The sequence below is a fragment of the Flavobacterium fluviale genome, assembly GCF_003312915.1.
In the GTDB taxonomy this organism is placed as follows: Bacteria; Bacteroidota; Bacteroidia; order Flavobacteriales; family Flavobacteriaceae; genus Flavobacterium; species Flavobacterium fluviale.
Genome location: NZ_CP030261.1, coordinates 1384114 through 1441784 on the forward strand (window position 1 = coordinate 1384114; position 57671 = coordinate 1441784).

The following is a 57671-nucleotide window of genomic DNA, read 5'->3' on the forward strand; positions in this document are numbered from 1 at the left end:
ATATCACCGAATTTAAAGGAAATGGTTTCTTGAATGGTAAAGAAGTTACCAAGGCAATTCCTGAAATTTATCAGGTGAATTCGACTTTTAAAATGCCAATTTATGCTGGAAATAAAATCAATAACGCTATAAAAATTGCGAATCAGGAAAGCGAAATTGCGAAAATAAAAACAGAAAAAACCGAAAATGATATTGAGCTGGAAGTTGTGGCCAATTATCTTTCGATTTATAAAATGATGGAACTTCAAAAGATTTTTGAAGAAAACATCAAAGAAGAAAAAAGCCGATTGAAAGAAGTGCAGTCGCTTCAAAAACATGGAACGGTTACGAAAAACGAAGTTATTCGTGCCGAATTGCAGCTTTCGGATCGTGAACTAAATGCGCTTACAAACTCCAAAAACATTAAAATTGCGCTTCACGATCTGAAAACTTTAATTCAGATTCCAGAAAACGAAGAAATTGCGATCGATACAACGGCTGCTCTTGATGAATTGAACGGTTTAGATCCGTATGATTTTTATATGAATAAGGCTTTGCAAAACGAAGAAATGCGCATTGCAAGTCAGGAATTAAACATCAAAAAAACGGAACTGCAGTTGGTAAAAGGAAATTATCTGCCAACGGTAAACTTCTTTGGGAATTATGGTTTTTATTATCCTAACTACAAATTTTTTCCACCAAATCCGTATTTGTACACTTTAGGGCAGGTGGGAATCGAAGCGCGTTTTGATATTTCGGCTTTATATAAAAATAAAACCAAAGTTGAACAGGCAAACAAAAAAATCGAATGGCAGCAAATGCAGTCTGAAATTATAAAAGATGAAATTCAGGATCAACTGTATAAAGAGCATACGCAGTATCAGGAAATCCTTGAAAAATTTGTGGTGGTCGACAAAGCTTTGGATCTGGCCAATGAAAATTACCGAATTGTAAAGCTGAAATACTTAAATCAATTGGTTTTAATAACCGAAATGGTGGATGCTGATAATGCGTTGCTTCAGTCGAAATACAACAAAATTTCTACCCGATTGGATGCAGTTCTGAAACATTATGAATTGCTTCATACGGCGGGTATTCTTCCGCAGAGTTAAATGTGAAAGTTAGAAGAAAGAAGCAAGAGGCAAGATTTAAAAGTAAATAATAGAAAATAGACAAGAAAAGATATAGAGTGTATGGTTAAGATAAAAAATGAAACTAGAAGAAACAGAACGTTTCATATATTAATAACAATTATTGCGTGTACGCTTGTAGTGAGCGGGGTTGTTTTGGGAATTTGGTTTTATGTATTCAACAGAAACCACGAAGAAACCAACGATGCTCAGGTGGAACAATATGTAACGCCAATTATGTCTAGAATTACAGGTTATGTGCAGGAAGTTCGTTTTAACGAAAACCAGTTTGTGCATAAAGGTGATACTTTGGTGGTGATTGACAATAGAGAATATCAGTCAAAATTGAATGTGGCTTTGGCCGATGTTCAAAACGCCAAACAAAACAGCGTTGTAGCGCAAAAAAATGCTATAAACACAGCCAGTGCAACGGCAATTAACGAATCGCAATTAGATGCTGCAAAATCGAATCTTTGGAAAACCAAACTAGAATACGAAAGATACAAAGCTTTGGTAAGCGAAGAAGCGGCAACTTCTCAACAATTAGAAAAGGTTAAAGCAGATTATGAATCGGCTCAGGCGCATTTTCAGGAAATGAAAAACAGAATTCATTCGGCAGATTTAACCACTTCTGTGGCACAAGCAAATGTTCCGACAACGAAGACGAATATCGCATCCAAACAAGCAGTTGCAGATAATGCGGCATTATTTCTTTCGTACACGATCATTACAGCGCCTTACGACGGCTGGGTTGGAAAACGAACTTTACAGCCTGGACAATTGGTAAAAGAGGGACAATCACTGCTTTCAATCGTGAGCAAAGAAAAATGGATTACAGCCAATTTTAAAGAAACGCAATTGCAATATTTAACTGTTGGACAGGAAGTTGAAATTAAAGCCGATGCATTGAGCGATAAAACTTTCGTTGGTACAATTGCTTCTTTATCACCTGCGAGCGGGGCAAGATTTTCATTGCTTCCGCCAGATAATGCAACAGGAAACTTTGTTAAAATCGAACAAAGAATTCCAGTTCGAATTCAGTTAAAAGACACCGACAAACAAACCGATTTTTTAAGAGCGGGAATGAATATCACCGTGATCGCGGCACACTAAAATGGAGGATAAAAGTATTTTTAAATCATGGGTTCCAAAATGGGCAATCATTATTATTTTGTTTGTCTGTCTTTTGCATTCCATGATTTTATTGGGAGTTTATACTTCAAACGTAACCTACGCAGCTAGTTTTCTGGATATCGAGCCAGAAGATTTGCAGTTTGCAATGTGCGTTACGTATGGAACTTTGCTCGCCACGATTTTAATTGAAAGCCGATTTTCGAGTTTTTTCCCTGCAAAAAATTACCTAATGGCGGTGTATTCCTTAATCGGGATTACGATTATTTCATCGGCGTACATTACCAATTTTTATCTTTTTTTAATGTTGAGAATTGTAGAAGGAATTTTAATGGCGCTTCCGGTAATTACAATCAGACAATTATTAATTGAACAGTTTAATTCTAAAAATGCCATTATAATTGGTTTTTCATTTTACTACGGTTCGCTGTTATTGTCAACGCCATTTATTATGAATATTGCCGTTTGGTTTCTAGATCATTACGATTGGAAATACATGCTGTACGTTTCGGGCGGCTTGCAGGTTTTGAATGTCTTTTTAATCTTAGTTACTTTTCGCGGGCACCGAATCACAAAGAAAATTCCGTTATATCAAATCGACTGGATGAGTTATTTTTTGGTTTTAACAGCCATTCTTTGCGGCGCTTATTTTTTTGTTTATGCTGAGAAAAAATATTGGTTTGACTCTTCTCAAATGGTTATAATGCTGATGATTTCTTTGATTACAGGAGGTTTATTCATCTTTAAAGAACGCTTGGTAAAAAGGCCGACTTTTGATTTTGAAGTTTTTAAATACGCCAATCTCCGAATCGGGTTTTTATTGTTTTTTCTTTTTTACATCAGCAGGGCAACGCTGAGTCTTTGTCATTCGGCGATGTTTTCTATTTGGAATTGGGATCCGTCGCGTGTTGCGGGCGTGCAATACATTAACGGACTAGGAAATGTAATCGGACTTATTTTAGCGGCTTATTTTCTGATGAAATCCGTTTCGACCAAAGTTATTTTCATCATTGGATTTTCGCTGATTGCGTTGTTTCATTTTTGGTTTACATTCCTTTTTGTGCCCGATGTGGCGCTGTCAGATATTATAATCCCGTATGTTTTACAAGGCATTGGAGTTGGATTTTTATTTGTTCCGCTCATCTTATTTACTACATCATCGGTTCCGGCAAAAATGGCGGTTTCTTCGGGAATTGTCGGTGTTTCTGGTCGTTTTTGGGGAAGTACAATTGGTTTTTGTGTGATGCAGAATGCGGTTGTATTTTTAAACAAAAAACACTTTTTAAAACTTAGTCAATTCGTAACAGGCGAAAATCCCGAAGCACAGAAGACTATTGCTTCAACTGCACAGAGTTTTATGGCAAAAGGATATTCTTCAGATAATGCGAATACTTTAGCGCTAAAAAAAGTTTTTGGAACAGTTGCTAAACAAGCAACTTTATTGGCAGATATGGAAATTTATACTATTGTAGGATATGGTCTCGTGGTTTTGATTGTTCTAATAGCATGTAATCAGCATTTGAGACAGACTATGACTTTGGTGAAGAGTAAGATTTGGATAGGCTGATGAATTAATCTCGCAAAGTCGCAGAGTCGCAAAGGTTTTTAAAGCCACAGATTAATAAGATTTAAAGGATTTTTTTCTCATTTTATGTCATTTCGACGGAGGAGAAATCTCCACAAGTAACTCCGCAACGAAAGTCCAATCTTTGTAGAGTTACTTGTTGAGATTTCTCTCCCGAAGTCTCGTTCCTCGAAATGACAAACAGTACTTTGTAATCATTACTTAAAATAAAAACTTTGCGACTCTGCGCCTTTGCGAGATTCAAAAAAAACTCTCAGCGAATCTCTGCGAAAAACCTCCGAGAATCTCTGTGAAATAACCCTTTATTACCCTATCTTGCAACCGTTAAAAAAACAAAATACTATAATGAAACAGCAATGTGTAATTTTTGATATGGATGGCGTGATTTCGCATACCAATCCGCATCATGTGAAGGCTTTTGAGGCGTTTTTCGATAAATATGAAGTTCCTTATACGAATGAAGAATTCGAAGAACATATGTACGGAAAACATAACGGTTATATCATGACGCATTTTTTCAAGCGCCCAATTGCGGGAGAAGAACTGCTGAAACTCGAAGACGAAAAAGAAGGAATGTTTCGTGAGATTTATAAAGACAAAGTCGATACGATTCCGCATTATTTGGATTTTTTAAGCGAATTAAAATCTCGCGGATTTAAAACGGCTGTTGCAACTTCGGCGCCGCGTGCTAATCTTGATTTGATTGCAAACGCCTTAAAAATTTCAGACAAAATGGATTCGATGATGTCCAGCGAAGATGTAACACTTCATAAACCAAACCCAGAAGTTTATCTAAAATCGGCAGAGCGTGTTGGGGTTTCTCCGTCGGATTGTGTGGTTTTCGAAGATTCTTTTTCGGGCGTTACAGCAGGATTAAATGCAGGAATGAAAGTTGTTGGTGTTTTGAGCACGCATACAAAAGAACAGCTTCCGCCATGTAATTTTTACATTAATGATTATAGTGAAGTGAATGTGGATAAGGTTATTGAAATATTAAATTCCAATAAATAAATTCCAAATTCCAAAACGATACGAGAGACCTTTGTCAAAGTTTAAAACTTTGACAAAGGTTTTTTGCTAATAATAACCACAATCTTGTCATTTCGAGTCTCCTTCGTCGAAATGACAAAACCAGACGAATTACTTCCTTGCTTTAATAGAAAAATGTTTAATACTTCTCCTCCAAAAAAGCAATCCAGCCTTTTTCAAATTCTTCTGGAGTTATTTTTAAAGTTTTTTCGATATTGCCGAAAGATGCAATTACTTTGGGCAGACTGTCTTTTCCCCATTTTTGGGTCATAAATTCGATAATTGTGTAGCCGATATTATAAATCTGATTGCTTTTATTGAGCTCTTCTAAAGTCAGGTTTTTGCTTTTGGCGTATTTTACGCTTAGCGAATTTACTTCTCCAGCCTCAAAAATACTGATCGATTCCCAAAGCCAGCGGGGATATTCGGTTTTGAATTTTTTATCAAATTCCTTTTCAAAAGTGAGTCGGTCTTGTGTGATAATCGTTTCTTTTGCCTTGTCGATTAATATATTGAGTTGAACGCAGTGCGTAAATTCGTGAAGCGCAGTTTTGAGCGGATCGTCTGGAAAAATAGAATTAAACCAATTGGTCCACACAAAATGAAATTCATTTGGACCACGGCTCGTGCCTTTGGTGTTTTCTTTTAAACCCGTAGCTTCATTAAACTTGAATTGCGAACCGTAAACAAAAACCTTTATCAAATCGTGTTTTACATCTTTTAGATTTCCTCTTATTTGCGCATAATTGTTCTCGAGATGAATGCTCGCTTTTTCAGCTTCACTTTTATAAATTCCGCTGTATGAAATAATAAAATGTTCCGATTTAAGAGTTCGGGTTTCCTGTTTAACGGTAAAACTTCGTACCGTTCTGGCAAAGTAAAACACCGCAATAATGGCTAATAGAATGACTAATAATCTGTATTTTTTCATGTGTTCTAAATGATTTTAGAGATTTAAAAACAAAATAAAATATGCAGATTTAGGTTTTTGGTATTTTAAAAATAAGAATATTTAGAGATTAAAACATAAAATAATTGGAGAAATTTCTGAATTGCTTTTTGTTTTTGCCACTGATTATTACGATTAAAAGGATTTTTGCTGTATTGTAACCACAAAATTGTCATTTCGATCCCGAGACTTCGGGAGAGAAATCTTCGCAAGTAACTCCGCGCTAAAAGTCTTCCTTTGTAGAGTTACTTGCTAAGATTTCTCCTCCGTCGAAATGACAAACTAGACTCTAAAAAAAATAAAATATATGAATTGCCTCCTGCTTTAGCTGGAGGTTTTTTTATGTTTGAAAGGGAAAGGCTTTAGCCGAATTATTATTTCAAAGGAAAATCAAGCAATTCTTTAAGGTCAATATCTAAAGCATTTGATATTCTTATTAAAGTTTTTATGCCAGTATTTATTTCAGCTCTTTCAATTCTCCCAATTTGATTTCTTGTAATGTCGCAATCATCAGCTAAAGCTTGTTGTGATAAGCCTTTCTTTTCACGTAGCTGTCTTATGTGAATGCCAAGATTTGAGATAAAAGTTTCTTCTGAAATATTCATATTTCAAAAGTCATAACAATTATTTTTTGTTTTGACACAAATTTGTGTCAATAATTATTATATTTGACCAAAATATAAGATAATGATTACAGGAATCCTTTCGAATGAAATTGAAAATAGATTAAAAGTTTTTTTTATTGATGTTATCGATCCAAAAGATATGGCGAAAACGATACGAGAGGTAAATTATGTTCTTTCCTTATGTTCCATGCGCGGATGCGAAACAGTAGAAACTGAAATCAACAATCTCGAAGATAATTTTTATTGGCTCAATAGATTGGCAGAAGTTCTGGATCCTTATTTGGATATTGATTAAGTATAAAATGGTGTTTTAACCGCCGATCATTTCGCCGAAAGGAGAAACGAAAACAGCAAATCGACAAAATGAGATTGTTTCTTAATTTTTTTCATGTTGTACACCCGTCGTTTTGCTGGAATCTCCTTTCGTCAAGGTGAATTATAATGCAGGTTGCCATATAGTTTGTCATTTCGATCCCGAGACTTCGGGAGAGAAATCTTCGCAAGTAGCTCCGTTGCGAATATTCAATCTTTGTCGAGCTTCTCGTGGGGATTTCTCGTTCCTCGAAATGACAAGATTGTGTGAAATGGTATTTACCAAAAACAAAAAAGCTTCTGAAAAATCTTCAGAAGCTTTTGTTAAGTGCGGATAATAGGACTCGAACCTACACGCCTTGCGGCACCAGATCCTAAGTCTGGCATGTCTACCAATTTCACCATATCCGCTCAATTGTGGGTGCAAAGATAAACATAACTTCTAAATTTCAAAGCATTTTTTTAAAAAAATTATTAATTCTCTTTTTTGTATTTTTGAGTTTCTATAAAAATAATTTAAATGGAAAATATTAAGTCGTACGTTCAACAACATAAAGATCGGTTTATCAATGAATTGATCGAATTATTAAAGATTCCGTCGGTTAGTGCCGACACTGCATATTCTCAAGATGTTATTGATACAGCAGAAGCTGTAAAAGAAAGTTTAACAAAAGCAGGCTGCGATTTAGTCGAAGTTTGCGATACTCCGGGTTATCCAATTATTTATGGAGAAAAAATAATCGACCCAAATCTTCCAACGGTTTTGGTTTACGGCCACTATGATGTGCAGCCGCCAGATCCATTAGAATTATGGACTTCACCGCCATTTGAACCCGTTATTAAAAAAACAGATATTCACCCAGAAGGCGCAATCTTCGCGCGTGGAGCTTGTGACGACAAAGGTCAGATGTACATGCACGTAAAAGCGCTTGAGTTAATGGTACAAAGCAATACGTTGCCTTGTAACGTGAAATTCATGATCGAAGGAGAAGAAGAAGTAGGTTCGGCAAGTTTGGCTTGGTTCGTAGAACGCAATCAGGAAAAACTGAAAAACGACGTAATCTTGATTTCAGATACAGGAATGATTTCTAACCAACAGCCGTCGATTACGACTGGTTTAAGAGGTTTGAGTTATGTTGAGGTAGAAGTTACAGGTCCAAACCGCGATTTGCATTCTGGTTTATACGGCGGGGCAGTAGCGAACCCAATTAATATTTTGGCCAAAATGATTGCTTCTCTTCACGACGAAAACAATCATATTACGATTCCAGGATTCTACGATAAAGTTCAGGAATTATCTGCTGAAGAAAGAGCTGAAATGGCAAAAGCCCCTTTTAGTTTAGAAAAATATAAAAATGCTTTGAACATTGCTGATGTTTACGGCGAAAAAGGATATGTAACCAACGAAAGAAACTCAATTCGTCCGACATTGGACGTAAACGGAATCTGGGGCGGTTATCAAGGTGAAGGTGCTAAAACGGTTATTGCGAGTAAAGCTTTTGCTAAAATCTCGATGCGTTTGGTTCCAAACCAAGAGTGGGAAGAAATTACAGAATTGTTTACAAAACATTTTACAAGCATTGCACCAGCTGGAGTTACGGTAAAAGTAACGCCGCATCACGGTGGTCAAGGTTATGTTACGCCAATTGACAGCATTGGATATCAGGCGGCAAATAAAGCGTATACAGAGACGTTTGGAGTTCCTGCAATTCCAGTTCGTTCTGGAGGAAGTATTCCGATTGTTGCTTTGTTTGAAAAAGAATTAAAAAGCAAAACGATCCTAATGGGATTTGGTTTGGATTCTGATGCGATTCACTCACCAAACGAACATTTCGGAATCTTTAATTACTTGAAAGGAATTGAAACTATTCCGTTGTTTTACAAGTATTTTGTGGAGCTTTCTTCTAAGTAGATTTTAACCGCAAAGAGCGCTAAGGATTACGCAAAGTCCGCAAAGCTTCATTATATAGCTTTGCGGACTTTGTGTTTATAAACGTAACCTCAAAAAAAAAAGCTTTGCGCTCTTTGCGTTAAAAAAAACTGCAAATAGTTTCAAATCCTGTAAGATAAAAATCCGTTCAGAAATGAGCGGATTTTTTTTGTTCTAATTTTTGGAGTTTAAACTTTCAACATTAAAATTTTTAATTTACCATTTATTTTTTATTAAATAAATTAACTTATTTTGGTTATTTTTATCATTCAGTTGTTTTTATTATGAAAATAATTCTATGTTTTAAAAATTTCTAATTTTATTTTAATGTTGTTTTAATATTGAAGAATGGGCTTAATTGAAAAAAAGGTTAGATTTTCGCCCATTGGGTACACGAGATATCTGAAAGGTTTGAAAAAAACATATATGATGTTTCGGCAGGGAAAATTATTAGAAAGTTTAGCCGTCAAATCTTGGGAAATTGCACCAGGTAATACAACGATTTCCAAAAAAGCTTATTTTTTAGAGAACCAGCTTGAGCGTGTAACAGGCAGTGCCTATACCGACGACCCCCATGCGGTCATGCACGGCGGAATCTCCATTGTACATAATCCAACCCTCGCTTATCTTCTCAAAAATATCTGGATGATTAATGGTTCTATTTACAAAGGACTGCATCAATTTCAATTGCATCATAAATCCAAACTTAGCAGTAAGATGAATTATTTTCCGCCTGTCATTTTTGATACGGAGATAAAAAATGCATCAATTTACAGCTCTTATGATGGGAATGAATTTTTTGGGCTTTGGTTAACAGATGACTGCACAAACTACAAATTAGCTGCTGTTGAAGGAACTCCAATAACAACAGATATTTTTACAAGTCCGCATATGTTAGAGTACGAAAGCTTGTTGAATATGAATCCGTACCGAACCAATGCAGTATATTTGAAAGATGCTGTTTTTTTTGATGACGATTGGGGAAATAATAAGAAAAAGCAAGAAATATTTAATTCGAATAAAGAGCTGCTGTTGTCTAAGTTTGCTTCAAATTCACATCCGGGAGTTTTTATTTTACGTCGTAATTCGGGAAAAACCCGAATAATGTTAAATGAAATTGAAATTGCCGAACTAATGCGTGAAAAATACGGTTTCAAAATTGTAGATGTTACTCAGCAAAGTGTTCAAGAAATTATTGCGGCCTGTGCAGGAGCTGGAATTATTGCTGGAATAGAAGGAAGTCATCTCATGCATGGGCTAATGGTGCTCGAGCCTGGAGCTTCTGTTTTAACCTTACAGCCGCCAAATCGATTTTGCGGTGTTCTAAAAATAACAACCGACATGCAAGATCTAAACTACGCCTTTGTAGTCGGAATTCAAAAAGAGGAAAATTTCTATATCAATTTTGAAGAAGTTGAGAAAACGCTTTCTTTATTAAGGTTCTAAGTTGCTAAGATTCTAAGGTTCTAAGACATTTGTAGAAGTTTTAAACTTTGAAAGATTCCTTTTTACAATCTACACACAATCAAACCGTTGTCGCAATGTCCCTTTGAACCTCTGTTCCTTAAAATTTTTTTTGCATATTAAAAAATTAATTCTACATTTGTAGAGCAGTGTCTATAATTGTAGAATTTAATGATATGAAGAACTACTTTTTGCTATTACTTTTTTCTTTAATTCTTTTCGGCTGTAAAAGTCCAGCGATCAATCAAAAAATTGATAAGAAAAAAGAAGGCGTTTGGATTGATGATTATATTCAGGATAATATCAGATACAAATCGTATGAATATTACAAACACGATCAGCCGGTAAAAAAGTGGAAATCTTATATAGGCGGGAAAATTTATAAAACAGAAAAATACAAAAACGGAATCTGTATTCTAAAAACGTATTACGAAAACGGAAAGTTAGAATCGAAAGGAAAAACGCAGCTGGAAGTAAATGGGACCGAAACGCATTGGTTTTATTTTGGAGAATGGAAATTCTACTCGGATAAAGGAAAGTTGAAAAACATTAAAAACTACGAAAAAGGTGAACTAATCTTAGAAAATAACAAACCATAAACTTTAATTGTATGAAAATAATACTTGCTTTCTTTTTACTAGTACTAAACTGTGTTTTCGGTCAGGCTCAAACTTACAAAGATTGGATTCAAAAAGGAGATTCTTGTTATAGGGCAGAAAATTATAAATTATCTGTTACTTATTTTGAAAAAGCCTTTAAAATAGAACACAAAAACTCAGGTGATCTATACAATGGAGGATGTGCCGCATCTTTGGCTTTGGAAAACAAAAAAGCATTTCAATGGTTAAATCTCGCAATTGACAATGGATATGAAGGCATTGCACACATGCAGATAGACAATGATCTGAAGCGTTTGCATACAGATGCAGAATGGAAAAAAACAATTGAGAAATTACAGAAAAAATTAGATATTATTGAAGCCAATTACGACAAGCCTCTGCAAAAAGAGCTTTTGGCAATTTATACTGATGACCAAGGTATTCGTGGGGAATTTATGAAAGTTTATAAAGATCCCAACTATGATAAAAAGAAAATTGACAGCATTGGTAAATTAATGGGGAAGCAAGACAGTATTAATCTCGTTAAGGTCATGAAGATTTTGGACGAAAAAGGCTGGGTTGGAAAAAATGTGGTGGGGGCACAAGCCAATCAAACCTTGTTTTTGGTGATTCAGCATTCTGATTTAAAATATCAGCAGAAATATTTACCAATGATGCGAGAAGCTGTTAAAAAAGGTAACGCAAATCCAGGAAACTTAGCCTATCTAGAAGACAGAGTGGCTTTAAGAGAAGGAAAAAGACAAATTTATGGAAGTCAGTCTTCTAGAAATAAAACGACTAATAAATGGTATATTTCGCCTATGATCGATCCGGATGATGTAGATAAGAGACGTGCTTCGGTTGGGCTTGGTACTATAGCTGAATATGCAGCCAAAATGAATATTGAATGGAATCTGGAGGCTTATAAAAAGGAATTGCCAGAAATAGAAAAACTTGAAAATATTAAATAATGACACAATTAACAAACGCAGAAGAACAATTAATGGAACATTTATGGAAGCTTGAAAAAGCTTTTATGAAAGATCTGCTTGAAGCTTATCCCGAACCAAAGCCTGCAACTACAACAGTCGCGACTTTATTAAAACGAATGATCGATAAGAAATTTGTGGCGTATAACGAATTCGGGAATTCACGCGAATATTACCCGCTGGTTAAAAAAACAACTTATTTCTCTAAACACGTAAACGGATTGATCAGTAATTTTTTTAATAATTCCGCTTCGCAGTTTGCGTCGTTTTTTACCACCGAAACCAATTTATCGGCATCGGAATTGGAAGATCTTAAAAAAATAATCGATTCAGAAATTCAAAAAAAGAAAAAATGATAACGTATCTTTTAAAATCAGGCGTATTGCTTGCTGTGTTTTATGCTGTGTATAAAATGCTTTTAGAAAACGAAAAAATGTTTCGTTTTAATAGAATTTATCTTCTGGGAAGTATTGTTTTTAGTTTGATAATTCCGCTTCAATTGTTTTCGATCGGATCTTTTTTTTCGGCAAAAACGCAAGTGATCGAACTGGATGAAATCATGATTGTAGCGGATAAGGCTGTTTTATATAAACTAAATTATGCGGAAATTCTAACATACTTTTTGACTGTAATTTATATCGTTATGACAGCAATTTTGACCGTTCGTTTGATACGAAATATATATTCATTTACGATCCGAAAGAAAAGAAGTAAAGTCGAATTTATTGATGGACAAAAAATTGTATTGACTAAAGAGCCCCTTTTACCGCATTCTTTCTGGAATAGTATTTTTATCAATCAGGAAGATTTTAAAAATGGCAAAATTCAACCAGAATTAATAGCACACGAAAAAGCGCATTTGCAGCAAAGACATACTTTGGATATTTTGTTTGTTGAGGTTTTGCAAACTGTGTTTTGGTTCAATCCATTATTTGCACTATTTCAAAAAGAAATTAAACTCAATCACGAATTTTTGGCTGATGAAGCTGTAAACAAACAATTTGGCGAGATCAAAAACTATCAGAATCTCCTTCTGGATTTTGCTTCGCATAAAAGTACGGTTTCTCTTGCCAGCAATATTAATTATCTAATCACTAAAAAACGTTTACTCATGATGACTAAAAGAGAATCTCCGATTAAAATTACATTAAAAGTATTAAGTGTTGGTATACTTTACGCTTTATTATTGTTTGTTTTTAGTACCGAAACTGTCGCGCAGGAAGTGTCTAAAAATAATGATTTTAAGAAAGTTACAGAAGTTAGTGTTAAGCCTGATTTTCCTGGCGGAATGGTTGAGTTTTATAAGTTCGTTGGGCAAAACTACAAAATGCCCGCAGAAGTGACTAAACAGAAACTAAATGGAAAAGTTTATCTTAAATTTATGATTGAAAAAGACGGTTCTTTGACTAATATTGAAATTTTAAGAGATAAAATAGGTTATGGAGCAGGCGAGGAAGCAGCTCGTGTTTTGAAACTTTCTCCAAAATGGATTCCAGCTTCTGATCAAGGAAAGCCAGTTCGAGTAATGTACAGTTTGCCAATTACAATTCAGGCTGATAAATAGGTTTTTGCAACTTAATCTTTGTCAAAGTTTAAAACTTTGACAAAGAAAAACTCTCTCTTAACCTTTTCCTCTCAAAGACAAAAAAATCCGCTTCTGGCATCTAGAAGCGGATAAAATTAAAAAACTAATTAAAAAAAAATTCTAAAAATAAAAATGCAGAATCCAGACTAAAATAAATCTGGATTATATCCAAAATAAGGTACGTTCTGTTCGTTAAAAATAACTCCGTACTCTTCTAATTCTTTTAATATAGGCTCGTAAACTTCTTTTTTTATCGGAAGCTGTACGCCTGGAGTTGTAATTTTTTCATTCAGGATTAACAATGCGGCAATCGCAACAGGAAGTCCAACTGTTTTGGCCATAGCGGTATAAGTCTGATCTTCGCCAATACAAACCATCTTAGAATCAATTTGCTTCTTTTCACCGTTTATTTCATATCCGAATTTATGGTACATTACAATCATGTCCTTATCATCAGGCTGTAATGCCCAGCTGTCGGTTAGAATTTTTTCTAAAATTTGGGCTGGAGTAGCATTAGGCAGATTCACTTTTTTGTTTGGGTTAAATAAATCCAGTTCCAAAAGTTTGTCCCACATAATATCATCTTGATCAATTTTTAAAATCAACCGGGTTTTAATTTCAACAGAATCTGTGGGGTGATAGGGAAGAAAGGAATTTACAAACTGACGATAACTCATGTTTTCAGAATCCTCAATAATATAACTGTCATCTGTCATTCCGAGTTGTACAAACATATTCCAGGCTCTGGAATATCCTACTCTTCGAATAGTTCCTCTATATAAAGTCAGAATATCATCCAGACCGTAAATAGATCTGTATTTAAGAGAATCCCGATTAGAATACGCTTCAAATTTTCCGTAGCCTTCAACTTCCAAAAATTCAGTTCTTCTAAATAAAGCGCTGTAGGGAATATATTTATAAGTGCCTTCTTGAATAAATTTGGCTGCGCCGCCTTGTCCGGCTAAAACTACATTTCGAGGCGCCCAGGTAAATTTATAATTCCATAAATTATTATCAGATTCAGGAGCTACAAGCCCTCCGCAGAAAGATTCAAATAAAAGCATTTTACCGCCTTTCAATCTAATTTCATCAATAACTTTCATAGCGCTCATATGATCGATCCCAGGATCAAGACCAATTTCGTTCATGAAAATTAAATTGTTTTTTTGAGCTTCTTCATTTAAAGCCTGCATGGCATCGCTTATATATGAAGCCGTAACTAAATGTTTTTTAAACTCGAGACAGTCTTTTGCAATTTCGATATGAAGATGTGCGGGCAGCATCGAAATGACAATCGATGCATTTGCAATAGCTTTTTTTCTTTCTTCGGCATCAAAAATATTTAAAGCTATAGGAGTGGCGTTCGGATGGTCCTGTGTTTTTAATGCAGCCAAATGCAACGAAAGATCTGCCACAGTTACATGCAGATTTTCGCCGTACGATTTAAACAACAAATACCTAATCAGCGATGATGCAGATCTTCCTGCTCCAATTATTAAAACGTTTCTCATGTTTTAAATATTTAACACAAATATATTGTAACGTTACAATTATAACAATTTTAATTCAATAAAGTTAATTTTTATTTTTGATTTTGAATGAAAAAATAATAAAACGGTATGCTAAATAATCTGGAAACTAAAGCGGTTTTTTTGGTTTCTTTGAAGTATTTTTGTGTCAAATTTCAAAAGATATAATCATGAAAAGAAGAATTGTTCTTACTGGAGCTTTTATAGGTATGTTAGCTATTATTTTGGGTGCTTTCGGCGCTCATTTATTAAAAAAATATCTTTCAGTTGATCAATTAAATACTTTTGAAGTTGGTGTTCGCTACCAAATGTACCACGCCCTTTTTCTTCTTTTTTTATCGACACAAAAAAGTATTGCCGAAAAAACTTTAAAAGCGATCTATAATTTAGTGGTTGCTGGTGTTGTTTTATTTAGCGGTTCGATTTATTTAATAGCAACAAAAGACTACACACTTTTTGATTTTAAAATTATAGTATTCGCAACTCCATTGGGTGGTTTTCTATTAATTATTGCTTGGACGCTATTATTCTTTACGATTTTGAAGCGAAAATCATAAAATCCCGAAAAAAAAATTCTGTCTAAGAATTAATCTTTAATTTTGTCTCATAAATAACATATAACTTTAGTTATGTGAATTTTTTCTGTTTTCTGTTACAAAACGAAAATAATATAACAAATTCACTCATAAGGTTGTAAATAAACAAATTAGAAGCTGTTATTTTTTTCTTTCTGTAATTTTTAAAGTGAAATTTCTCTTTTTTGATATAAATCAAAGTGAAATTTAATTATTTTGAAACGAATAAGAATTAATCTGTAATTTTGCTTCTGAAATAAATATCACACACAACTTAAAATTTATGGACACTAACACAGTTTTCGCGCAATCGATTTCGTTAAAAGAATTAGGAATTGAAAATGCAAAAGTTCGTTATCAACTATCTGCAGATGAATTACATGCGATTACTTTGCAGTCAGGACAAGGTGTTGAGAATTCTACCGGAGCGTTGGCAATTAATACAGGTGAATTTACAGGCCGTTCTCCACAAGATCGTTTCATTGTAAAAGATGATATTACAAAGGATCAAGTTTGGTGGGGAAATGTAAATATCCCGTTTGAACCTCAAGCTTTTGAAAAGCTTTATAATAAAGTAACAGCATTTTTATCAGACAAAGAAGTTTTTGTTCGTGATTCTTATGTATGCTCTGATCCAAATTATAGATTAAATGTTCGCGTTGTAACCGAAACAGCTTGGTCGAATTTGTTCTGTTACAATATGTTTTTACGACCAGAAGAATCGGAACTGGCTAATTTTACTCCAGAATGGACAGTAGTTTGTGCACCAAATTTTATGGCAGATCCTGCTGTAGACGGAACACGCCAGTCTAATTTTGCTATTTTAGATTTTACTAAAAAAATTGCCTTAATTGGAGGAACAGGTTATACTGGAGAAATGAAAAAAGGAATTTTCTCTGCATTAAACTTTATACTTCCAGTTTTCAAAAATACACTTCCTATGCACTGTAGTGCGAATGTTGGAGAAGACGGAGATACCGCAATTTTCTTCGGATTGTCTGGAACAGGGAAAACAACTTTATCTGCAGATCCAGAACGTAAATTGATCGGAGACGACGAGCACGGCTGGACAAATGAAAATACTGTTTTCAATTTTGAGGGCGGTTGTTATGCTAAAGTAATCAACTTAACAGAAGAAAACGAACCAGATATTTTTAGAGCAATCAAAAAAGGAGCGCTTTTAGAAAATGTGGTTTTCAAAGCAGGAACAAACGAAGTAGATTTTGATGATGTATCGATTACGCAAAATACTCGTGTAAGTTATCCAATAACTCATATAGACAATGTACAGCCAGGTTTGGTTGGACATAATCCAAAAAATATATTTTTCCTTACAGCAGATTCTTTCGGAATTCTACCTCCAATTTCAAGATTAAATCCAGGTCAGGCAGCATACCACTTTATTTCTGGTTATACTGCAAAAGTTGCTGGAACAGAAGCGGGCGTAACAGAGCCTCAGCCAAATTTCTCAGCTTGTTTTGGAGCACCATTTATGCCTTTACACCCAACCCGTTATGCTGAAATGTTAAGCAAAAAAATGAAAGATGCCGGCGTAAAAGTTTGGTTAATCAATACAGGATGGACTGGCGGACCTTATGGAATTGGAAGCCGTATGAAATTAAAGTATACTCGTGCCATGATTACCGCTGCTTTAAAAGGCGAACTGGATAATGTAGAGTATGCAGATCATAAAGTATTTGGAATTGCAAAACCACAATCTTGTCCGAATGTTCCAGAAGAGATTTTAAATCCTAGAAATACTTGGGAAGACAAAGAATTATACGACCAAAAAGCATTAGAATTAGCACAAAAATTCAAAGCTAATTTTGCCAAGTTTGAAGAGTTTGCAAACGCTGAAATCTTAGCGGGCGCACCGATTACAGAATAAAAGGAATTAGTTAATTCAAATTAAAAAAAGCTGTTCGTTATGAACAGCTTTTTTGTTTGGTTTCCAATCACATAAAAAAAAATAAATAAAACACTGAAACTGCGACTGGAAACCTTGAATTTCTTATTTTTTAGCTTCGTCAATACGTTTCTGGATTAAATCCCAAGCGTAGTAGTGAAATGTCATTCCGTTGCTCATCGCTACAAAAAGTCCGTTTTTATATTGACCTCCTAAGTTTACACTTGTAACATCGGCGCCATCACATTCAATTGTTGATGTTGGTACTTCCGCCAATAATGTATGGCTGTTTGGATTTCCTTTTGCTCCTTCTCTAGGATAAACCATAAAAGAATTTGCCTGTTGGTTGGATACTAAAATATATCCTGTAGAATCTGTTTTTTTGTAGATTGCAATTCCTTCGTGATCTGCCTTGAAATCTTTCTGGCCGAAGAAAGCCAATTCTTTATTATCGTTTGAAGCGGGATCTGCTTTGTATTTTCTAATTCCAACCTGCTCATCACAATAGTAAACAAAACCTAATTCATTATCTACAGCAATGGCTTCGATTTCTTTTTTACCGCTGTATGTTCCGAATTTGCGAACTACTTTTGCAGCAGCAAATTTCCCATTTCCAGAAAGTTCATACTGCCATAAATAACTTCCAGACGGACCAGTTTTTCTTCCCACAACAGCAAAAATCTTTTGATCACTTGGACGCGTGTATAAAGCAACTCCCATTGGGTCACGCTGTGATTCGCCCGCAAAAACTTCGATGCCACCGTTATCAATCGGTTCTAAATCGGGCAGACTAAAGATTCTGATTTTGGTGCTTTCACGTTCTGTTGTAACAGCAATATCTACTTTTTTTCCGTCAATGATTAATCCGTAAGCGATATCAACATTGTTTGGACGTTTTAACGGAATTGATTTTTTAAGGATTTTTCCATTCAAATCAAAAGCATATAAACCGCCGTCTGTATCTTTATCCGTACCAACAATAATACTTTTTGACGCATCGTTTGGGTTAATCCAGATCGAAGGATCGTCTGTATCATGAGGCAATGCTGCGGTAACAGTGGTTGGTTTTACTGCATTCGGTTGAATAGGAGCTAATTTATCGTCTTTACAAGCCGTAAATGCAAGGCTTAAAAGTAAAAAAGCAAGTATCGATTTATTTTTCATTATCGGTAATTTATTTTAAAGAAATTAGACAGAAACGCTAAGTTCTGTCTAATTTAGTAGTTTTTTGTATTGATTTTACAAGTCTAATTTCAATCCGAAATTGTAACGAGCTTGGTAATATTCAGCTTGTTTCGTATGAGCCGCAACTCCTTGATAATAACGTAACGGCTGATTCGTTAAGTTATTAGCTTCTGCAAAAAAGCGAAGTTTTGGAGTAATTTTATAAGAAGCATTCGCATCTAAGAAAAACTGCTTGTCATAGTAACTGTCTTTATAAGACTCAGAACCTAATTCATCTAAATAATCAGATGTAAAGTTTGTTGAGATTCTAGCAGAGAAACGTTTGTTTTCCCAAGACAAAGATCCGTTAAACATATGAGGAGTTGTTCCTGGAAGACTGATATCGTTTCTTTCGTTTCCATCTTCATCGGCAATTCCTTTTGCTTTAGATTGTGTGTAAGTATAGTTTACGTATACTGCAAAACCTTTTAAGAATTTACCAGGAAGGAAATCTAGCTGACGCTGGAAAGCAACTTCAAATCCGTAAACATCAACAGTATTTCCGTTTCTTGACTGTAAAAATGACCAGTTTTCTCCAGCTGGAATCGGATTAATTTGATTTGGAAAATCTGCAGCAAACTTAGCATCAGTATATTGATTGTCGCTGTAGTTGTAGATAAAATCATTTAATCTTTTGTAGAAAACACCTCCAGAAATCAAACCAACAGATTTGAAATAGTTCTCTGCCATGAAATCATAATTATATGAATAAGTAGCGTCAAGATCAGGATTTCCAGCTGTAATTTCTTTGTCTGCAGCAATGTTGTTTACATAAGGCGCTAATGCATAGTAGTTTGGTCGTGCTAAAGCAGTTGTTGCTGCAGCTCTTAAAATCAAATCTTTTGTCGCATTGTATTGGAATGAAATACTTGGTAAAAGATTAGTGTATGAGTTTGTATTGTTGATTTTGCTCTCTAATTCTTCTTCGTCCAATACACGATTTCCTGTATAATCAATATGAGTATTTTCAACACGGAAACCTAAAACCATAGAAAGTTTATCATTAAAATCCTGATCCCATCTTACATAAGCAGCAGTAATTCTTTCTTTTGCGTTGTAATTCACCGCTAAATATTCTGCTGGATCAGTTTCTTTCTCGAATAAAGTCGAATTGTTTAAATCTAAACTTCCTAAATAAGAAACCGAAGCAAAAGTTCCCGGCACATATTTACTTCCCGGATTAAATCCTTGCCCATCATAATAACTTGTTGGAACTTCAGATAATAATTCCATTCCATCAGTAAGAGTTGAGTAAGAATAGAACATATTATTTCTTTCTTTTTCTTTTAATCGAAGTCTAAGACCAGTTCTAAGTCTTCCTTTTTCACCTGCAATTACAGAGAAAGGAAAACGGATATTTACTTTAGCACCAAATTCGCTTTCGCTTGTTTCATCTGTGTTTTCAGTTACAGAATCAAATTCGAATTCATCTGTAGCTTCACCAGCAGTTGTCAATAAAGGAAATCTTGGATTAGATAAATCTTGGAACATTTCCAAACCTTTCTGACGGTATTCTATGTAACGCTCGCCTGGGCGGTATTCTCTAGCTTTTGCATAGTTTGCAGACCAGTCTAAATCTAAAGTAGAGTTAATTAAGTGTTCTCCACGAAGAGAATAATTTTGCACTCTTTGATCTTCTAATCTTCTGTTTTTATTTCTGCTGTTGTCCAAACCACCTTTTGTCTGACGTTTTACACGACCTTCAAATCCTGTTATAGTTTCGCCATCGTAAATAGCTTCAATATCATCGTAAGTAGTTCTGAAACGATTTTCTCTATCGTCTCTCCAGTTGTAAATTGCATTAGCAAAAATGGTATTGTTTTCGTCAAATTTATAATCTAAAGCAATAGATCCGCTTCGGCGAATACGCTGTACATCGTACTTTCTAATTTCTGCAGCTTGTAAATAATCATTTCCAAATTCATCTCTTACCCATTCGTTTTCGATATTATCAGAACCGTAATCAACGTTGTTGTAAGAACCGCTGAAAACTGCTCCTAACTTATTATCAAAAAAACGGTTACCATATACGAAACCAGCTGTGTAAGAAGCGTGCTCACGAATTGGTAAATATCCTCCAGCAAGCGTTGCAGAAATTCTTTCGCCGTTTGGAGTTGCTCTTGTAATTAAGTTTACAGAACCTCCAATCGCGTCAGCATCCATATCAGATGTTAGAGTTTTGTTTACTTCGATAGTAGAAATCATATCAGACGGAATTAAGTCCATTTGTACGTTTCTGTTATCTCCTTCTGCAGATGGAATACGGTCGCCATTTAAAGTTACCGAGTTTAAAGACGGAGCCAAACCTCTAATAATAATGTTACGAGCTTCACCTTGGTCATTCTGCATGGTAATACCAGGAACACGTTTTAAAGCGTCTCCAACGTTAGCATCAGGAAAACGTCCCATTTGATCAGAAGAAATTACGTTTCCGATGTTTTTGTTGTTTTTTTGCTGATTCAATGCTTTCGCCTGACCTTTTAAGATGTCTCCAACGACAACTTCATTCAGTTCAGTTCCAGAGGTTTTAAGAGCAAAATCAATTACGTTGTTCTTGCCTTGTTCAACTTTTATTTCTTGAGTTAAAGAAGTATATCCGATATATTTTACTTCAACTTTATAAGTTCCTTCATTAATGTTTAATAATTCAAAACGCCCGTTATAATCAGAAACGGTATATTTTTTTTCACCTACAATTTGAACCATAGCTCCAGGCAGAGGTAATTTGTCGTCGGCATCTAATATCTTTCCAGATATAATTGCTTTCTGAGCAAAACCTGTAAAGGCTAGTAAAAAGAATGTTGTTAGTAATAAAAATTTTTTCATTGTGTGTGTTTAGTTTGATTTGCTGCGAAACTATAATCTGCGTATTACTAAAAGCCTTTAAAAAAATTAACATAGTGTTATGATTAGCCAAAAATTCGGGCAGCTTATTAATATTTAACTAACATTACAATTTCAAATAATTGATTCACAATTAAAAACAAATAATTATTTTGATTGTATTTGAAAAATTGGCGTTAAATTTGCCTTATCAATCACAATCAAAAATCATCAATCATGTTAAAACAATTTTTTATCCTATGTTCAGGAGTCGACCGAGACCTCTTGAAAGACTGCTCAGAAGGCGAACAAACTAAATATGTTGGTATTGGCGCTACAGTGTTTTTTACAGCAGTCATGGCTTTCTTGGCCAGTGCTTATGCGCTTTTTACTGTTTTCGATTCTATTTATCCCGCTTTAATTTTCGGATTTGTATGGAGTTTATTGATCTTCAATTTAGACCGATTTATCGTTTCTACCATTAAAAAAAGAGATCGGTTTTTAGACGAATTTCTACAAGCAACTCCACGAATTATATTGGCTGTTATCATTGCAATCGTAATTTCTAAACCTTTGGAAATTAAAATCTTCGAAAAAGAAATCAATACCGTTTTATTGAAAGAGAAAAACGAAATGGAGTTGGCCAATAAAAAGCAGATTGGAACGTATTTCAAAACAGATTTAGATAAAAACAAAGCTGAAATTGCAGCTTTAAAAGCAGATATTGTAAAGAAAGAGAAAGAAGTTAACGCTTTATATTCGACTTATATTACAGAAGCTGAAGGAACAACCGGAACTAAAAAACTTGGAAAAGGTCCTGTTTATAAAGAAAAACGAGAAAAACACGATGCCTCTTTAAAGGAATTTGAAACTTTAAAAGCAGCAAACGAGGCTAAAATTGCCGAAAAAGAAAAAGCAGGCGTAAAACTTCAAGCCGATTTAGATAAAAAAGTATCTCAGACTCAGCCTATCATTGAAGGTTTCGACGGATTAATGGCGCGTATAAATGCCTTGAACAAATTGCCTTGGCTTCCATCATTTTTCATTATGTTATTGTTTTTAGCAATCGAAACTTCTCCAATTATTGCCAAATTATTAGCACCAAAAGGCGAATTTGATTTCAAACAGGAAGAAGCCGAAACAGCAATGAAAGCCACTTTGTCACAAAATAAGTATCAGCGCGATTTATTGGTAAAAACCAGCGCCGAAATGCATGATAAAGTTTATGCAGATATTGCCGAAGATAAAAGTCTGTACGATCTACAGCGCAAAAATGCAAAAGAGTTACTCGAACTGCAATCGCATAAATTTGTAGAAAAGCAGAAAGCGACCTTGTAAAAGGTAATCTGTGAAACGTAATCTGTAAAATGTAAAAGTCTTAAGTTCTAAATGAACTTAAGACTTTTTTTATTTTCAGTAAGAAGTCATTTTACTTCTCACAAATTACATTTTACATATAACTTAAAATCTCTTTTTTATAGGTATCATATTCTCCCTGCATGATCAAACCGTTGTCAAGGAGCTTCTTGTAGTTCTGTAATTTATCAAAAAGTTCTTCTTTAGATAAATCACTTAATTTACGTTCACCGGCTGGCTGTGTTGGAAGCGGCTCATAAGTTGTTTCTGTAAAAGCTGGAGCAGAAGGCAAAATTTCAGCAAAACTAGTTACTTCTTCAGTTTCTACTTCTTCAACTTCCTCTTCTGTTTCCTCTTCGTATTCTGGTTCAATAGTTTCTTGAACTGGTGCAGCAGCAGAAACTGGATTTTTCAGTAAATCCAATTGCTCTTTAGCGTAAGTATAAATTTTTCTAGCCTGAATTTTTGGAATATAATCAATAGAAACCGCTAAATCTGTTTTGGTACCAAATGAAAATTCAGAACCTAAAATGTTTTCTTTTACAAAAGTGCTCGCAATATCATCCCAAGTGTAATCTGTAAAATCCATAGAAAGACCTAAATTCTTAGGCTTACAAATAATGATACGCTTGTTTGTTAATACAATGCTGTCTGGAAAAACAGTAATAGCAGGTTTTTTTTGCACTGCAATATATCCAACTTCTTCGCCTTTCATTAATAAATCTGTAAGTTTCGAAGTGATTTTTTCAATCGCTTTTGGATCTTGTTCTTCGTTCAGAAATTTTTTAAATTGTTCTTTCATTTTTTTAAGTTGCTAAGTTGCTTGTCCCGAAGCTTCGGGACTAAGTGGCTGAGTTTTTTACTGACGTTACAAATGTAATGCCTAATTTTTTAATTCGATAATTTCACTCTGAATTTTCTTTGTCAAACTTTTGAAAACCAATTCATACGAATGATCGATCAATTCTTTGACAAACTTGTCTGGAAGATTTCCGTTTAAAGCAATCGTATTCCAATGTACTTTACTCATATGAAATCCGGGTTGTATTTCGTCATATTCAGCTCTGAGTTCCTGCGCTCGCTCTGGATCGCATTTTAAATTAACAGACTGCTCATTTTTTTCCCATTGCGATAAAGAAGATAGGGCAAACATTTTACCGCCAACTTTAAAAACCAAAGTATCTTCATCAAAAGGAAAATGTTCGCTGACACCTTTTTTTGACAGACAATATTCGTAAAATGTTTCTAAATTCATAATTGTTTATTTACCAATTTCACCTAAGTGCGTGTATTTAAAACCCTTTTCAAATTTCAATCCGTAACCGAAAATTCGATCCATTGCCGAATGTGAAAATAAAATAATTCCGGTTAATTGAACACTTTCAATACTTAAATAACAGCCTAAAGCATAAATTAAAAGTGCAATTCCTTTATGATGAAAAACATTGTATAGAAATGCACCGCTTTTATTTCCAAAAGCATATCCAATCATAGACAAATCCGGTGCTAAAATTAAAGCTAAAAACCACCACCATTCAAAATTTAACTGATTGAATAAAAAGATTCCAAGAATAAATAAAGCGACTTCTTCTAATTTAATAATTGTGTTCATCATAGTATTTTTTCCATCATTTTTTCAGGATGATTGAGTTTTGTAAATCCGAATTTCTCGTATAAAAAATGAGCGTCTGTTGTGGCTAATCTCCAAATTTTGACATTTTGAAGTTGAGGTTCATTCATCATCGTTTCAATTAAAATCGAAGAATATCCTTTTCCACGATGCTCTTCAGTTATAAAAACATCCATTAAATAAGCAAAAACCACATAATCGGTAATGACGCGTGCAAAACCAATTTGCTTGTCATCTAAATAAATTCCGAAACAAACCGATGCATCAATCGTAGTCTGTACTTCCTCAATAGTCCGTCCTGCAGCCCAATAAATATCTTTTAGAAAGTTTTGTATAAACGGAATGTCAAGTTTGGTTTTATCAGTTGAGACAGTAATCATTTTAATTTTAGATTTTAGAGTTCAGTCCCGAAATCTCGGGATAGATTTTTGCACCGTTAGAAATCTATCCCGAGATTTCGGGACTAAAATCTACAATTTTATATAATAAAGGCTTGCTCGGACTAGCATCATTTTCAAACGAAGCAATTTGAAGATTTAGTATATAATTTCCATCTTCAATTTCGTCTGGAACATAAATCATTTCGGTAATTGTTGCATTTAATCTTGCATCAGAATTTAGATTATGAGTATCTTTTACATTCCAAAATGCTTTGTGCGCCAATAATTTGCCTTCGTCATGTTCTTTATCCACACTCGGCAAATCAATCAGTAAATGCTGAATTTCGCTTTCGCGGATGAAAGTCGCAGCTTCTTCAGACAAATAGGGCGGATTGGTATTGGAATATTTTCTAGATTTTTTTTCTTTTTGATTGGGAAGTGTTCTGATGATCAAAGCTTCGGTTTTTTCATTTAGAGAAGCCGAAACTTGTTCTTTCGTAATCACAAAATCTTCTCCAATTTTCTGAGGCTCAACCGTAATCAATTTCGCAAAAAAGAAAAACTGTTTCAAAGATTGATTAATGCTGTAAAAATCATTTGTAATATGGCCCAGACATTCCGTATGCGTTCCATGCCCATGCGGATTGAAGAAAATATTATTAAAGTTCGTTGATGATTTTCCTTCAGAAACTTTCCCAATCCAATCGCCAAAAACTACGGGTTCTATTGAAGGCTTTTCAATATACCAGGCAATTGGGTTTTCGTCTGTATTGGTTAATGGAATAGAGATATCAATAGGTTTTGATAAGTCAATTTCGAAGTTGTTGATTTTTGCTCGCAAAGTTTATTTTTTTATGCCACGAAGGCTCAAAGGCACAAATTAATTTAAACTTTGTGGCTTAGTGTCTTTGCGGCTATTTTTTACTCTTCCAAATTTAGATAAAACAGATCACTTGCAATTCCATCCGTTAAAAATTTTCCTTTTGGAGTTGGTTTTAGAATGTTATTTTCAATTGAAAGCAAATCGTCGTTTAAGAATTTTTGAGATTGTTTCTTCAGATAATTCAAATATTCTAAACCAAATTCATTTTCAATTCTTTCTAAAGAAACGCCCCAAATCGTTCTTAAACCAGTCATAATATATTCATTATAACGATCTGAAATCGTCAGGATTTCTGTTTCGATTGGAAGTTCGTTATTTTGAATTGCTTTCAAATACAATGAATTATTCGCAATATTCCAGCCTCTTTTTTCGCCGTCATAACTATGTGCCGAAGGTCCAATTCCGATATATTTTTTGCCCAGCCAATAAGCCGAATTGTTTTTAGAGAAATAAGTCTCTTTTCCAAAATTCGATAATTCGTAATGGATAAAACCATTCTCTTGAAGCGTTTCAACCAAAATCATAAAATGATTCGAAGCTGCTTCGTCTTGCGGTTCAGCGATTTTCCCAGTCTGAATTAATTTGCTCAAAGCCGTTTTTGGTTCGACTGTCAAAGCATAACTCGAAATATGCGGAATGCCAAAACTCAAAGCGGTATCAATATTCTGTTTCCACATTTCGTCGCTCATTCCTGGGATTCCGTAAATTAGATCCAGTGAAATATTATCAAAATACTTTGTCGCTTCTTGTAAACATTTTATGGCTTCCTCCGAATTATGAGCGCGATTCATCATTTTCAAATCTTCTTCATAAAAAGATTGAATTCCAATGCTTAACCTGTTTATCGGACTTTTAGATAATTCCAAAATTCGTTCTGCCGATAAATCATCTGGATTAGCTTCCAAAGTAATCTCAGGATTATCGATGACTTTATAATTCTTATAAACTTCTGAAATTAAAAAGTTTATTTCGTCATTTGTCAAAACAGAAGGAGTTCCGCCGCCAAAATAAATGGTTTCGATTTCGTTGTCACTTCGAGCATCGAGAAGTTCATTTTTACGCATACCAATTTCTTTGGCCAAAGCCAAAACCATCTCATCTTTCTTCTTCATAGAAGTCGAAAAGTGAAAATCGCAGTAATGACAAGCTTGTTTGCAAAAAGGAATATGAATGTAGATACCGCTCATTTTTTTTAAATAGATAATGTGTCAATTTGATAATTAGATAATGAAAATTAGGTTCGAAGAAATTATCTAATAGACTAATTATCTCATTTTCTAATTTTATCTTCATTCTGTTTGACAAAAGCATCCCAACCCGAATAGCTTTTTCCTGCAACGACTTTGCCTGAATTAAAGTGATGACAAACCGCTGCTGCTAAACCATCTGTGGAATCCAGATTTTTGGGCAATTCTTTCAACCCTAAAAGCTGTTGCAGCATTTTGGCAACCTGTTCTTTGCTGGCATTTCCATTTCCGGTAATCGCCATTTTTATCTTTTTAGGTTCGTATTCTGTAATAGGAATTCCTCTTGAAAGACCAGCTGCCATTGCAACTCCTTGTGCGCGCCCCAGTTTCAACATCGATTGGACGTTTTTGCCAAAGAAAGGTGCTTCAATCGCAATTTCGTCAGGGTGATGCGTTTCAATTAATTCGATTGTTCTTTCAAAAATTATTTTTAGTTTTTGGTAATGATTGTCATATTTAGACAATTGCAATTCGTTTAACTGCAAAAATTCCATTTTTTTATTGACTACTTTAATCAATCCAAAACCCATAATTGTGGTTCCGGGGTCAATACCTAATATGATGCGTTCTTTTGTCAAGAGAGTTTTTGTTTCAAGTTTGATGTTTCAAGTTTCAAGTTTAGAAAATTGCCGCATTTTCTAATTGCCACATTTACTAATTATCAAATTGATTACTTTTGCGGCATGATTTCAATTCCTCACAAAGCTAAGCAATTCCTAGTTCTTCTAATCAAACTTTTGATTGTTGGCGGTGCATTTTATTTTATTTACAATCAGCTGGCCAACAACGACAAATTGGACTGGAATAAGTTTATTGTTTTATTTCGTAAAAATCAGTCCGTTTTAGGTATTTCGTTTATATTACTTTTGAGTGTTTTGAATCGCTATTTTGAGATTTTAAAATGGCAGAATCTCGCCAAAGTAATTCATCAAATCTCGGTTTACGAAGCGACAAAGCAGGTTTTAGCCGCTTTAACTGCCGGAATTTTTACACCAAACGGAGTGGGAGAGTACGCTGGGAAAGCTTTGTATTATCCAAAATCGGAAGCTAAAAAAGTTGTTTTTTTAAACTTGATCTGCAATGGAATTCAGATGATTTTGACCATTATTTTCGGAATCTTCGGTTTGCTGTATTTCAACGCAAAGTTTAATGTTGTTACACCCCAAACAGTCCTCATCTTGTTTGGCGGATTTCTTCTAATTCTAATTATTTTATTTTCAATCAAAAAAATAAAAGTTAAGGGATATTCAATTGAAAAATTAATTCATAAAATCAACGAAATTCCGAAGTCAATTCATCAAAGAAACATCTTTTTAGGCATTTTAAGATATTTGGTTTTTTCGCATCAATATTACTTTTTGTTTTTAGGTTTTGATGTCGATCTGCCATATTTAACCTTAATGGCAGCAATTACATCTGTATACTTTTTAGCTTCATCTTTGCCGACATTTCAGTTTCTAGATTTTGCAGTAAAGGGTAGCGTCGCTATTTATTTCTTCGGAATTCTTGGTGTTAACGAATGGATTGTAATTTTTATCAGCACTTTAATGTGGTTTTTAAATGTTGTACTGCCAGTAGTTTTAGGAAGTTACTTTGTACTGAATTTTAAAACCAAAACTGCAGAATGATCTTGGTTTTGTTCGCTATATTAACCATTTATATGCTAAACATTGGACTGCTTATTTACGGTTTTTTAAAAGTCAAAATATATCATAAAGCAAATTTAAATCCGAAGACAAGTTTTACCATAATCGTTCCGTTTCGAAATGAAGAAGAAAACCTGCCAAAGCTTTTAAATAGCTTTTCAAAACTAAATTATCCAGCAGATTTATTTGAAGTGATTTTAGTCGATGATAATTCGAAAGAGAAATTTCAAGTCTCACATTTTACATTTCGCATTTCACAAATAAATAATATTCGGGTTTCAAATTCTCCCAAAAAAGATGCGATTACAACCGCAATGCAACGCGTTAAAACCAATTGGGTAATTACAACAGATGCCGATTGCATTGTTCCTCAAAACTGGCTTTTAACTTTTGATAATTATATTCAGGAAAATAAAGTTTCGATGCTGGCGGGAGCAGTTACTTATGACTGTGAAAATTCATTTCTGCATCACTTTCAACAGCTAGATTTGACAAGTTTACAAGGTGCAACAATTGGAAGTTTTGGTTTGAACAAAGGTTTTATGTGTAACGGAGCTAATTTTGCGTACACCAAATCATTGTTTGAAAATTTAAATGGTTTTGCTGGAAATGACAAAATTGCAAGCGGAGACGATGTTTTTTTACTTCAAAAAGCTATTGAAAAATTCCCAAATGAAGTTCATTACCTAAAAGCTCAAGAAGCAATCGTTACTACAAAACCAACAGAAAACTGGAAAGCATTATTTTATCAAAGAGTGCGCTGGGCGGCCAAAACGAGTTCGTATAAAAGTAATTATGGAAAATTTTTAGGACTAATTGTTTTCTTTGGAAATTTGAGTTTGGTAATTGCTTTTTTCTTCGTGCTGTTCCAAATTTTAGATTATCCTTTTTTTGTTTTATTTGCTTTTTTAAAGTTCATGATCGATTTTGTTTTACTCTCAAAAACGAATCAATTTTTAAAGAATACAAGAATTAAAAGCCTTTTATTGAGCAGTTTATTCTATCCTTTTTTTAGTACAACTGTAGCTTTATACAGTTTATTTGGTTCTTACGAATGGAAGGACAGACGCTTTATAAAATAATTTTAGATAAAAGAAACTAAAACTATTCTTTTGCTTTCAAAATTACAGGCAGAATAAATTGTGTTTTTACTGGAATACCGCGCTTTATAGCTGGATTAACTTTTGGAAAATCAACCAGACGGGCGTGTAAAATGCTGTCAATTTTTATAGTATCATAAGCAACAGAATCTTTAGGGAACTGAGGCTCAAACTTCATGGTTGCATTTGGAAAAATTGTTACTTTTACTTCAATAGTGTCCAATTCTGGATACATAATAGATAGAGTATCCACGTTTAGTTTTTCCTCAATAAGATCAGACATTACATCAAAAAAGCATTGCTGGCGAAGTTTTTTATCGGCTATTTTTTCACAATTTGAGACAGATGGATATTCGTCTACTTCTTTCCAATTGATTGATTTTAATTCTTTTTGAAGTAATTCTTTTTCAGACGGAACCTGCTTCTCAAAATATTGACAAGAATTAAAGATGATACAGATGAAAAAAAGTGAAAACGGCCTCAAGATTGTAATGTTGAATGAATAGACAAAAATACGATTATTTTTTTTAGAGATTCCTTCAATTATGCGGAATCTTCATATTTTAAAGGTACAATTTTAAAGTTTGGATAGCAAAAAATAAAATAGTAATTTGTAAGAACAAATTTATCAAAACTATATGGATTTACTTTTAGTTGCACTAGGCTTTATATGCATGATTGTGGGTGTTTTTGGAAGCTTTCTTCCTGTTTTGCCTGGATTATCAAGCTGCTGGGTTGGTTTATTATTACTTTATCTAACCAAAGCAGTAGAAAATAATTATTGGCTTTTAGGTATTACGTTTGTTTTAATGGTGGTTATCACAATATTAGATTATGTAATTCCCTCCCGAGGAACCAAAAAGTTCGGAGGCAGTTCTTACGGAGTCTGGGGGACAAATATTGGTCTAGTCATTGGAATTTTAGCGCCAATTCCGTTTGGAGTGATAATCGGACCTTTTTTGGGTGCATTAATCGGAGAGTTATTGTATGATTCCCAAAATCATAAACGTGCTCTAAAAGCTGCTACTGGATCATTGCTCGGATTCCTTGCTTCGAGTTTTATCAACTTTATGTTTTGCATTATATATCTGGGCATATTTTTAAGTACAATATGGAAATATCGAAACATTTTATTTTAATTATATAACAATTTCGAATTTCGGCGTTGGGTTTTGATTAAAAACGTCAAATTTTTCTTAACTTTCTTTGTTTTTCATTTGAGAACGAAACGGTTGTGTTTACAGGTGTTACGAGATTTTTTATGTTAATTTCGGGTTATTATTTGCGTAAAATTTTAACTTATTTTTTGGAAATGTTAATTTATTTTATATTTTTATCACGATAAACGATAAAAAGCCTCACTTTATCGATTATTTCGATCCAGTTTAAAATAATGTTTCTTAATAAGTTAAGCGTATGACCCCAAACCTACAAATTGAACTTAGACGTTTTATTTCATCTAATGTTGTCTCCAAGTTAAACAAGTTTTATTTTGAAAATGATGCCCTGCTTATTAAGGGAATTGATGTCTCGATCGGTACAATTTTAATGGGTCTCTACAACAAAGCCGAAGAATCTGATTTTTACTCTGAAATAGTTTCAATGTTAAAAGAAGATTCAACATTTTACCAAGAAATAGATTTTAATGCAGGCAGAATTTTATCAGTTGATGACTGCTACCGTTTGGAAGGAAATGATTTTCTGAAAGAATTATTTTCAAATAAAAAAGGAAGAATTTCAGAAATGGTTTCAAACGAAGTCGGCATCAAAAGCGAAACTGCCAGAGAAATACTTAACTTTTCAGCACTGCTTGTAGTTTCCTACTTAAGAAATAATCTTCAATTATTAGAAAGTTTAAAATTACTTCTCGAAGACCAAAAAAGAGACATTTTAAACAGTATTCCTCCCGGAATCAAAATCATACTCGGTTTTTCATGCTACGAAACAGTAGAAGACAAAAATCAATCTATCGGAAGATCCATATTTACTCTATTCGGACATAATTTCTTTAGTTTCTAAAATAAAAAAATCCCATTTTCTAAGAAAACAGGATTTGTTATTATTCAAAATTTGAAAAACTATTTAGCGTTTTTCAAATTGATGATCTCTTGGTCAGTCAAAAAGCGCCAGTTTCCTCTAGGAAGATTCTTTTTGGTCAAACCAGCAAATGCAACACGATCAATTCGTAATACATTATATTCAAAAGACTCAAAAATAGAACGCACCACTTTTACATTCGAAGTACGAAGTTTAAGTCCGATTTCACTTTTTGGTTCGTTATCAATATAGCTGATTTCCTCAACAAAAACGCGGTGTCCGTCAAGAACCAAACCTTTGCTGATTTTTTCCAAATCCTCAAATTTCAAGTTTTTGTCTAAAGAAACCTGATAAATTTTAGACGATTTCTGATTCGGTAAAGTAAATTTACGAATCATGTCTGTGTCGTTTGTAAACACCAATAAACCAGTCGTGTTCTTGTCCATTCTTCCAATCGGAGCGATTTTCGAATTCGTAGAACCACGAACAAGTTCTAGAACGTTACGATATTCCTGACCTTCGTCAAGAGCTGTTGTAAAGTTTTTTGGTTTGTTTAATAAAATATATTCTTTCTTTTCAGGAGTCAAAGTAACGCCGTCAAAGTTTACTACATCATTCAGTTTAACCAAATAACCCATTTCAGTTACTGGAACTCCGTTTACCTTAACATTTCCAGACTGAATATAGATATCGGCATCACGACGCGAACAAATACCAGAATTCGAGATGTATTTGTTTAAACGAATTTCATCTGAAGCCTTTTGTCTTTTCGGAGCCTGATTTTGTTTTTTTGCTTTTTCTTCCGCAGCAGCATTAGCGGCTTTAACCTCCGGTTTTACTTTTTTCGGCCCTTGCGCACGTTTCGCCATAGGAGGTTTTGGCTTACTAGAGTTTGATCTTGAGCTGTTTGGTCTAGATCCGCCTCTTTTATTATTGCCTTCCTTGTTGTTCATAAAATCATTAATTTGTGCAAAGATAGTTTTTTCCTGCTAATAAATCTTAAGTTCAATGTTCTTAGATTAATAGCATTTTGTTTTAAGAAGAAAGGAGCATCACAATTGGCTTTTTTTCAGGCATTATTTCCCGCTTTTCGTTCCAATTTTTTATTTTTTAAAGGAAAAAATAAAAAGATTTCCACTTCAATCGGGGCTGGATTCAAACAATTGGCTTCTTTTAAATATTTTGGAATAAGTTATTGCACAAAGATTCACAAAGTTTATAAAGAGCAACCCAAAAAATCTTTGCGAATCTCTTAGCGCATCTCAGTGGAATAAAAACTTAGTAATTAGAAATCAATTCGCGCCCATGCCATAAAACGCTCGGATTGATCAAAACAATGCAGAAAACGCCCGAAACGATTAAGAATTTCAAAACATTATGAAGCATTAAAAACTGCTCTTTAGAATTTGATTTCCATAAATAAATCAAGAAAAAAAGCAAAACCCCAAAGCAGGCATAAAAGTAAATATCCATATAACCCACATCGTAAATATTGATTAAAACATAAACAGGTAAAATGGTTAAAATCGTTAAAGCAGTAATAACTTGTTTAGAGATTTTTTCGCCATACAAAACAGGAATTGTTCTATAATCTGTTACTAAATCCCCTTTCAAGTTTTCTAGATCTTTGATCATTTCTCGAATCAGCAAAAGTAAAAACAAGAAAACTGCATGTGCCGAAATCACTACAAAATGACTCATATGATTTTCAATTTCCTCAAACGAAATTTTATTGTAGAAATACAGTAATATGGCAAAAAACGGAGTAACAGCCAGCAGTGCAGACATTAAATTCCCTATTATTGGATATTTTTTTATTTTATGAGAATAAAACCAAATCATGAAAATATAACCCGAGAAGAAAAAAAATGCTCTCCAGGAAACAATAAAAGCCATTAAAACAGCAAGAAAATTCAAAGAAAAATAAACCGATAATTTAGTTTTCTGACTCACTAATCTGTCCAGCATTGATTTATTCGGACGATTAATCAAATCTTTCTGACTATCGTAAAAATTATTGATAATATAGCCCGAAGCAATCGTAATCGCTGATGCAAAAACAATTAGAAATAGATGGAAATCAAGAAGTATATCCAGTGCTCTAATTTCTGGAGCCAAAATAAAAATAGCCGATAAATACTGCGCTAAGACTATAATTGGAATATTGTAACCTCTAACTACAGAAAACAGACTAACAATTTTCATTACTAAAAGTTTGTGCTGTCTGCTTAACATATAAAATAGTTTGTAAAGGTTTAGAAAAGGGAAGTTAAAGGATATTTTTGATTATAAAAATTTACAGTTTGTTTTTTAACAATTCTTTAGAGCCATAGCCTAATTTTCTTATGCATGCCAGCGCTTCTTTTTGAGAAATCTCAATATTTTTGATGTCTTTTTTGTCAACGAAAACAACAGAACCACTCCACGGATTCGGGGCATCGGGAATAAAAACAGTAAAAGTGCTTTCGTCTATTTGTTCTATCAAGAATGCAAATTGCCAGCCGGCATCTGTAGGAACAAGAATGACTTTTAAATCTTGATTAGACTCAATTCCTATAATGTTTTCATTCATGTTTTTCATAAATGAATATCCAGGAACAAAACTTAAAACTCCATTTTCTAATTTCTGAATCAATTTTTTAGCGTTAGCGGTTCTTGCTAATAAACCCGCGGCGAAACAAATAAGAATAATTATTAGTATTCCAATGAGTTCTTGCAGAGCAATTCCTAAAACATGTACTCTCGGAAGATGGTTTACAAGTGGAAGAGTGACTTTTTGAATAATGCCATATCCTTTTTCAAGAATAACAAGCAATACAACTAAAGGTACTAAAAACAGAATTCCTCCTAAAAAAGTTGCTTTGAGTATTTTAAAAATGCTTTTCATAATAAATAACTTTTAGGATGAAAACTTATGAAAATCTACTCAAATAACTTCGCTTTTAGAAAATTAAAACTGATAAACGACTTCTAATTTATAGTCTTTTAAAGATGCCTTTGCACGTTCCAAATCTTCTGTGAAGCCAAGAATGTAACCGCCGCCACCAGAACCACAAAGTTTTAAGTAATAATCATTTGTGTCAATTCCGTGCTGCCAGATTCCATGAAACTGTTCTGGAATCATTGGTTTAAAGTGATTTAAAACAACTTTAGAAAGTTTTTTAGTATTGGTAAACAAAGACGTCATATCTCCATGCAGAAAGTTTTCTACGCAGGCATCTGTATATTTAACAAATTGGTTTTTAAGCATTGCACGGAAACCTTTATCTTTTAGGTTTTCCATGAAAATGTTAACCATAGGAGCGGTTTCGCCAACGATTCCAGAATCTAGTAAAAAGACAGCACCTTTCCCGTCAAAACTTTGAGTTGGAATGCCGGTTGCTTCAATATTATCTTTAGAATTAATTAAAATCGGGATACTTAAATAACTGTTTAACGGATCTAAACCAGAACTTTTTCCGTGGAAAAAGCTTTCCATTTGAGAGAAAACATTTTTTAAATGTAATAGTTTTTCGCGTGTTAAGTTTTCTAAAACTGTGATTTTGTCGGTAGCATATTTATCATAAATAGCGGCAACAAGCGCACCGCTGCTTCCAACGCCGTATCCCTGCGGAATACTAGAATCAAAATACATTCCGGTTTCAACATCATTTTTTAAAGACAGCAAATCGAATGTAACCAATTCAGGCTGTTCAGTCTGTAAGGCATCAAGATAAGTTGTGTAACGTCTCAAACTTGCGTTTGATGCAATTGCTTCCGCCGAAGGTTCTTCGGATTTCTTCAATGCACCATTATAAAAATTATAAGGAATAGAAAGTCCTTTAGAGTCTCGGATAATTCCGTATTCTCCAAAGAGTAATATTTTTGAGTAAAATAATGGTCCTTTCATGATTTATTTTATGTCTTTTTTTATTTTATTTGGGTTTTGTCGTGTGTCAAAAATATTGTGAATCCTGATCTCATTTGAGCCAAAACTATACAAGAAACTTGATTGTTTTGTTATGACACATTTTCGATATTTTTTATTTACTGATGATTTAGGAAAAATTTCGGGATTCATACTTATTATTGAAATTGCTTTTTGAAGTTTCAACAAAAATATTTCTTTCGATTTCTTAGACCATTTGTTTTCAATAAAATTTAAAACAGCATCTAGATTCTTTTCAGCCGTTTTGGAAATATTTACTTTAAGATTCACTACCTGTATTTTTTCATCACCTCTTCAAAACTAGTAAATTCTCCTTTTTCAAATTCTAATTCACTTTGAGCTACATCTGCTTTTTGTTCATCTGTCAACTCATTCCACCAGTCTTTTTTCTCTTTTCTTAGCAATTTTGCAACAGCCATAATGATTGAAGGATCATTAGTTTCTTTCAACATATTCATCGCTTCAAGTTTTTCTAATTGAATGTCCATAATCAAAATATTTAATTAAAGATACGGAAAATTATAATGCAATTGCACCGTTCCCAATTTTGTCGCAAATGTACTGACGATTCTGACAAAATACAACTAATTCGTCTTGAATAAATTGCAATACTTTTTCGGTAACGTTTTCGGGATAAAGGACATGCACATTTGCACCAGCATCAAGTGTAAAACATACTGGAATCTGTGTTTCATTTCTAAATTTCCAAATTGCATTTATGATTTGCAGCGTATTTGGTTTCATCAAAATAAAATAGGGCATCGATGTCATCATCATAGCGTGTAAAGTCAAAGCTTCACTTTCTACAACTTTGATAAATTCATCTAAATTACCGTTTTCAAAAATCTTGATTAATTGATCTAAATTTTCGTGCGCCTGGGCAAAACGTCTTTCGGCGTACGGATGATTGTGCATTAAATCATGGCCAACAGTACTCGAAACTTGTTTTTCGCCTTTATCAACCAATAAAATTGTATCTTGATAATTCTTGAAGTTTTCATGAATACTATATGGAAATTCAACCCCAAATAAATCAGTACTTCCGTCAATATTTGCTTGATTTCCCCAAACCACAACATTTCCCTTTACACTTCTACAGGCACTTCCGGAACCTAAACGAGCCAAAAATGAAGCTTTTTGATAAAAGTATTCATCTGTCATTTCAGGATTCAATAATTTTTCCAAACTCATAAAATTCATTGCCAGCGCAGCCATTCCTGAAGCCGAAGAAGCAATTCCAGAACTGTGAGGAAATGTATTCTGTGTATCAATTGTAAAATGATAGTCTTTTAAAAACGGCAGATACACTTCGACTCTTTCTAAAAACTTTTGAATTTTTGGTTTAAAATCTTCTTTTGGTTTTCCTTCAAAAAGTAAATCAAATGAAAAACTATTTTGATCGGCCCTTTTTTCAAAACCTAATTTTGTAATCGTTTTACAATTATTAAGTGTAAAACTTACCGAAGGATTTGCTGGAATTTGATTGTCTTTTTTCCCCCAGTATTTTACTAAGGCAATATTGCTGGGAGCGCTCCACTCAAAGTTTCCGTTTTCGATTGTTGAAGTATAAGAATTTGGTATAAAATCAGCTGCTGTAAACATGAATTATAAATTTTGGCAAAGATAGTTTTTAAATTTTTTCGCCATATAAGTTATTTAAGAAATATAAGTTAGGTTTTCTAAAATGAACTTATATTTCTAACATGGATTAAACATTTCTTTTGACTATTTTTGAATACAAAATTTAATGTAATGAATAAAATAGTTAAGATCGTAATCGCTTTAATCATTTGTTTAGCAGTAGGATATTCTGCCAGTTTGGTAACAAGACCAAGTGTAGAAAGCTGGTATCCGACTATTGAAAAACCAATTTTTAATCCGCCGAACTGGATTTTCATGCCGGTATGGACAATTCTTTACATTTTTATGGCGGTTGCTGCGGGAATAGTCTGGGATAAAATAAAAGAGCAGACAGAAGAAGTTAAAAAAGCACTTCTTTTCTTTATAATTCAACTTATTCTGAATGCAATTTGGTCGTATTTATTCTTCGGCTTAAAAAATCCGATGCTTGCTTTAGTTGAAATTGCACTTTTATGGCTTATGATTTACGAAACTTATTTAAAGTTTATCAAAATCAATAAAACGGCTGGTTATTTATTGATTCCGTATTTGGCCTGGGTTGGATTTGCAGCGGTTTTGAATGCTAGTATTTGGTGGTTGAATAAGTAAAAATTTTGTTTCAAGTTTCAGGTTTTTTTTGTTTCAGGTTAAGCTATTTTAGCTTCTTAAATTCTTCCTTTTTAGCATATAGAAAATCTAATAATTCCAAATCATTTGATTTCTCTAGTAGTGTTTTAGATTTTGGATCGTAATTGGAGAATTCTCCCCGCTCATTTGTTCTAGTACTGGTTTTAGCTGTTTTATTTATAACTTCTACTTTATCGAGAGGAGTTTTATTAGAGATTACTTTTCCGTGAAGCAATTTTTCTGTTTGAGAAATACTAAGTTGATAAGTTAAAAAAGAAATAGTAGTAGGTAGTTTTACTTTCATATAAAAATGACTTTAGTTTTTAATTCCAGAATTCAGTTTTTTAAATTCTTGATTTTTAGTAAACAAAAAGTCCAAAGTGTAAAGTAGATTTTTCTCTTTTAAAATAGTTGCAGCATGAGGATCCGCATCACAGAAATCAATGAATAATTCTTTTTCGTCAGGTTTTAATTTTAAATCGTTTGTAAAATAATCTAGAGGAACAGTCGATTCGAGTAGTTTTTTAAAGGTCAGTTCGTGTTGTTTATTCTTGCTTTTAGCTTTTGCATCTTTGCTTTTAAATAAGCTAAAAATGCTGCCTCCAATTGCCATGAAATTCATTCCGTTGGTAATTGTTCCATTGTAAACACCAGTATAAGATTGTAATCCAGGTTTAGGAATGATAGTAGAATTCTCATCTGCTGGACCAACTTTGGGAAATTTTATGTTTGTAATTACTACTTCATTTAGTTCTTCTGGTTTCAAAACCATATTCACAATGATATTATTCTGATCTATATTTTCCTGAGAAATTTTTAATCTTTTGAAGAAATAGTCTTTTGAGAAAAACAGCACACTATCTTTCACACTAACCAGAATCGAAAACTCGCCATTTTCATTTGTGGTTGTGCTGGTTTTGGCTGTTTTATTTATTACTTCCACTTTATGAAGTGGTATCTTCTGCGAAAGTACTTTTCCGTTTAATAGTTTTTCGGTTTGAGAAATACTAAGCTGGTATGTAAAAAAAGAAATTGTGGTGAGTAATTTTACTTTCATATAGTGGTATCTAGTTGAAAGTAAAATTATTAGAATTGTCTTAATGAAAACTTGCAGAATCTGTAAATTCTTGTTAATATTTAATTCCGATATTTTTACAATACTGAATTAATTGCGATGGAGTATTAATAACCAATTTGGCGCCGCTTGCTTTCAATTCTTCTTCAGTTCTGTAGCCCCAAGAAACTCCAACAGAAAACATATTTGCATTTATTGCTGTCTGCATATCAATATCAGAATCACCTACGAAAAGAATTTCTTCGGGTTTTAAATTCCATTTTTTGCTTATTTCTAGCGCTTCAAACGGATTTGGTTTTTTTAATGCTTCAGTACTTAAACCAACTGCAGCATCAAAATAATCTGGAAATATTTCTGCAGCTATTTTTTTAGTCAGCTCATCGGCTTTATTAGAGAAAACTGCTAATTTGATATTTTGAGAAGATAGATTGTCTAATAATTCTAAAATACCTTCGTACGGTTTTGTTTTAAGCGTACAAACTTTACGATATTCATTAACCATGCAGTCAAAACAAATTTCAATTTGTTCTTCGCCATTATTAGAAGCTGGTAGAGCTTTGCTAACCAAATTTCGCAAACCGCTTCCGATAAAATATTGATACGTATCGTAAGTATGAGTTGGGTAATTTAGACCTTGAAGAACTGTATTCATGGCATCTGAAATGTCTTCTAATGAGTTTACTAATGTTCCGTCTAAATCAAAAATAATTCCTTTAAATTTCATTCTATTAAATATTTTGAGCCAAAATAAACCCGCTTGTCCAGGCATTCTGAAAATTAAAACCTCCCGTAATAGCGTCGATATTTACAATTTCGCCGGCAAAATAAAGGTTTTGATGAATTTTACTTTCCATGGTTTTAAAGTTAATTTCTTTTAAATCAATGCCGCCAGCTGTTACAAATTCTTCTTTAAATGTACTTTTTCCGTTTACTTTAAATTCGGCTTTTGTGAGTTGAGAAGTTAAATTTTGCAATTGGACTTTAGATAAATCTGCCCATTTTGTTTCTATTTCAATTCCAGAAGCCAAAACCAGACTTTCCCATAAACGATTCGGAAAATCAAAAGGAGATTTTTTGGAAACGGCTTTTTTCGCGTGTTCCTGTTTTAGATCTTTTAAGGTTTTTTCGGCATCTTCAAAATCAACATCATTTAACCAGTTGACGAAAATCGTAAACTGATAATTTTTATCGTGTAAGATGCGAGCGCCCCAAGCCGAAAGTTTCAAGATTGCAGGTCCGCTCATTCCCCAATGCGTAATTAACAAAGGACCAGTAGATTCTAGTTTGGTATCTTTTACATGTACGGTAACTTGTGCTGCAACGCCGGGTAGTTCTTTAATTCGGGAATCTTTGATATTGAAAGTAAATAGGGAAGGGACGGGACTTACTACTGCATGTCCGTGCTGTTGAAGCATTTCCCATATTTTTGGGTTGCTTCCTGTTGCCATTACTAATTTTTCTGTCGCGAAATTATCGCTTTGTGTATCAATTTTCCAGTGATTTTCTTTTTTAAAGATTGACTGTACACTTTGCCCTGTCAGCACTTTTATACCTAATTTTTCAGTTGCTTTTAAAAAACAATCAATTATGGTTTGTGATGAATTAGAAACAGGAAACATTCTGCCGTCTTCTTCGATTTTTAATTCTACGCCATGTTTTTCAAACCATTCGATTGTATCTCCCGAACAAAATTGATGAAAGGGACCTCGAAGTTCTTTTTCGCCTCGCGGATAAAATTTAACCAGTTCGTTAGGTTCAAAACAAGCGTGCGTTACGTTGCATCTTCCGCCCCCGGAAACACGTACTTTAGAAAGGACTTCTTTTCCTCTTTCTAAAATGGCAATTTTAAGTTTGGGATTCTTTTCTGCAATATTAATAGCCGTAAAAAAACCTGCAGCGCCTCCGCCAACAATTATTATGTCGAAATTTTTAATCATATTTTGTTTTTTGCCACGAATTCACGAATTATTTTTTGACAATCTATCAGAATACAAATTCGTGAATTGCTTTGCCTATTCGCTATCGCTCGGGTCGTGGCTATTTAAACTTTATATTTTATCTGGATTATCAGAGATAATTCCGTTTACGTTGTAACTTTTTACTTTTTGAATATCTTCTTTTGAGTTTACTGTCCAAGGCAAAACTAAAAATCCTTTTTCTTGAATTTTCTTTACATTTTCGATATTCAATAAATCAAAATCTGGATGAATGGCTTTTGCTTTAATTTTTTCGGCGAAAGCCAGAGCGGTATCGAGATTTTCTTCTGTTAAAACACCAATCGGAATATTCGGATTTAAGTTTGATGTTTCCTCCAGCATATTCCAATCAAAACTTGAAATTATAAAATGGTTGTAATTCCAGTTTTTTTCTAAAATATATTGTTCAATTAACTGCACCACCTTGCTTGGAGTTCCTAGACCTTTCAATTCAATATTGATCAGGCATTTTTTGTCAACCAAATCAAAAACTTCATTTAAAGTTGGAATTTGATATTTTCCATCAATCAAAAACGATTTTAATTCAGAAAGAGAAAAAGTGTTTACTAAACCTTTTCCGTTAGTAGTTCTGTCTATTGTTTCGTCGTGAATTACGATGATTTGTTCGTCAGCGCTTAAGTGAACATCAAGTTCAATCCCGTCTGAATTTAATTCTAATGCTTTCTGAAAAGCTTTTAAAGTATTTTCAGGTTCGTAGGCTTTGGCGCCGCGATGTGCAATCTTTAAAATATTCATTTTATAAAGGTTCAGAGTTGCAAAGGTACAAAGGAGCAAAGGAAAAATAATAGCCACAGATTAAAGGATTAAAATGATTTTAAAATCTGCGAGAGAAAAATTTCAAATCTGTTCTAATAAAACAAGTCCGTATTCAGAATCGATTATTGCTTTTCCGTTTTGAACTTCTGTTTCATTTCCTGAAAAAGCATCTTTTAGTTTTGTGCCATCTTTAAAGATAGAATCTACAGGAAGTTCTTTTCGCCCAGTTCCCAAATCTAAACCAATTACCACTTCATCTTTATAATTAACTTTAGAAAAACTTCTGGAGAAAATATACGGCTGATCTGAAATCATATTGTGTATTCCTGCCCCAACCGCGGGATGATTTCTGCGAAATTGACCCAGTTTTTGCCAATGCCAGAGTATTCTTTGAGTTTCAGAATTATTCTCAACATCATCCCAATTCATAAAAGATCGTAAAGTAGCATCGCCTTCTGTACCTTCAATTACAAGAGAACGACCTGTTTCATCACCATAATAAATCTGTGACATTCCGGGTGAAAGTAATAATTTTGTTCCGGCTTCAAAAGTTCGGATTCTATTGGCATCAAAGGGAGTAGGGTCGTCGTGTGAGGATATATAATTAAGAACGCTGAATCCTTTTAATTCATTTTGTAGTTTTTCTGAATACTTCGAAAATATAACTTCATAATCGTTTTGAGCATCCAATTTAAATTCAAAATTAATCATGCAGTCAAAGCCGTTTTCAAAATAGTTTACTTTTCGGTCTCCAAAATCATAATCCAGTCCGGTGCTTATTTCATAACCGTAAACTTCCGCAATTGTATAAAAAGGATTTTGATCTAAAACTTCAAGCGGATGATGCTTTTTCCAAGTTTCAAATGCATAATCGCATTCTTTTCTAAAATCAACCCAAACATCTTCATCGGTATGTTTTACAGTATCGGCTCTGTAGCCGTCAATTCCGAATTCGAGAATATAATCGGTTAACCACTTTATGATGTAATATTTTGGCGTTCTGGGGTAATTTGTTCTTTTGAAAAATTCATCTAGTGAAGCGATTTCTTTTTCGTAACGGCCTTCATTTTTCCATTTTTCAATTAAGAAAACGGGCAGTTCAACTTCCTGATTACTTTCGGTACGTACATCTGGAAGATTATCAACCAAAGTACACATTGTTGTGTTTTCAAATGATTTATAATCGCATACAATTCCAGTTCTAACCCAGTCTTCTGGCCACATCGGATCTTCTTCAGTTACAGGTCCGGTATGATTGATAACGCCGTCAAGCAGAATTCTAATGCCTTTTTCGTGGGCTTTTTTTACCAGATTTGCCAAATCTTCTTTAGTTCCGAAGTTAGGGTCTAAAGCCGTCCAATCTTTTGCCCAATAACCATGAAAGCCATAGCTAAGACCAGTTCCTTCGTCAACACCATCATGAATTTGTTCAACAATCGGCGTAAGCCAAATAGCATTTATTCCTAATTCATCAAAATAGCCTTCGTCGATTTTTTTGATAATTCCGATGATGTCACCGCCTTCAAAACCGCGTAATTTTCCCGGGGTTTTGGTTCTGTTAAAATTGATATCGTTTGAAGGATTTCCGTTGTAAAAACGATCGGTAAGTAAAAAGTAAACGTTTGCTCCTTCCCAGATGAAAGGTGGCTTTTGAGTATTGTCGTTATTCATTGAAATGATTATGAATCTTAAAGATACAGAAAGAATGGCGTATAATAAAAAATTCCGCCACGAATTCACGAATTATTGTTTTATAAATTCGTGAAATCTTGGCGGAAAAAGTTTGCGTAGACGCACAGCTGTGCGTCTCTACAATATATACTGTATGTTTAAAACTATTCCAATTCTAAAACTAAAGCTGATTTTGGTTCCAATGTAATTTCTGAACTTAAATCAAATGTTTTTCCAGTAATAACATCTTTTCCTGATTTAAAGTTTTTGATGCTTTCTTTGAAACGATTTGTTTTCACAACTTGCTCTTTTGCATTGTTATTGAAAACTACCATAACAGTTTTAGCATCGGTATATCTGAAATATACATAGGTGTTATTTTCTGGAATATAATGCGTCATTTTTCCGAAATGAACCGCTTCATTTGATTTTCTCCAGTTGAATAATTTTGCAGTAAAATCGAAGTATTTCGCTTGTTCAGGCGTTCTTCCTGCTGCAGTCAGAGCGTTGTTTTTATCGCCAGCCCATCCGCCTGGAAAATCCTGACGAATATCGGCATCGCCTTTGCTTTTGTCGCCGCCCATTCCGATTTCTGAACCATAGTACAATTGCGGAATTCCGCGAACTGTCGCCAATAAAGTCATGGCAAGTTTGTATTTTGGAAGGTCGTATTTGAACTTATCATTCATACGGTCGGTATCATGATTTTCGGCAAAAACCAAAATGTTATTTGTATTTGGATATAAATAATCCATCGCAAAATTGTTGTAGAATTTAATCAACCCATTGTCCCAGCTTGGTTCGTCTTCATTGAAAGCAGAAGTAACCTGACTTTGAAGCGTAAAATCCATTACACTTGGCAGATTCGAATTGTAATTTTCAATTGCACCAATTTTACTGTCTTTCTGCCAAAAAGCTAAATTCGCCTGATTGTGCATCCAGATTTCTCCAACAATATTGAAATTAGGATATTCGTTTGTGATTGATTTCGCCCATTCGGCCATTGCCGTTTTATCCGAATAGTTATAAGTATCTACTCTAAAACCGTCAAGATTTGCAAACTCAATCCACCAGATTGCGTTTTGAGTTAAGTATTTTGCAACCAAAGGATTTCTTAAATTCAAATCCGGCATGGAAGGTACAAACCAGCCGTCAACACAAACTTCCTGATCTATTTTTGAAGCATGGATATCTGTAATTACTTCACGTCTGTGGTGTGTTTGTGTGAAAGTCTCGAATTGATTGAACCATGTTTTGGTTGGAATATCTTTCATCATCCAGTGTGTAATTCCCCAGTGATTGGTAACATAATCCATCACTAGTTTCATGTTCTTTTTGTGCATTTCTGCAGATAAACGAGCGTAGTCATCATTCGTTCCATAACGAGGATCAATTTTATAAACATCAGATTGACCGTAAGTGTGGTATGAATGCTGTTTGTCATTGTCTTCGCATAAAGGCGTGCTCCAGATTGTAGTTGCACCAAGAGACGAAATGTAATCTAAGTTTTTAATGATTCCCTCGATATCACCACCGTGACGCCCGCCTGGCTCTGCGCGGTTTCCTTTTTCTGTTAAAGAAGTATCGCTGTCGTTTTTAGGGTTCCCGTTAGCAAAACGATCCGGCATTATTAAATACATCATATCTGATGCATCATAACTTTTTCTGTCGGCAGAATTCGCTCTTCTTTCTTTAAGAACATATTTTTGTTTGAAGGCAACTTTATTATTGTTTTTGAAAGAGAAAACTAATTCAGAAGCCTTTACATCTTTTGTATCAATTGTTACGAAAAGGTAATTTGGGTTTTCTGTTGTTTCTACATTTTTAATTACCACATTATTTGAAACCGAAGCTTCATATTGTGCAATATTTTTTCCGTAAAACATAATTTGCAGTTCCGAATTTTTCATTCCTGCATACCAGAAAGGCGGTTCTACTTTTTGGATTTGCGCTTTCGCGGAAGCGGAAAACAACAAAACCAATAGTATTAATCTAAAGATATGATAGTTTATTTTTAGGTTTTTCATAGTGAATAGAATTTAAACCATATAAGAAATGTAAGAACATTTAAGACAAAAACTAGAGATTTCTATTTAAATGGACTTACATTTCTTATATGGTTAATTAAATTATTTATTTTCAATAATACTTATCGCATAACCTCCTCCAGGAGCAGATAACTGAGATAATTTTGATTTGTTTGTTACAGCAATTTTCTTGATAGTATAAGCTTGCGGATTTGTTTTGTAATGCGCATCTTTTGCATCAGCATAAATTGTTGCGGTGTATTTTTTACCTTTTTCAAGGAAACTGAAATCGATGTTTGAGGTACGAGGAGTTTCTCCATTTACGTTTCCAACGAACCAGTTGTTTGTTCCTTTTGCTTTACGTGCAACTGTGATAAAATCTCCAGGTTCAGCCTCGATATATTTACTTTCAGACCAGTCTACCGCTACATCTTTAATGAATTGGAATGCATCTGGAAAACGATTGTAGTTCTCTGGAGTATCAGCAGCCATTTGCAACGGACTGTACATAGTAACGTATAAAGCCAATTGGTTTGCAATGGTACTATTTACATGAGATGTATTTTCAGGATTCATTTTGCTGATATCCATTTCGAAGATTCCAGGCGTATAATCCATTGGTCCACCAATTAAACGTGTAAATGGTAAAACCGTAACGTGATTTGGTTTAGAACCTCCAAAAGCTTGATATTCTGTTCCTCTTGCAGCTTCGTTTCCAATTAAGTTAGGATACGTTCTTGCAATTCCTGTTGGGCGAACTGCTTCGTGAGCGTTCACCATAATTTTATAATCAGCCGCTTTTTCAATTGCATATTGATAATGGTTCACAATCCATTGGCTGTAGTGGTTTTCACCGCGAGGTAAAATATCTCCAACATAACCGCTTTTTACAGCATCGTATCCGTTATCGTTCATGAATTTATAAGCTGCATCCATATGGCGCTCGTAGTTACGAACAGAACCTGAAGTCTCGTGGTGCATGATGATTTTTACACCTTTAGATTTTGCGTATTCGTGCAGACCTTTTACATCAAAATCCGGGTAAGGAGTCAAGAAATCAAAAACATAATCTTTAGAATGCCCAAACCAGTCTTCCCAACCTTCGTTCCAACCTTCAACCAAAACAGCATCGAAACCATTTGCAGCAGCAAAATCAATGTATTTTTTTACGTTAGCGTTGTTTGCTCCGTGTGTTCCGTTTGGTTTTGCTTTTGCGAAATCAGTAACTCCCAATTGTACTGTTGGATAATCATTTGTGTATGACCAAGAACTTTTTCCTGTAATCATTTCCCACCAAACACCAACGTATTTTACTGGTTTAATCCAAGAAGTCTCGTCGATTTTTGAAGGATCGTTTAAGTTATAAGTCATTTTTGAAGCTAAGATTTCTCTAGCGTCATCGCTCACCATAATTGTTCGCCACGGCGAATGGCTTGGAGCCTGCATATAACCTTTGTCGCCTTTTGCATCTGGAGTTAACCAAGATTCGAAAACAAGATTTTTATCGTCTAAATTCAAGTGCATACAAGAATAGTCAATCAAAGCAGCTTCGTGTAAGTTGATGTAGATTCCATCATTCGTTTTTAACATCAAAGAAGTCTGAACTCCAGTTGGAGAAAAGTTCTTTTGAGAAACGTTTGCTGTATATGCTTTTTCAGATAAACCTCTGATTTCAGATAATTTCGATTTTGTATAATCGTATTCCTGAGTATCGTAATCTCCTGGAATCCAGAAAGCAGTATGATCTCCAGTCATTGCAAATTGAGATCTTTCTTCTTTAATAGTAAAGTAAGTAAGATTCTTTTGAGCAGGGAATTCATATCTAAATCCTAAACCGTCATCGAATAAACGGAAACGAATTACGATTTGTCTGTCTGTTCCTTTTTGATTTAAGGTAACAGCTAATTCGTTATAATGATTTCTGATGTGATCTACTTCTCCCCAAACTGGTTTCCAAGTTTCATCAAAAGCTGTAGTTTTAGTATCAACAACCGTAAAATCGTTTAACAAAGATTTTTTATCATCTTTAAGTTCAAGACCTAATTTACTGGTTTTTACAACTTCTTTGTTTTTGTATTTTAAATTGTAGGTTGGAGTTCCGTCGTTTTGAAGAGAAAATTCCATTACGAACTTGCCTTCGGGTGATTTTAATTGCTGCGCTGTTGCAACGGTGCTAAACGCAAACAAAATTAAACTTGCGAAAAATAAGTTTTTCATGTTTTTTGATTTTTAGAGTATTGTAATTTAATTTATTTGTACAAATTTACTTGCAATTACAGGATTTCCATTAAATACAATTGTTAAATCTTGATCGCCATCTACAGTAAATGTTGTTTCGTTATGATTTACAGCTACTTTTAAAATTTGATTTCTAAAATTAATTTTAAAAGAATACCCTTTCCATTCTTTTGGGATTTTTGGAGAGAAATGCAATTGGTCATTTTTTACTCTCATTCCGCCAAAACCTTCTACAATACTCATCCATGTTCCGGCCATTGAAGTGATGTGGCAGCCTTCTTCAACTTCTTTGTTATAATCGTCCAAATCCAAACGAGAAGTTCTTAAGTAGAAAGTGTATGCCATATCCATTTTGTCTAAAACAGCAGCCTGAATGGAGTGTACGCAAGGAGAAAGTGAACTTTCATGAACCGTAAATGATTCATAAAAATCGAAGTTTCTTTCTAATTCTTCTCTTGAAAAATGATCTTCGAAGAAATAAAAACATTGTAAAACGTCTGCTTGTTTGATATATGGCGAACGTAAAACACGATCCCAAGACCATTTTTGGTTAATAGGACGCTGCGAGCGATCTAAATCTTTAACCGGAACTAAATCTTTGTCTAAGAAACCGTCTTGCTGTAAATAAATTCCAAGTTCTTTTGAAGTTGGGAAATACATATCATCGGCCACTTTTTTCCATTCCTGAATTTCTTCTGCCGAAAGGCTTACTTTTTCTAAAATGCGTTTGTGATCTGCAGGATATTCTGAACCCACTTTTTCAATTTGTTCTGCAGCAAAATCAATACACCATTTTGCAATATAATTGGTGTAGAAATTATTGTTGATGTTGTTTTCGTACTCGTTTGGTCCGGTAACTCCCAAAATCACATATTGATTTTTCTGTTTTGAGAAAGAAGCTCTCTGGTGCCAGAAACGGGCAATCCCGATTAAAACTTCTAAACCTTTTTCAGGAATATAAGAGTAATCTCCGGTATAACGGTAATAGTTGTAAATCGCAAAAGCAATTGCACCGTTTCTATGGATTTCTTCGTGAGTGATTTCCCATTCGTTGTGGCATTCTTCACCATTCATGGTAACCATTGGGTACAATGCAGCACCGTTTTTGAAACCTAAATTATCTTTAGCGTTTTCAATTGCTTTGTCTAATTGGTTGTAACGATACGTCAATAAGTTTCGAGCAACCTGCTGATCTTTTGTAGCCATGTAAAACGGAATACAATAAGCCTCAGTGTCCCAGTAAGTTGATCCACCGTATTTTTCTCCGGTGAAACCTTTTGGACCGATATTCAAACGAGAATCTTTTCCTAAATACGTTTGATTTAATTGGAAAATATTGAAACGAATTCCCTGTTGTGCTTTTACATCTCCATCAATGGTAATATCTGACATTTCCCAGATTTTTGCCCAAGCCTCGATTTGATTTTGAAGCAAAGCATCGTATCCTGAATTAACAGCAGATTTTATTACTTTTTCGGCTGCAGCCAAAGTGTTTTCGTGGTTTAAAGAAACTGTATAACCACCAATTTTTTGAATTGCTGAGGTTTGCCCTTTTGCAATAATGGTTCCGTAAGTATATTGAACTTTGTCTGCAGTTGAATCGATTGTAGAAGGTGAAACGTGAATGTCTTCATCATTTGCCAAAATCGTATTGTGCATGAAAGTTGTTACTTTAAAATGCGTTTTAAAAGTCTGCGCTGTTACAAAAGCTTCGTTTGTGCCTTTTTTAACTTCAAGCGGTTCCCAGAATTTTTCTTCCCAGTTGGCATCTTCATTCGTTACACCAGCGTCTACATAAGGTTTGTAAACTATTTTTGCATCTTTGTTTAAAGGCGTGATTTCGTACTTGATAATTCCCGCTTCATCTAAATCTAATGAAAGAAAACGACGAACATTTACGGCAATTTCGGTTCCGTTTTTTAGAACAGCTTCAAAAGAACGATTGTACCATCCTTCTTTCATATTTAGTTCTCTGCGGAAATTTCTAACCTCCGTACAAGTATTTAAATCTAGATTTTCTTCGTTGATTTCAATGTCAATTCCAATCCAGTTTGGAGCATTTAATACTTTGGCAAAATATTTCGGATAACCGTTTTTCCACCAGCCCACTTTTGTTTTGTCTGGATAATAGATTCCAGCGATGTAACTTCCTTGAAAAGTTTCTGCTGAATAGGTTTCTTCAAAATTGGCGCGCTGCCCCATAGCACCGTTACCGATACTAAAAAGACTTTCAGACGATTTTACTCTTTCGGCATCAAATCCTTCTTCTATAATTGACCAATTATCTGGTTTTATATAATCTTGATTCATTTTCTAAATTAGATAATGTGGCAATTTGATAATTACATAATTGCCTGGGTTTTTTAATAACTTTTTACACTCATTTGAGTAATCGCAGCATTAGAATATTTTGTCATCGAGATAAATTATCTCATTGAGACATTTTCTAATTATCCAATTAACTCTTCAATAAAGCTTGTTTCGATTTGGGTAAAATCTTTAAAAATATAGTCAGCTTCATGTAAAATTGTTTCCTCACCAATTCCCACACTTACCATTTCTGCAATATTTGCTGCCTGAATTCCGGCAACAGAATCTTCAAATACAATTGAATCTTTTGGATCAATATTTAATAATTGAGCCGCTTTTAAGAAAACTTCTGGATCTGGTTTTGCATTGGTAACATCGTTACCGTCAACAATAACATCGAAATACGAAAGAATTCCAGTTTTTTCAAGAATTGGTCGGGCATTTTTACTCGCAGAACCCAATGCAATTCCTTGGTTTTTATCTTTTAATAGTTTTAGAATTTTAGCAACTCCTGGAAGAATCTCACTTTCGTCCATGTCAACTAAATAGGATAAATAATCTTCGTTTTTCTGAATCAGCCATTTGTCTTTGTCTTCCTGAGAAGCCTCAACATTTCCTAATCCGAGTATAATATCTAACGAACGAACGCGGCTCACGCCTTTTAAAAGTTCGTTGTCTTCATGTGTAAAATTTATATTTAATGCTTGTGCAATTTTCTGCCATGCTAAAAAGTGGTATTTAGCGGTATCAACGATTACTCCGTCAAGATCGAATATGAAGGCTTTTTTGTTCATTTTAGGGAAATTCTTCTTTATGATTTTACAATAGTGTCATCTACATCTTTTACTTTGTAGACTAAAAGAGCGGCAATTAAAAAACTTACTCCGCTGGTAATTAGGGCATAAATTGCGTCTCCATTGTAAAGGTATTTTACAATTGGACCTCCAATTAAGGCATTTACAATTTGTGGAATAACAACAAAGAAGTTGAAGATTCCCATGTAAACTCCCATCTTTTTTGGAGCAATTGATCCTGCAAGAATGGCGTAAGGCATTGCCAGGATACTCGCCCAGGCAACTCCAATTAAAATCATTGGCAGTACAACCCAGTCTTCATTTGGCATAAAATAGATAGAGATTAATCCGATTCCACCAATAATTAGTGAAAGTGCGTGAGTTGATTTTCTTCCGATTTTTTTAGCGATGTACGGTAAGAAGAATAAAGCGATAATAGCAGAAACTAAGTTGTAAACACCAAATAGAATTCCGACCCAGTCACCGGCATCCTGATATTGCTGGCTTGAAGTATCGCTTAATGGTAAACCGTAAATATGGTGTGCGATTGCCGGCGTTGTAAAAACCCACATTCCAAATAATCCAAACCAAGAGAAAAACTGCACCCAGCTCAGCTGACGCATTGTTGTTGGCATTTTTGCAAAATCGGTAAAAATGTCTGTGATTTTTGATTTTTCCTCAGAATCAGAAATTGCATCATTTTGCGGATCTTCAAAGTTTGCTAACTCTTCTGGTGTGTACTCTTTTGTTGTGAATAAGGTCACTAAGATCGAACCAATTAAAACTGCAGCGCCAATGATAAACGATAAAGTTAAATTTAAAGGTACGCTCCCCGGAACTGTGCTGTTTGAAACATGAAAGTACTTTGTTAAAACATAAGGCAATGCGGAACCAATTACAGCTCCAAAACCAATTAAAGAGGTTTGAATACTGAAACCTGCAGTTCGCTGATCTGTTCTTAAATTATCACCAACAAGAGCGCGAAATGGCTCCATGGCAATGTTGAAAGAAGCATCCATGATCATTAACATTCCGGCACCAACCCATAAAGCCGGTAAAATTGAAATGAAAATATTAGCTTGCGGCATTAAAATTAATCCGACTGAAGCTAAAATAGCGCCTACAAGAAAAAACGGCTTTCGTCTGCCGAATCTTCCCCATGTTTTATCGCTGTAATGACCAATGATTGGCTGCACTATTAATCCCATAAGGGGAGCAATAATCCAGAACCATGAAAGTTCATGTACGTCGGCACCAAAAATTTGAAGAATTCTGCTGGCATTTGCATTTTGAAGTGCAAACCCCATTTGTATTCCCAAGAAACCAAAACTCATGTTCCAAATTTCCCAGAAACTTAATTTACGCTTTTCCATATCGTAATTTGAAAAAATTATACGATAAGCGCTTTGCTTATCAAAACTTACTGTTTTTTTCGAAGTAAAAGTAAAAGCCTTGACGGCCGTAAAAGTATAAATTATTTTTAGATATATGCTAACAAAAAAGCCATAAATGTTATTTATGGCTTTAGAATATATTGATTTTAAGAAAATTAATCGGTTGATTCTCTTTTAATAAGATGCGTTTCGATAACTTCTGTCGTATAATTTTCATTTTCTTCCTCGTCGTCATCGTGTTCAGCTTCGAGTCTTTCAATAAGCATTTTAGCGGCTTTATTTCCCATTTTTTCACCACTCTGACTAACTGTTGTAATACTTGGAGTAGAATATTTGGAGATGATTCCGTCAGTAAAAGCAATTACAGCTAAATCTTCTGGGACTTTTAATCCCATTTTTGATGCGGTTTTGATAATCGTTACTGCAAAAAGCTCATTTACAGCAAAAACAGCATCAAAAGCTCTGTCGTGTAAAAGCTGGCTGATAGTGATTTCACAGGTATCAACGTCTTCAATTTTAATGATTAAATCTTCATTGAACGGAATTCCGTTGTCTAAAAGTGCTTTTTCATAACCGTCAGTTCTTAGTTTTCCGACACTTACGTAATCGACAGTTGTTACTAAAGCGATTTTTTTTCTGCCATTGTCAATTAAACTTTGAACGGCTTCATATGCTGCTGCCTTATCATCAATAATCACTTTATCGCACAAAATATCATTGGTCACGCGGTCGAACATAACAACCGGCATTCCTTGATTAATTACTTCTGTAATGTGATGAAAATCACCTTTGTATTGTGTTTCTTTAGAAAGAGACATGATAAAACCGTCGATGCTACCGTTGGCTAACATCTCCATATTTAGTACTTCTTTATCAAAAGAATCATCAGATAAACAGATGACAACACTATAACCATTTTCGTTCGCAACCTGCTCGATTCCGTTGATTACCGTAGAGAAAAAATAATGTACAATTTCAGGAATGATAATACCAATACTTTTGGTTTTTCGGTTCTTTAAACTAAGGGCAATATTGTTAGGTTTATAGTTGTAAAACTTTGCAAAAGCCTGCACTTTTAAGCGCGTTTCTTCGCCAATTTCAAGACTGTTTCTAAGTGATTTTGAGACAGTTGAAATGGATACGTCAAGTTCCTTTGCAATCTGTTTTAGGGTTATTTTGCGTTTCATGGCGGAAAGTGAAAAAAATCTAATTAATAATAAAGGTATCTGAAATTTTTATAATTGACAATTTTAACGCTAAAAGATTACAAAAAATAGAAAGTTTTCAACACTACCACGTTTTCGTAACTCAATAAAATTTGTCTGTGGTTGAGCATGTTAATAAATTCATAATTTTGAAATTCGAAGTAAAATTAAAAACTTAACTAACAGTCAAAAACTCAAAACTAATTTAAACAAAAAGTATGAAAACAATTTACAAAAAGTTGTTATTTTTATTCCTTCTGCTTCCGTTTACTGTGTTAGCTCAAAGCACTTTAAGTGGAACAGTAACTGATCTTGCCACAGGTCAGCAAATTCCGGGAGTAAATGTAAATGTACAAGGTGCCGCAGGAGGTACCTCTACTGATTTTGATGGTAAATTCCAATTACCTAATCTAAAAAATGGAGACAAGATTTTGGTTTCATTTATCGGATACAAATCAGAGACTATTGTATTTAATGGTCAAAAAAACTTAGCAGTTTCTTTAAGCGAAGATACAAATCAATTACAAGAAGTTGTAGTACAGGTAGGTTATGGTACTGTTAAGAAAAAAGATGCTACAGGTTCTGTATCTCAAATTTCTGCTAAAGAATTTAATAAAGGTATTAACGTAACTCCTGAAAGCTTAATCGGCGGACGTATCGCTGGTGTTAATGTTGTAGGTGGAGGAGCTCCTGGAGCAAAAGCTGATATTAGAATTCGTGGAGGATCTTCTTTAAGTGCATCAAACGACCCTTTAATTATTTTAGACGGACTTCCGTTAAGTAACGCTGTTCCAAGTGGTGCTACAAGTATCTTGTCTACTATTGATCCTAATGATATTGAGTCGTTCACGGTTCTTAAAGATGCTTCTGCAGCTGCTATTTACGGTTCTCGTGCAGCAAGTGGTGTAATCGTAATTACAACTAAAAAAGGTACTAAAGGTGGTGTAAAAGTTAATTTTAGTTCTCAAGTTGGTATTAATACAGTTGCTAATACAGTTGATGTTTTAAGCGCAGATCAATTCCGTAATCTAATAAATACATTAGGAAATGACGCTCAAAAAGCAACAATGGGTACGGCAAGTACAAATTGGCAGAATGAAATTTTCAACACAGCTCTAACAACAAACAACAATATCTCTGTAAGCGGTGCTTTATTTAATAAATTACCAGTTCGTTTATCTGTTGGTAATGTTAATAATCCTGGAATCTTAAGAAACACTTCTTTTGAAAGAACTACGACATCGATATCGTTAAATCCAGTTTTATTTGATAATCATTTGAAAATTGATATTAGCGGAAACTTATCTTTCAGTAAAAATCAATTTCAGGATGAAAACGCTGTTATTGGTTCAGCAATTAGTTTTGATCCAACACAATCACCTTATCAAGCAGGTTCTCGTTATGGAGGATATTTTGAATGGCTGGAGCCAAACGGAAACATAGCATTGTTACCAGCTAAAAACCCAGTTGCAAGATTAAACCAAGAAGATAAAAGATCTAAATCTACTAGAAAATGGGGTAATATTAGTATTGACTATAAATTCCACTTCTTCGAAGATTTGAGATTTGTTGCCGAAGCGGGTATTGACAGATTTGATAGCAGCGGATACAACAGACAAAGTACAGAAAGTATTTTAGGATTCCAGCCAGTTGCTTTTACAGCTCCGGGTTATGTAAATTTAGGAAACTACGATACTTATACTGATGATCTTCAAAATAAAAATTTAAATACTTATTTTGTTTATACTAAAAATTTAGGGAAACTTAAATTGGATGCTACTGCCGGATATAACTATCAGTTGTTCCAAAAAGAAAAATACCAGTCAGGAGCTTTAACACAGCCTGTCGAAACTAGAAATGAAGATGTTATTACTGACCCGGATGTTAATTTACAATCGTTCTTTGGACGTTTAAATTTAGGTTGGGATAGTAGATATTTATTGACTTTAAACTACAGAAGAGACGGAACTTCTCGTTTCTCTGAAGAAAACAGATGGGGTAATTTTATGGGAGGAGCTTTTGCATGGAATGTTGCTGAAGAATCTTTCCTTAAAGATAACGAAACACTTTCTAGTTTAAAATTAAGAGTTGGTTATGGTACTACAGGACAACAAGACATAGCTCCTCAATACGATTATTTACGAAGAGTTACATTAGGTACAATTAGTACTCAGTATGTTTTTAATGGTGTTGTGTACAGAACTGCAAGACCAGAAGGTTACAACCAAAACATCAAATGGGAAGAATTGGCTGAGATGAATATTGGAGTTGATTTTGGATTCTTAAATGATAGAATTACGGGATCTGTTAACTATTTCGATAAAAAATCAACAGACTTATTAGCAGATGTATTAGTCCCAGATGGTGCAAACTTAAGAAACCAAGGTTTTAATAATATTGGTAATTTAAGAACAAAAGGACTTGAGTTCAGTTTACAGTCTGATGTGGTTAAAAATGACAACTTAACTTGGAATGTTGCTGTGAATGCTACCTATATAGATCAAAAAATTGAGAATTTAGGTCAGACTGTTGAAGGTTTCCAAGGTTATGAAGTAGGAGATAACATTCAAGGAGGAAATGGAAACAAAATACTTATTAATACTGTTGGATATGCACCAAACTCATTCTTTGTATATGAGCAATTATACGATGCAAACAAAAAACCAATTGCAGGTGCTTATGTAGATAGAAACGGAGATGGTAAAATTGATGCTTCTGACCGTTACAGATACAAAAAACCAACAGCAGATTATACATTTGGCCTATTCTCAACTTTAAACTACAAAAAGTTTGATTTTACAATGAACTGGAGAGCAAGTTTAGGAAATTACATTTTTGATAACGTAAATTCTAACTTAGGATATTCGGATCAGGCTTTAAGAAGAGATAATGATTTGTCTAATCTGAGTACTGATTACTTAAACACTGGTTTCAAATTTGAAGACAATGGCACGCAACGTTATTTGTCTAACTATTACATAAAAGATGCTTCTTTTATCAAGTTAGATAACGTGACTCTTGGATATACTTTAGATAAATCTTTATTAAAAGATGTTTCTTTAAGATTCTCAGCGGGTGTTCAAAATGTTTTTGTACTTACAAAATACGATGGTTTAGATCCGGAGAAATTCAACGGAATTGATGGTAACGTTTATCCAAGAGCAAGAACTTACTTGTTTGGAGTAAATGCAAGTTTCTAATAGTACATTGAAAAACAAAATTTAAAACATACAAAATGAAAATATCATTTAAATATATATCTTATTTTTTCCTTTTTATTTTAGGAATAAGTATGACGTTGACTTCGTGTACTGACGATTTAAACGTGACCCCAAAGGATGATGATGAATTTTTATCTGAAACCTTTTTCCAAGATCCTGCATCGTACAAGCAAGTTCTAGCAAAATTATATGCTGGCTTATACGTTGGTGGAAATGATGGTGATGGTGCAGCAGATATTTCTGGACTTGGTGGTGATTTCAGCAGTTACTTACGTTTGCTATTTGTAACACAAGAGTTTACTACAGACGAAGCAATTATTGCTTGGGCAGATGGAACTTTGCCAACATTAAACACACAAACTTGGTCGCCTGTAAATGAGTTTTTATACGGAACTTATTCTAGAGCGTCTTACCATATTAGTGTTGCAAATGAGTTTTTAAGACAAACTACAGATGAGAAATTAGAAGCAAGAGGAGTAGATGCTGCTTTAAAAGCTGAAATTGCAACCTTTAGAGCTGAAGCACGTTTTTTAAGAGCATTTTCTTATGTGAATTTAATGGATTTGTTTGGTAATGTGCCTATTACTACAGAAAATGATCCAGTTGGGTTCTTTTATCCAGAGCAGAAAACAAGAGCAGAAGTTTTTGCTTTTGTAGAATCTGAATTGAAAGATTTAGATAATAGTTTAGCAAATGCTAGATCTAATGAATATGGAAGAATTGATAAGGTTGCCGCTAAGTTTTTATTAGCTCAAATTTACTTGAATTCTAAAGTATACACTGGAACAGAAAGAAATAACGAAGTAGCAACTTTATGTTCTGAAATTATTAATTCAGGATATACATTTGCAGATGTTCCTTATGCTTATTTATTCTCAGCAGATAATGATAGAAACGGTGCTCAAAATGAAGTTATCTTTCCAATCGTAAGTGATGGAAATGCAATTAGAGCTACTGGAGGAGGAATGAGTTTTATTCTTCACGCATCTATTGGTGGAAGTATGGATGCCGCTACCAGAGGAATGGACGGTGGATGGCAGGGAATCAGAACTCGTAAAGAGTTTGTAGCCCTTTTTCCTGATGTAACTGCATCAGCAGATAAAAGAGGAACATTCTATACAGATGGACAATCTTTAGATATTACTAATGTATCAACGTTTACAG

Annotated in this window: 52 protein-coding genes and 1 tRNA gene (2 of these 53 only partly in view); 21 read left to right on the forward strand and 32 right to left on the reverse strand. The window is 34.1% G+C overall.

All coding sequences use genetic code 11. From position 1 onward, the window contains the following. From HYN86_RS06235 to HYN86_RS06250, 4 genes are all read left to right on the forward strand, one after another. Positions 1–1091: the 3' portion of a TolC family protein gene (locus HYN86_RS06235; RefSeq protein WP_113677259.1), read on the forward strand. 265 nt of this gene lie to the left of the window's left edge; the window shows 1091 of its 1356 coding nt (coding positions 266–1356); its start codon lies beyond the left edge, outside the window; the stop codon is at positions 1089–1091. Between the two features lie 81 nt (positions 1092–1172). After that, complete coding sequence (locus HYN86_RS06240; RefSeq protein WP_113677260.1) at positions 1173–2222, forward strand: HlyD family secretion protein; 1050 nt, start codon at positions 1173–1175, stop codon at positions 2220–2222. A gap of 1 nt (position 2223) precedes the next feature. Beyond that, a complete protein-coding gene (locus tag HYN86_RS06245; RefSeq protein WP_113677261.1) occupies positions 2224–3807 on the forward strand; it encodes an MFS transporter in 1584 nt (527 codons plus the stop codon). Between the two features lie 363 nt (positions 3808–4170). After that, positions 4171–4836, forward strand: a complete 666-nt coding sequence (locus HYN86_RS06250) for an HAD family hydrolase (RefSeq protein ID WP_113677262.1) — start codon at positions 4171–4173, stop codon at positions 4834–4836. Between the two features lie 157 nt (positions 4837–4993). Here the strand turns inward: HYN86_RS06250 and HYN86_RS06255 are convergent, their stop codons facing one another. Next, a complete protein-coding gene (locus tag HYN86_RS06255) occupies positions 4994–5785 on the reverse strand; it encodes a hypothetical protein (RefSeq protein ID WP_113677263.1) in 792 nt (263 codons plus the stop codon). Positions 5786–6177: 392 nt separating this feature from the next. Continuing rightward, complete coding sequence (locus tag HYN86_RS06260; RefSeq protein ID WP_113677264.1) at positions 6178–6408, reverse strand: helix-turn-helix domain-containing protein; 231 nt, start codon at positions 6406–6408, stop codon at positions 6178–6180. Positions 6409–6490: 82 nt separating this feature from the next. Between HYN86_RS06260 and HYN86_RS06265 the strand changes: the two genes are divergently transcribed. Continuing rightward, positions 6491–6724: a hypothetical protein gene (locus tag HYN86_RS06265; RefSeq protein WP_113677265.1), complete on the forward strand. Its 234-nt coding sequence runs from the start codon at positions 6491–6493 to the stop codon at positions 6722–6724. Positions 6725–7070: 346 nt separating this feature from the next. On the opposite strand, the gene HYN86_RS06270 is transcribed toward HYN86_RS06265, so the two are convergent. Beyond that, positions 7071–7152, reverse strand: a tRNA-Leu gene (locus HYN86_RS06270). 109 nt (positions 7153–7261) lie between these two features. Between HYN86_RS06270 and HYN86_RS06275 the strand changes: the two genes are divergently transcribed. From HYN86_RS06275 to HYN86_RS06300, 6 genes are all read left to right on the forward strand, one after another. Continuing rightward, on the forward strand, positions 7262–8653 hold the full coding sequence (locus HYN86_RS06275) for a dipeptidase (protein WP_113677266.1): 1392 nt from the start codon (positions 7262–7264) through the stop codon (positions 8651–8653). 444 nt (positions 8654–9097) lie between these two features. Then, a complete protein-coding gene (locus tag HYN86_RS06280; protein WP_162789316.1) occupies positions 9098–10117 on the forward strand; it encodes a glycosyltransferase 61 family protein in 1020 nt (339 codons plus the stop codon). A 194-nt stretch (positions 10118–10311) separates the two neighbouring features. Then, entirely contained in the window at positions 10312–10734 is a 423-nt protein-coding gene (locus HYN86_RS06285) for a hypothetical protein (protein ID WP_113677268.1), read from the forward strand. A gap of 11 nt (positions 10735–10745) precedes the next feature. Next, positions 10746–11705, forward strand: a complete 960-nt coding sequence (locus HYN86_RS06290) for a DUF6624 domain-containing protein (protein ID WP_113677269.1) — start codon at positions 10746–10748, stop codon at positions 11703–11705. Continuing rightward, on the forward strand, positions 11705–12079 hold the full coding sequence (locus HYN86_RS06295) for a BlaI/MecI/CopY family transcriptional regulator (protein ID WP_113677270.1): 375 nt from the start codon (positions 11705–11707) through the stop codon (positions 12077–12079). Before HYN86_RS06290 ends, HYN86_RS06295 begins: the two co-directional genes overlap by 1 nt. Further along, positions 12076–13287 carry a M56 family metallopeptidase gene (locus tag HYN86_RS06300; RefSeq protein ID WP_113677271.1) on the forward strand — a complete coding sequence of 404 codons (1212 nt, stop codon included), beginning with the start codon at positions 12076–12078 and terminating at the stop codon, positions 13285–13287. Before HYN86_RS06295 ends, HYN86_RS06300 begins: the two co-directional genes overlap by 4 nt. A gap of 167 nt (positions 13288–13454) precedes the next feature. Here the strand turns inward: HYN86_RS06300 and HYN86_RS06305 are convergent, their stop codons facing one another. After that, the gene (locus HYN86_RS06305) at positions 13455–14819 is read right to left on the reverse strand and encodes a saccharopine dehydrogenase family protein (RefSeq protein WP_113677272.1); all 1365 of its coding nucleotides are present in this window, start codon (positions 14817–14819) and stop codon (positions 13455–13457) included. Between the two features lie 188 nt (positions 14820–15007). Between HYN86_RS06305 and HYN86_RS06310 the strand changes: the two genes are divergently transcribed. Both HYN86_RS06310 and pckA read left to right on the forward strand, forming a co-directional pair. Further along, the gene (locus tag HYN86_RS06310; protein WP_113677273.1) at positions 15008–15394 is read left to right on the forward strand and encodes a DUF423 domain-containing protein; all 387 of its coding nucleotides are present in this window, start codon (positions 15008–15010) and stop codon (positions 15392–15394) included. 301 nt (positions 15395–15695) lie between these two features. Next, positions 15696–17300: a phosphoenolpyruvate carboxykinase (ATP) gene (pckA, locus tag HYN86_RS06315; protein WP_113677274.1), complete on the forward strand. Its 1605-nt coding sequence runs from the start codon at positions 15696–15698 to the stop codon at positions 17298–17300. A gap of 123 nt (positions 17301–17423) precedes the next feature. Here pckA and HYN86_RS06320 read toward each other — a convergent pair whose 3' ends face one another. Then, entirely contained in the window at positions 17424–18482 is a 1059-nt protein-coding gene (locus tag HYN86_RS06320) for a phytase (protein ID WP_113677275.1), read from the reverse strand. A gap of 75 nt (positions 18483–18557) precedes the next feature. Continuing rightward, entirely contained in the window at positions 18558–21368 is a 2811-nt protein-coding gene (locus HYN86_RS06325) for a TonB-dependent receptor (RefSeq protein WP_113677276.1), read from the reverse strand. A gap of 234 nt (positions 21369–21602) precedes the next feature. Between HYN86_RS06325 and HYN86_RS06330 the strand changes: the two genes are divergently transcribed. Beyond that, a complete protein-coding gene (locus tag HYN86_RS06330) occupies positions 21603–22703 on the forward strand; it encodes a DUF4407 domain-containing protein (protein WP_113677277.1) in 1101 nt (366 codons plus the stop codon). Positions 22704–22815: 112 nt separating this feature from the next. On the opposite strand, the gene HYN86_RS06335 is transcribed toward HYN86_RS06330, so the two are convergent. From HYN86_RS06335 to ruvC, 7 genes are all read right to left on the reverse strand, one after another. Beyond that, complete coding sequence (locus HYN86_RS06335) at positions 22816–23523, reverse strand: PH domain-containing protein (protein WP_113677278.1); 708 nt, start codon at positions 23521–23523, stop codon at positions 22816–22818. An 81-nt stretch (positions 23524–23604) separates the two neighbouring features. Further along, entirely contained in the window at positions 23605–23976 is a 372-nt protein-coding gene (locus HYN86_RS06340) for an MmcQ/YjbR family DNA-binding protein (RefSeq protein ID WP_113677279.1), read from the reverse strand. 6 nt (positions 23977–23982) lie between these two features. After that, entirely contained in the window at positions 23983–24333 is a 351-nt protein-coding gene (locus HYN86_RS06345) for a DUF4260 domain-containing protein (RefSeq protein WP_113677280.1), read from the reverse strand. After that, entirely contained in the window at positions 24333–24731 is a 399-nt protein-coding gene (locus HYN86_RS06350) for a GNAT family N-acetyltransferase (protein WP_113677281.1), read from the reverse strand. The genes HYN86_RS06345 and HYN86_RS06350 overlap by 1 nt, the downstream gene beginning before the upstream one ends. A 64-nt stretch (positions 24732–24795) precedes the next feature. Then, complete coding sequence (locus tag HYN86_RS06355) at positions 24796–25572, reverse strand: cyclase family protein (RefSeq protein WP_113677282.1); 777 nt, start codon at positions 25570–25572, stop codon at positions 24796–24798. Positions 25573–25652: 80 nt separating this feature from the next. Then, the gene (gene hemW / locus HYN86_RS06360; RefSeq protein ID WP_113677283.1) at positions 25653–26801 is read right to left on the reverse strand and encodes a radical SAM family heme chaperone HemW; all 1149 of its coding nucleotides are present in this window, start codon (positions 26799–26801) and stop codon (positions 25653–25655) included. Between the two features lie 83 nt (positions 26802–26884). Beyond that, positions 26885–27439 (reverse strand): crossover junction endodeoxyribonuclease RuvC, encoded by a 555-nt coding sequence (gene ruvC, locus HYN86_RS06365; protein ID WP_113677284.1) that lies wholly within the window; start codon positions 27437–27439, stop codon positions 26885–26887. 105 nt (positions 27440–27544) lie between these two features. Here ruvC and HYN86_RS06370 point away from each other — a divergent pair, with 105 nt between their 5' ends. Both HYN86_RS06370 and HYN86_RS06375 read left to right on the forward strand, forming a co-directional pair. After that, positions 27545–28489 (forward strand): lysylphosphatidylglycerol synthase domain-containing protein, encoded by a 945-nt coding sequence (locus HYN86_RS06370; RefSeq protein ID WP_113677285.1) that lies wholly within the window; start codon positions 27545–27547, stop codon positions 28487–28489. Beyond that, positions 28486–29589, forward strand: a complete 1104-nt coding sequence (locus HYN86_RS06375; protein ID WP_113677286.1) for a glycosyltransferase family 2 protein — start codon at positions 28486–28488, stop codon at positions 29587–29589. The genes HYN86_RS06370 and HYN86_RS06375 overlap by 4 nt, the downstream gene beginning before the upstream one ends. Before the next feature lie 22 nt (positions 29590–29611). On the opposite strand, the gene HYN86_RS06380 is transcribed toward HYN86_RS06375, so the two are convergent. Beyond that, the gene (locus tag HYN86_RS06380; RefSeq protein WP_057115932.1) at positions 29612–30091 is read right to left on the reverse strand and encodes a hypothetical protein; all 480 of its coding nucleotides are present in this window, start codon (positions 30089–30091) and stop codon (positions 29612–29614) included. 154 nt (positions 30092–30245) lie between these two features. On the opposite strand from HYN86_RS06380, the gene HYN86_RS06385 reads away from it, so the two are divergent. Beyond that, positions 30246–30746, forward strand: coding sequence for a DUF456 domain-containing protein (locus HYN86_RS06385; RefSeq protein WP_113677287.1), 501 nt, complete (start codon positions 30246–30248; stop codon positions 30744–30746). Positions 30747–31023: 277 nt separating this feature from the next. Then, on the forward strand, positions 31024–31626 hold the full coding sequence (locus HYN86_RS06390; protein ID WP_113677288.1) for a DUF937 domain-containing protein: 603 nt from the start codon (positions 31024–31026) through the stop codon (positions 31624–31626). Between the two features lie 59 nt (positions 31627–31685). Here HYN86_RS06390 and HYN86_RS06395 read toward each other — a convergent pair whose 3' ends face one another. The 6 genes from HYN86_RS06395 to HYN86_RS06430 all read right to left on the reverse strand — a co-directional run bounded on the left by HYN86_RS06395 (position 31686) and on the right by HYN86_RS06430 (position 37174). Next, positions 31686–32597 (reverse strand): pseudouridine synthase, encoded by a 912-nt coding sequence (locus HYN86_RS06395; RefSeq protein WP_113677289.1) that lies wholly within the window; start codon positions 32595–32597, stop codon positions 31686–31688. Between the two features lie 325 nt (positions 32598–32922). Beyond that, positions 32923–33879, reverse strand: a complete 957-nt coding sequence (locus tag HYN86_RS06405) for a geranylgeranylglycerol-phosphate geranylgeranyltransferase (RefSeq protein ID WP_113677291.1) — start codon at positions 33877–33879, stop codon at positions 32923–32925. A gap of 61 nt (positions 33880–33940) precedes the next feature. Continuing rightward, positions 33941–34531 carry a DUF502 domain-containing protein gene (locus HYN86_RS06410; protein WP_113677292.1) on the reverse strand — a complete coding sequence of 197 codons (591 nt, stop codon included), beginning with the start codon at positions 34529–34531 and terminating at the stop codon, positions 33941–33943. Between the two features lie 63 nt (positions 34532–34594). Then, positions 34595–35533, reverse strand: a complete 939-nt coding sequence (locus tag HYN86_RS06415; RefSeq protein ID WP_113677293.1) for a mevalonate kinase family protein — start codon at positions 35531–35533, stop codon at positions 34595–34597. Between the two features lie 308 nt (positions 35534–35841). After that, positions 35842–36060 carry a hypothetical protein gene (locus HYN86_RS06425; RefSeq protein WP_113677295.1) on the reverse strand — a complete coding sequence of 73 codons (219 nt, stop codon included), beginning with the start codon at positions 36058–36060 and terminating at the stop codon, positions 35842–35844. A 31-nt stretch (positions 36061–36091) separates the two neighbouring features. Then, positions 36092–37174, reverse strand: a complete 1083-nt coding sequence (locus HYN86_RS06430) for a diphosphomevalonate/mevalonate 3,5-bisphosphate decarboxylase family protein (protein WP_113677296.1) — start codon at positions 37172–37174, stop codon at positions 36092–36094. A 150-nt stretch (positions 37175–37324) separates the two neighbouring features. On the opposite strand from HYN86_RS06430, the gene HYN86_RS06435 reads away from it, so the two are divergent. Further along, the gene (locus tag HYN86_RS06435) at positions 37325–37801 is read left to right on the forward strand and encodes a TspO/MBR family protein (RefSeq protein ID WP_113677297.1); all 477 of its coding nucleotides are present in this window, start codon (positions 37325–37327) and stop codon (positions 37799–37801) included. A 43-nt stretch (positions 37802–37844) separates the two neighbouring features. Here HYN86_RS06435 and HYN86_RS06440 read toward each other — a convergent pair whose 3' ends face one another. The 12 genes from HYN86_RS06440 to HYN86_RS06495 all read right to left on the reverse strand — a co-directional run bounded on the left by HYN86_RS06440 (position 37845) and on the right by HYN86_RS06495 (position 53268). Then, the gene (locus HYN86_RS06440; RefSeq protein WP_113677298.1) at positions 37845–38123 is read right to left on the reverse strand and encodes a hypothetical protein; all 279 of its coding nucleotides are present in this window, start codon (positions 38121–38123) and stop codon (positions 37845–37847) included. Positions 38124–38135: 12 nt separating this feature from the next. Continuing rightward, the gene (locus tag HYN86_RS06445) at positions 38136–38876 is read right to left on the reverse strand and encodes a hypothetical protein (RefSeq protein ID WP_113677299.1); all 741 of its coding nucleotides are present in this window, start codon (positions 38874–38876) and stop codon (positions 38136–38138) included. Positions 38877–38949: 73 nt separating this feature from the next. Further along, on the reverse strand, positions 38950–39618 hold the full coding sequence (locus HYN86_RS06450) for an HAD family hydrolase (RefSeq protein ID WP_113679868.1): 669 nt from the start codon (positions 39616–39618) through the stop codon (positions 38950–38952). A 4-nt stretch (positions 39619–39622) separates the two neighbouring features. After that, complete coding sequence (locus HYN86_RS06455; protein WP_113677300.1) at positions 39623–40831, reverse strand: BaiN/RdsA family NAD(P)/FAD-dependent oxidoreductase; 1209 nt, start codon at positions 40829–40831, stop codon at positions 39623–39625. A 111-nt stretch (positions 40832–40942) separates the two neighbouring features. After that, on the reverse strand, positions 40943–41626 hold the full coding sequence (locus HYN86_RS06460) for a glycerophosphodiester phosphodiesterase (protein WP_113677301.1): 684 nt from the start codon (positions 41624–41626) through the stop codon (positions 40943–40945). 102 nt (positions 41627–41728) lie between these two features. Beyond that, positions 41729–43318 carry an alpha-amylase family glycosyl hydrolase gene (locus HYN86_RS06465; protein ID WP_113677302.1) on the reverse strand — a complete coding sequence of 530 codons (1590 nt, stop codon included), beginning with the start codon at positions 43316–43318 and terminating at the stop codon, positions 41729–41731. A gap of 164 nt (positions 43319–43482) precedes the next feature. Further along, entirely contained in the window at positions 43483–45345 is a 1863-nt protein-coding gene (locus HYN86_RS06470; RefSeq protein WP_113677303.1) for a glycoside hydrolase family 13 protein, read from the reverse strand. A 102-nt stretch (positions 45346–45447) separates the two neighbouring features. Beyond that, on the reverse strand, positions 45448–47562 hold the full coding sequence (locus HYN86_RS06475) for a glycoside hydrolase family 97 protein (RefSeq protein ID WP_113677304.1): 2115 nt from the start codon (positions 47560–47562) through the stop codon (positions 45448–45450). Between the two features lie 27 nt (positions 47563–47589). Then, positions 47590–49893: a glycoside hydrolase family 65 protein gene (locus tag HYN86_RS06480; RefSeq protein WP_113677305.1), complete on the reverse strand. Its 2304-nt coding sequence runs from the start codon at positions 49891–49893 to the stop codon at positions 47590–47592. Positions 49894–50033: 140 nt separating this feature from the next. Next, entirely contained in the window at positions 50034–50687 is a 654-nt protein-coding gene (pgmB, locus tag HYN86_RS06485) for a beta-phosphoglucomutase (protein ID WP_113677306.1), read from the reverse strand. A gap of 17 nt (positions 50688–50704) precedes the next feature. After that, on the reverse strand, positions 50705–52060 hold the full coding sequence (locus HYN86_RS06490; RefSeq protein WP_113677307.1) for an MFS transporter: 1356 nt from the start codon (positions 52058–52060) through the stop codon (positions 50705–50707). A 176-nt stretch (positions 52061–52236) separates the two neighbouring features. Continuing rightward, positions 52237–53268: a LacI family DNA-binding transcriptional regulator gene (locus tag HYN86_RS06495; protein WP_057115950.1), complete on the reverse strand. Its 1032-nt coding sequence runs from the start codon at positions 53266–53268 to the stop codon at positions 52237–52239. A gap of 236 nt (positions 53269–53504) precedes the next feature. Here HYN86_RS06495 and HYN86_RS06500 point away from each other — a divergent pair, with 236 nt between their 5' ends. Together HYN86_RS06500 and HYN86_RS06505 are read left to right on the forward strand one after the other, a co-directional pair. After that, positions 53505–56486, forward strand: coding sequence for a SusC/RagA family TonB-linked outer membrane protein (locus HYN86_RS06500; RefSeq protein WP_113677308.1), 2982 nt, complete (start codon positions 53505–53507; stop codon positions 56484–56486). A gap of 35 nt (positions 56487–56521) precedes the next feature. Then, on the forward strand, positions 56522–57671 hold the 5' portion of the coding sequence (locus tag HYN86_RS06505) for a RagB/SusD family nutrient uptake outer membrane protein (RefSeq protein ID WP_113677309.1). 455 nt of this gene lie beyond the right edge of the window; 1150 of the gene's 1605 nt are visible here — the first part of the coding sequence; it begins with the start codon at positions 56522–56524; its stop codon lies off the right edge, out of view.

Coding starts and splice junctions, on each gene's coding strand:
- HYN86_RS06240 (WP_113677260.1), top strand. CDS start 1,173: ATGGTTAAGATAAAAAATGAAACTAGAAGAAACAGAACGTTTCATATA.
- HYN86_RS06245 (WP_113677261.1), top strand. CDS start 2,224: ATGGAGGATAAAAGTATTTTTAAATCATGGGTTCCAAAATGGGCAATC.
- HYN86_RS06250 (WP_113677262.1), top strand. CDS start 4,171: ATGAAACAGCAATGTGTAATTTTTGATATGGATGGCGTGATTTCGCAT.
- HYN86_RS06255 (WP_113677263.1), bottom strand. CDS start 5,785: ATGAAAAAATACAGATTATTAGTCATTCTATTAGCCATTATTGCGGTG.
- HYN86_RS06260 (WP_113677264.1), bottom strand. CDS start 6,408: ATGAATATTTCAGAAGAAACTTTTATCTCAAATCTTGGCATTCACATA.
- HYN86_RS06265 (WP_113677265.1), top strand. CDS start 6,491: ATGATTACAGGAATCCTTTCGAATGAAATTGAAAATAGATTAAAAGTT.
- HYN86_RS06275 (WP_113677266.1), top strand. CDS start 7,262: ATGGAAAATATTAAGTCGTACGTTCAACAACATAAAGATCGGTTTATC.
- HYN86_RS06280 (WP_162789316.1), top strand. CDS start 9,098: ATGATGTTTCGGCAGGGAAAATTATTAGAAAGTTTAGCCGTCAAATCT.
- HYN86_RS06285 (WP_113677268.1), top strand. CDS start 10,312: ATGAAGAACTACTTTTTGCTATTACTTTTTTCTTTAATTCTTTTCGGC.
- HYN86_RS06290 (WP_113677269.1), top strand. CDS start 10,746: ATGAAAATAATACTTGCTTTCTTTTTACTAGTACTAAACTGTGTTTTC.
- HYN86_RS06295 (WP_113677270.1), top strand. CDS start 11,705: ATGACACAATTAACAAACGCAGAAGAACAATTAATGGAACATTTATGG.
- HYN86_RS06300 (WP_113677271.1), top strand. CDS start 12,076: ATGATAACGTATCTTTTAAAATCAGGCGTATTGCTTGCTGTGTTTTAT.
- HYN86_RS06305 (WP_113677272.1), bottom strand. CDS start 14,819: ATGAGAAACGTTTTAATAATTGGAGCAGGAAGATCTGCATCATCGCTG.
- HYN86_RS06310 (WP_113677273.1), top strand. CDS start 15,008: ATGAAAAGAAGAATTGTTCTTACTGGAGCTTTTATAGGTATGTTAGCT.
- pckA (WP_113677274.1), top strand. CDS start 15,696: ATGGACACTAACACAGTTTTCGCGCAATCGATTTCGTTAAAAGAATTA.
- HYN86_RS06320 (WP_113677275.1), bottom strand. CDS start 18,482: ATGAAAAATAAATCGATACTTGCTTTTTTACTTTTAAGCCTTGCATTT.
- HYN86_RS06325 (WP_113677276.1), bottom strand. CDS start 21,368: ATGAAAAAATTTTTATTACTAACAACATTCTTTTTACTAGCCTTTACA.
- HYN86_RS06330 (WP_113677277.1), top strand. CDS start 21,603: ATGTTAAAACAATTTTTTATCCTATGTTCAGGAGTCGACCGAGACCTC.
- HYN86_RS06335 (WP_113677278.1), bottom strand. CDS start 23,523: ATGAAAGAACAATTTAAAAAATTTCTGAACGAAGAACAAGATCCAAAA.
- HYN86_RS06340 (WP_113677279.1), bottom strand. CDS start 23,976: ATGAATTTAGAAACATTTTACGAATATTGTCTGTCAAAAAAAGGTGTC.
- HYN86_RS06345 (WP_113677280.1), bottom strand. CDS start 24,333: ATGAACACAATTATTAAATTAGAAGAAGTCGCTTTATTTATTCTTGGA.
- HYN86_RS06350 (WP_113677281.1), bottom strand. CDS start 24,731: ATGATTACTGTCTCAACTGATAAAACCAAACTTGACATTCCGTTTATA.
- hemW (WP_113677283.1), bottom strand. CDS start 26,801: ATGAGCGGTATCTACATTCATATTCCTTTTTGCAAACAAGCTTGTCAT.
- HYN86_RS06370 (WP_113677285.1), top strand. CDS start 27,545: ATGATTTCAATTCCTCACAAAGCTAAGCAATTCCTAGTTCTTCTAATC.
- HYN86_RS06375 (WP_113677286.1), top strand. CDS start 28,486: ATGATCTTGGTTTTGTTCGCTATATTAACCATTTATATGCTAAACATT.
- HYN86_RS06385 (WP_113677287.1), top strand. CDS start 30,246: ATGGATTTACTTTTAGTTGCACTAGGCTTTATATGCATGATTGTGGGT.
- HYN86_RS06390 (WP_113677288.1), top strand. CDS start 31,024: ATGACCCCAAACCTACAAATTGAACTTAGACGTTTTATTTCATCTAAT.
- HYN86_RS06395 (WP_113677289.1), bottom strand. CDS start 32,597: ATGAACAACAAGGAAGGCAATAATAAAAGAGGCGGATCTAGACCAAAC.
- HYN86_RS06405 (WP_113677291.1), bottom strand. CDS start 33,879: ATGTTAAGCAGACAGCACAAACTTTTAGTAATGAAAATTGTTAGTCTG.
- HYN86_RS06410 (WP_113677292.1), bottom strand. CDS start 34,531: ATGAAAAGCATTTTTAAAATACTCAAAGCAACTTTTTTAGGAGGAATT.
- HYN86_RS06415 (WP_113677293.1), bottom strand. CDS start 35,533: ATGAAAGGACCATTATTTTACTCAAAAATATTACTCTTTGGAGAATAC.
- HYN86_RS06425 (WP_113677295.1), bottom strand. CDS start 36,060: ATGGACATTCAATTAGAAAAACTTGAAGCGATGAATATGTTGAAAGAA.
- HYN86_RS06430 (WP_113677296.1), bottom strand. CDS start 37,174: ATGTTTACAGCAGCTGATTTTATACCAAATTCTTATACTTCAACAATC.
- HYN86_RS06435 (WP_113677297.1), top strand. CDS start 37,325: ATGAATAAAATAGTTAAGATCGTAATCGCTTTAATCATTTGTTTAGCA.
- HYN86_RS06440 (WP_113677298.1), bottom strand. CDS start 38,123: ATGAAAGTAAAACTACCTACTACTATTTCTTTTTTAACTTATCAACTT.
- HYN86_RS06445 (WP_113677299.1), bottom strand. CDS start 38,876: ATGAAAGTAAAATTACTCACCACAATTTCTTTTTTTACATACCAGCTT.
- HYN86_RS06450 (WP_113679868.1), bottom strand. CDS start 39,618: ATGAAATTTAAAGGAATTATTTTTGATTTAGACGGAACATTAGTAAAC.
- HYN86_RS06455 (WP_113677300.1), bottom strand. CDS start 40,831: ATGATTAAAAATTTCGACATAATAATTGTTGGCGGAGGCGCTGCAGGT.
- HYN86_RS06460 (WP_113677301.1), bottom strand. CDS start 41,626: ATGAATATTTTAAAGATTGCACATCGCGGCGCCAAAGCCTACGAACCT.
- HYN86_RS06465 (WP_113677302.1), bottom strand. CDS start 43,318: ATGAATAACGACAATACTCAAAAGCCACCTTTCATCTGGGAAGGAGCA.
- HYN86_RS06470 (WP_113677303.1), bottom strand. CDS start 45,345: ATGAAAAACCTAAAAATAAACTATCATATCTTTAGATTAATACTATTG.
- HYN86_RS06475 (WP_113677304.1), bottom strand. CDS start 47,562: ATGAAAAACTTATTTTTCGCAAGTTTAATTTTGTTTGCGTTTAGCACC.
- HYN86_RS06480 (WP_113677305.1), bottom strand. CDS start 49,893: ATGAATCAAGATTATATAAAACCAGATAATTGGTCAATTATAGAAGAA.
- pgmB (WP_113677306.1), bottom strand. CDS start 50,687: ATGAACAAAAAAGCCTTCATATTCGATCTTGACGGAGTAATCGTTGAT.
- HYN86_RS06490 (WP_113677307.1), bottom strand. CDS start 52,060: ATGGAAAAGCGTAAATTAAGTTTCTGGGAAATTTGGAACATGAGTTTT.
- HYN86_RS06495 (WP_057115950.1), bottom strand. CDS start 53,268: ATGAAACGCAAAATAACCCTAAAACAGATTGCAAAGGAACTTGACGTA.
- HYN86_RS06500 (WP_113677308.1), top strand. CDS start 53,505: ATGAAAACAATTTACAAAAAGTTGTTATTTTTATTCCTTCTGCTTCCG.